45 protein-coding genes (2 of these 45 cut by a window edge) are annotated in these 57,671 nt (G+C 75.2%); 25 read left to right on the top strand and 20 right to left on the bottom strand.

Annotation, left to right across the window (positions count from 1 at the left end; all coding sequences use genetic code 11):
• On the top strand, nucleotides 1-465 hold the 3' end of the coding sequence (locus ACN27B_RS23810) for a discoidin domain-containing protein (protein ID WP_422741552.1). The gene continues 3,822 nt to the left of window position 1, outside the view; 465 of the gene's 4,287 nt are visible here — the last part of the coding sequence; its start codon lies off the left edge, out of view; the stop codon is at nucleotides 463-465.
• A gap of 161 nt (nucleotides 466-626) precedes the next feature.
• On the opposite strand, the gene ACN27B_RS23815 is transcribed toward ACN27B_RS23810, so the two are convergent.
• Complete coding sequence (locus ACN27B_RS23815) at nucleotides 627-2,018, bottom strand: PLP-dependent aminotransferase family protein (RefSeq protein ID WP_422741553.1); 1,392 nt, start codon at nucleotides 2,016-2,018, stop codon at nucleotides 627-629.
• Nucleotides 2,019-2,058: 40 nt separating this feature from the next.
• Here ACN27B_RS23815 and ACN27B_RS23820 point away from each other — a divergent pair, with 40 nt between their 5' ends.
• Nucleotides 2,059-2,967 carry a DMT family transporter gene (locus ACN27B_RS23820; RefSeq protein WP_422741554.1) on the top strand — a complete coding sequence of 303 codons (909 nt, stop codon included), beginning with the start codon at nucleotides 2,059-2,061 and terminating at the stop codon, nucleotides 2,965-2,967.
• A 49-nt stretch (nucleotides 2,968-3,016) separates the two neighbouring features.
• On the opposite strand, the gene ACN27B_RS23825 is transcribed toward ACN27B_RS23820, so the two are convergent.
• Nucleotides 3,017-3,496: an SRPBCC family protein gene (locus ACN27B_RS23825; protein WP_396822241.1), complete on the bottom strand. Its 480-nt coding sequence runs from the start codon at nucleotides 3,494-3,496 to the stop codon at nucleotides 3,017-3,019.
• Nucleotides 3,493-3,840, bottom strand: a complete 348-nt coding sequence (locus tag ACN27B_RS23830; protein ID WP_099161176.1) for an ArsR/SmtB family transcription factor — start codon at nucleotides 3,838-3,840, stop codon at nucleotides 3,493-3,495. The genes ACN27B_RS23825 and ACN27B_RS23830 overlap by 4 nt, the downstream gene beginning before the upstream one ends.
• A gap of 258 nt (nucleotides 3,841-4,098) precedes the next feature.
• On the opposite strand from ACN27B_RS23830, the gene ACN27B_RS23835 reads away from it, so the two are divergent.
• Nucleotides 4,099-5,664, top strand: coding sequence for a pectate lyase family protein (locus ACN27B_RS23835; protein ID WP_422741555.1), 1,566 nt, complete (start codon nucleotides 4,099-4,101; stop codon nucleotides 5,662-5,664).
• 59 nt (nucleotides 5,665-5,723) lie between these two features.
• On the opposite strand, the gene ACN27B_RS23840 is transcribed toward ACN27B_RS23835, so the two are convergent.
• The 5 genes from ACN27B_RS23840 to ACN27B_RS23860 all read right to left on the bottom strand — a co-directional run bounded on the left by ACN27B_RS23840 (nucleotide 5,724) and on the right by ACN27B_RS23860 (nucleotide 12,129).
• The gene (locus ACN27B_RS23840) at nucleotides 5,724-7,451 is read right to left on the bottom strand and encodes a cellulose binding domain-containing protein (protein ID WP_422741556.1); all 1,728 of its coding nucleotides are present in this window, start codon (nucleotides 7,449-7,451) and stop codon (nucleotides 5,724-5,726) included.
• An 18-nt stretch (nucleotides 7,452-7,469) separates the two neighbouring features.
• Nucleotides 7,470-8,879, bottom strand: coding sequence for a non-reducing end alpha-L-arabinofuranosidase family hydrolase (locus ACN27B_RS23845; RefSeq protein WP_422741557.1), 1,410 nt, complete (start codon nucleotides 8,877-8,879; stop codon nucleotides 7,470-7,472).
• 151 nt (nucleotides 8,880-9,030) lie between these two features.
• The gene (locus ACN27B_RS23850) at nucleotides 9,031-10,092 is read right to left on the bottom strand and encodes an SRPBCC domain-containing protein (protein ID WP_422741558.1); all 1,062 of its coding nucleotides are present in this window, start codon (nucleotides 10,090-10,092) and stop codon (nucleotides 9,031-9,033) included.
• Between the two features lie 37 nt (nucleotides 10,093-10,129).
• On the bottom strand, nucleotides 10,130-11,449 hold the full coding sequence (locus tag ACN27B_RS23855) for a low temperature requirement protein A (RefSeq protein ID WP_099161171.1): 1,320 nt from the start codon (nucleotides 11,447-11,449) through the stop codon (nucleotides 10,130-10,132).
• Between the two features lie 89 nt (nucleotides 11,450-11,538).
• Nucleotides 11,539-12,129: a TetR/AcrR family transcriptional regulator gene (locus ACN27B_RS23860; RefSeq protein WP_099161170.1), complete on the bottom strand. Its 591-nt coding sequence runs from the start codon at nucleotides 12,127-12,129 to the stop codon at nucleotides 11,539-11,541.
• Between the two features lie 120 nt (nucleotides 12,130-12,249).
• Between ACN27B_RS23860 and ACN27B_RS23865 the strand changes: the two genes are divergently transcribed.
• Together ACN27B_RS23865 and ACN27B_RS23870 are read left to right on the top strand one after the other, a co-directional pair.
• Nucleotides 12,250-13,890 (top strand): MDR family MFS transporter, encoded by a 1,641-nt coding sequence (locus tag ACN27B_RS23865; protein WP_091575005.1) that lies wholly within the window; start codon nucleotides 12,250-12,252, stop codon nucleotides 13,888-13,890.
• Between the two features lie 73 nt (nucleotides 13,891-13,963).
• Nucleotides 13,964-14,812 (top strand): phosphatase PAP2 family protein, encoded by an 849-nt coding sequence (locus ACN27B_RS23870; protein ID WP_099161168.1) that lies wholly within the window; start codon nucleotides 13,964-13,966, stop codon nucleotides 14,810-14,812.
• 7 nt (nucleotides 14,813-14,819) lie between these two features.
• On the opposite strand, the gene ACN27B_RS23875 is transcribed toward ACN27B_RS23870, so the two are convergent.
• Nucleotides 14,820-16,895: a cellulose binding domain-containing protein gene (locus ACN27B_RS23875; protein WP_422741559.1), complete on the bottom strand. Its 2,076-nt coding sequence runs from the start codon at nucleotides 16,893-16,895 to the stop codon at nucleotides 14,820-14,822.
• A 257-nt stretch (nucleotides 16,896-17,152) separates the two neighbouring features.
• On the opposite strand from ACN27B_RS23875, the gene ACN27B_RS23880 reads away from it, so the two are divergent.
• The 5 genes from ACN27B_RS23880 to ACN27B_RS23900 all read left to right on the top strand — a co-directional run bounded on the left by ACN27B_RS23880 (nucleotide 17,153) and on the right by ACN27B_RS23900 (nucleotide 22,254).
• A complete protein-coding gene (locus ACN27B_RS23880) occupies nucleotides 17,153-17,911 on the top strand; it encodes a lytic polysaccharide monooxygenase (protein ID WP_422741560.1) in 759 nt (252 codons plus the stop codon).
• A 257-nt stretch (nucleotides 17,912-18,168) separates the two neighbouring features.
• Nucleotides 18,169-18,738 (top strand): DUF305 domain-containing protein, encoded by a 570-nt coding sequence (locus ACN27B_RS23885; RefSeq protein ID WP_422741561.1) that lies wholly within the window; start codon nucleotides 18,169-18,171, stop codon nucleotides 18,736-18,738.
• A gap of 417 nt (nucleotides 18,739-19,155) precedes the next feature.
• Entirely contained in the window at nucleotides 19,156-20,745 is a 1,590-nt protein-coding gene (locus ACN27B_RS23890; protein ID WP_099161164.1) for a DHA2 family efflux MFS transporter permease subunit, read from the top strand.
• A 153-nt stretch (nucleotides 20,746-20,898) separates the two neighbouring features.
• The gene (locus ACN27B_RS23895) at nucleotides 20,899-21,126 is read left to right on the top strand and encodes a hypothetical protein (protein ID WP_098745000.1); all 228 of its coding nucleotides are present in this window, start codon (nucleotides 20,899-20,901) and stop codon (nucleotides 21,124-21,126) included.
• Between the two features lie 36 nt (nucleotides 21,127-21,162).
• A complete protein-coding gene (locus tag ACN27B_RS23900; protein ID WP_099161163.1) occupies nucleotides 21,163-22,254 on the top strand; it encodes a PIN domain-containing protein in 1,092 nt (363 codons plus the stop codon).
• 66 nt (nucleotides 22,255-22,320) lie between these two features.
• Here ACN27B_RS23900 and ACN27B_RS23905 read toward each other — a convergent pair whose 3' ends face one another.
• Nucleotides 22,321-23,499, bottom strand: coding sequence for a hypothetical protein (locus tag ACN27B_RS23905; protein ID WP_422741562.1), 1,179 nt, complete (start codon nucleotides 23,497-23,499; stop codon nucleotides 22,321-22,323).
• A 91-nt stretch (nucleotides 23,500-23,590) separates the two neighbouring features.
• On the opposite strand from ACN27B_RS23905, the gene ACN27B_RS23910 reads away from it, so the two are divergent.
• Together ACN27B_RS23910 and ACN27B_RS23915 are read left to right on the top strand one after the other, a co-directional pair.
• A complete protein-coding gene (locus tag ACN27B_RS23910) occupies nucleotides 23,591-24,061 on the top strand; it encodes a molybdenum cofactor biosysynthesis protein (protein ID WP_099161161.1) in 471 nt (156 codons plus the stop codon).
• 162 nt (nucleotides 24,062-24,223) lie between these two features.
• A complete protein-coding gene (locus ACN27B_RS23915; RefSeq protein ID WP_091574970.1) occupies nucleotides 24,224-24,790 on the top strand; it encodes a sigma-70 family RNA polymerase sigma factor in 567 nt (188 codons plus the stop codon).
• A 72-nt stretch (nucleotides 24,791-24,862) separates the two neighbouring features.
• On the opposite strand, the gene ACN27B_RS23920 is transcribed toward ACN27B_RS23915, so the two are convergent.
• Complete coding sequence (locus ACN27B_RS23920; RefSeq protein WP_422741563.1) at nucleotides 24,863-25,600, bottom strand: zf-HC2 domain-containing protein; 738 nt, start codon at nucleotides 25,598-25,600, stop codon at nucleotides 24,863-24,865.
• A 50-nt stretch (nucleotides 25,601-25,650) separates the two neighbouring features.
• Entirely contained in the window at nucleotides 25,651-25,839 is a 189-nt protein-coding gene (locus tag ACN27B_RS23925) for a hypothetical protein (RefSeq protein WP_422741564.1), read from the bottom strand.
• Between ACN27B_RS23925 and ACN27B_RS23930 the strand changes: the two genes are divergently transcribed.
• The 4 genes from ACN27B_RS23930 to ACN27B_RS23945 all read left to right on the top strand — a co-directional run bounded on the left by ACN27B_RS23930 (nucleotide 25,833) and on the right by ACN27B_RS23945 (nucleotide 29,286).
• A complete protein-coding gene (locus ACN27B_RS23930; RefSeq protein WP_099161159.1) occupies nucleotides 25,833-27,038 on the top strand; it encodes a D-arabinono-1,4-lactone oxidase in 1,206 nt (401 codons plus the stop codon). The two genes, ACN27B_RS23925 and ACN27B_RS23930, sit on opposite strands and share 7 nt — an antisense overlap.
• Nucleotides 27,035-27,412, top strand: a complete 378-nt coding sequence (locus ACN27B_RS23935) for a sensory rhodopsin transducer (RefSeq protein ID WP_355525872.1) — start codon at nucleotides 27,035-27,037, stop codon at nucleotides 27,410-27,412. The genes ACN27B_RS23930 and ACN27B_RS23935 overlap by 4 nt, the downstream gene beginning before the upstream one ends.
• 33 nt (nucleotides 27,413-27,445) lie before the next feature.
• Nucleotides 27,446-28,564 (top strand): FUSC family protein, encoded by a 1,119-nt coding sequence (locus tag ACN27B_RS23940; RefSeq protein ID WP_099161157.1) that lies wholly within the window; start codon nucleotides 27,446-27,448, stop codon nucleotides 28,562-28,564.
• 77 nt (nucleotides 28,565-28,641) lie between these two features.
• The gene (locus tag ACN27B_RS23945) at nucleotides 28,642-29,286 is read left to right on the top strand and encodes a dihydrofolate reductase family protein (protein WP_422741565.1); all 645 of its coding nucleotides are present in this window, start codon (nucleotides 28,642-28,644) and stop codon (nucleotides 29,284-29,286) included.
• Here the strand turns inward: ACN27B_RS23945 and ACN27B_RS23950 are convergent.
• Nucleotides 29,262-29,786 carry a MarR family winged helix-turn-helix transcriptional regulator gene (locus ACN27B_RS23950; RefSeq protein ID WP_422741566.1) on the bottom strand — a complete coding sequence of 175 codons (525 nt, stop codon included), beginning with the start codon at nucleotides 29,784-29,786 and terminating at the stop codon, nucleotides 29,262-29,264. The two genes, ACN27B_RS23945 and ACN27B_RS23950, sit on opposite strands and share 25 nt — an antisense overlap.
• Nucleotides 29,787-29,864: 78 nt before the next feature.
• Here ACN27B_RS23950 and ACN27B_RS23955 point away from each other — a divergent pair, with 78 nt between their 5' ends.
• The 4 genes from ACN27B_RS23955 (at nucleotide 29,865) to ACN27B_RS23970 (ending at nucleotide 33,109) form a co-directional block, all read left to right on the top strand.
• On the top strand, nucleotides 29,865-30,914 hold the full coding sequence (locus tag ACN27B_RS23955) for an LLM class flavin-dependent oxidoreductase (protein WP_422741567.1): 1,050 nt from the start codon (nucleotides 29,865-29,867) through the stop codon (nucleotides 30,912-30,914).
• Complete coding sequence (locus ACN27B_RS23960) at nucleotides 30,907-31,938, top strand: LLM class flavin-dependent oxidoreductase (RefSeq protein ID WP_422741568.1); 1,032 nt, start codon at nucleotides 30,907-30,909, stop codon at nucleotides 31,936-31,938. The genes ACN27B_RS23955 and ACN27B_RS23960 overlap by 8 nt, the downstream gene beginning before the upstream one ends.
• Nucleotides 31,939-31,960: 22 nt before the next feature.
• Nucleotides 31,961-32,659, top strand: a complete 699-nt coding sequence (locus ACN27B_RS23965) for an NADPH-dependent F420 reductase (protein ID WP_422741569.1) — start codon at nucleotides 31,961-31,963, stop codon at nucleotides 32,657-32,659.
• A 66-nt stretch (nucleotides 32,660-32,725) separates the two neighbouring features.
• The gene (locus ACN27B_RS23970; protein WP_099161151.1) at nucleotides 32,726-33,109 is read left to right on the top strand and encodes a VOC family protein; all 384 of its coding nucleotides are present in this window, start codon (nucleotides 32,726-32,728) and stop codon (nucleotides 33,107-33,109) included.
• Between the two features lie 5 nt (nucleotides 33,110-33,114).
• Here ACN27B_RS23970 and ACN27B_RS23975 read toward each other — a convergent pair whose 3' ends face one another.
• From ACN27B_RS23975 to ACN27B_RS23995, 5 genes are all read right to left on the bottom strand, one after another.
• Nucleotides 33,115-33,906 (bottom strand): shikimate dehydrogenase family protein, encoded by a 792-nt coding sequence (locus ACN27B_RS23975; protein WP_099161150.1) that lies wholly within the window; start codon nucleotides 33,904-33,906, stop codon nucleotides 33,115-33,117.
• Complete coding sequence (locus ACN27B_RS23980) at nucleotides 33,903-34,475, bottom strand: NADPH-dependent FMN reductase (RefSeq protein WP_422741570.1); 573 nt, start codon at nucleotides 34,473-34,475, stop codon at nucleotides 33,903-33,905. The genes ACN27B_RS23975 and ACN27B_RS23980 overlap by 4 nt, the downstream gene beginning before the upstream one ends.
• Nucleotides 34,472-35,419 carry an ROK family protein gene (locus ACN27B_RS23985; protein ID WP_422741571.1) on the bottom strand — a complete coding sequence of 316 codons (948 nt, stop codon included), beginning with the start codon at nucleotides 35,417-35,419 and terminating at the stop codon, nucleotides 34,472-34,474. Before ACN27B_RS23985 ends, ACN27B_RS23980 begins: the two co-directional genes overlap by 4 nt.
• Nucleotides 35,420-35,426: 7 nt before the next feature.
• The gene (locus ACN27B_RS23990) at nucleotides 35,427-35,780 is read right to left on the bottom strand and encodes a DoxX family protein (protein ID WP_091574923.1); all 354 of its coding nucleotides are present in this window, start codon (nucleotides 35,778-35,780) and stop codon (nucleotides 35,427-35,429) included.
• A 63-nt stretch (nucleotides 35,781-35,843) separates the two neighbouring features.
• Nucleotides 35,844-36,275: a type II 3-dehydroquinate dehydratase gene (locus tag ACN27B_RS23995; RefSeq protein ID WP_091574919.1), complete on the bottom strand. Its 432-nt coding sequence runs from the start codon at nucleotides 36,273-36,275 to the stop codon at nucleotides 35,844-35,846.
• Between the two features lie 183 nt (nucleotides 36,276-36,458).
• On the opposite strand from ACN27B_RS23995, the gene ACN27B_RS24000 reads away from it, so the two are divergent.
• The 3 genes from ACN27B_RS24000 to ACN27B_RS24010 are packed head-to-tail and all read left to right on the top strand — an operon-like array spanning nucleotide 36,459 to nucleotide 39,458.
• Entirely contained in the window at nucleotides 36,459-37,616 is a 1,158-nt protein-coding gene (locus tag ACN27B_RS24000; protein ID WP_099161147.1) for a DegT/DnrJ/EryC1/StrS family aminotransferase, read from the top strand.
• Nucleotides 37,613-38,734: a Gfo/Idh/MocA family protein gene (locus tag ACN27B_RS24005; protein ID WP_422741572.1), complete on the top strand. Its 1,122-nt coding sequence runs from the start codon at nucleotides 37,613-37,615 to the stop codon at nucleotides 38,732-38,734. The genes ACN27B_RS24000 and ACN27B_RS24005 overlap by 4 nt, the downstream gene beginning before the upstream one ends.
• Before the next feature lie 34 nt (nucleotides 38,735-38,768).
• Complete coding sequence (locus ACN27B_RS24010; protein ID WP_422741573.1) at nucleotides 38,769-39,458, top strand: HAD-IA family hydrolase; 690 nt, start codon at nucleotides 38,769-38,771, stop codon at nucleotides 39,456-39,458.
• Nucleotides 39,459-39,572: 114 nt separating this feature from the next.
• Here the strand turns inward: ACN27B_RS24010 and ACN27B_RS24015 are convergent, their stop codons facing one another.
• Nucleotides 39,573-40,598, bottom strand: a complete 1,026-nt coding sequence (locus tag ACN27B_RS24015) for a 3-dehydroquinate synthase family protein (protein WP_422741574.1) — start codon at nucleotides 40,596-40,598, stop codon at nucleotides 39,573-39,575.
• A 31-nt stretch (nucleotides 40,599-40,629) separates the two neighbouring features.
• On the bottom strand, nucleotides 40,630-41,406 hold the full coding sequence (locus ACN27B_RS24020; protein WP_422741575.1) for a hypothetical protein: 777 nt from the start codon (nucleotides 41,404-41,406) through the stop codon (nucleotides 40,630-40,632).
• Between the two features lie 185 nt (nucleotides 41,407-41,591).
• On the opposite strand from ACN27B_RS24020, the gene ACN27B_RS24025 reads away from it, so the two are divergent.
• A complete protein-coding gene (locus ACN27B_RS24025) occupies nucleotides 41,592-56,249 on the top strand; it encodes an SDR family NAD(P)-dependent oxidoreductase (RefSeq protein ID WP_422741576.1) in 14,658 nt (4,885 codons plus the stop codon).
• A 28-nt stretch (nucleotides 56,250-56,277) separates the two neighbouring features.
• Nucleotides 56,278-57,671, top strand: the 5' portion of a protein-coding gene (locus tag ACN27B_RS24030) for a bifunctional 3-(3-hydroxy-phenyl)propionate/3-hydroxycinnamic acid hydroxylase (protein ID WP_422741577.1). The gene runs 169 nt beyond the window's last position; only the first 1,394 of its 1,563 coding nucleotides appear in the window; the start codon lies at nucleotides 56,278-56,280; its stop codon lies off the right edge, out of view.

The following is a 57,671-nucleotide window of genomic DNA, read 5'->3' on the forward strand; positions in this document are numbered from 1 at the left end:
AGCTCGCTGGACTTCGGCTACCCGTTCGTCGGGTTCGGCGCCAGCCCGCCCACCCGGTTCGAGAACATCTCGCTGATCCGTTCGGGCGGGCACTTCTGGGGCGCGCAGACGTTCCCGGCGATGTGGCTGTTCTCCGCGTCCAAGGAGTTCCGCGGCATCCGGGTGAGCGACGTGGACATCGTCGATCCGACGTACTCGGGGATCATGTTCCAGACCAAGTACACCGGCAGCCAGCCGGAGAACCCGATCACCGACACCGTGCTGACCAACGTCTCGATCTCCGGGGCGCGGCGCAGCGGTGACGCGTTCGACGCCAAGTCCGGCTTCGGCATCTGGGTCAACGAGATGCCCGAGGCCGGTCAGGGCCCCGCGGTCGGCGCGGCAACTTTCACCAACCTGCGCCTGACCGACAACGCCCAGGACATCAAGAACACCACCAGCACATTCACGATCACCCGCAACTGACCACGCCGACCAAGGGCCGCCGGGGAGACACCTCCCCGGCGGCCCCGCCACGCTCGCCCCCCTTCCCGCGATCTTGCACTTTCGGTCCGTGGAATGCCGGACTGCTCCCGGTATCGGGGGTGTGCAACTGCAAGATCGCGGGGGTGGGGTGTGAGGTCTGCTCAGTGGGGGAGGGCGGTGGCCAGGCGGCGGACCGCCTCGTCCATCAGGGCCGGTGGGGCGGCGGCGTAGGTGAGGCGCAGGTGCGGGGCCGGGGGTTCGGCGGCGTGCCAGGGGCGGCCGGGGAAGACGGTGACGCCCGCCGCGGCGGCGGCCGTGGTCACCGCGACGTCGTCGGTGCCGTCGGGCAGCCGGACCCACAGGTGCAGGCCACCCCGGGGCACGTCGCGTGGGGTCAGCGACGGCAGGTGCCGGTCCAGGGCCGCGAGCAACGCCTCGCGGCGGGCCCGCAGCTCGGTGCGCAGCGCACGACGGTGCCGGTCCCACGCCGGTGCGGTGAGGAACTCCAGCGCGGCCTGTTGCAGCGGCCCGGCGACGAAGAGGTCGTCGAGCAGGCGGGCGGCACGCAGCCGCGCGCCGGCCGGACCGCGCGCGCCCAGCGCGGCGATGCGCAGGCCGGGCGCGACGGGCTTGGTCAGCGACCGCAGGTAGACGACGTGCCCGTCCGGGTCGTCGGCGGCCAGCGGGGGCGGCGCCTCGCCGTCGATGGTCAGGTCGCGGGCGTAGTCGTCCTCCACGACGAACGCGCCGGCGTCGCGGACCGCCTCGGCAACCGCGGCGCGCCGCGCGGGTGCCAGGGTCGCGCCGTGCGGGTTGGCGTGCAGCGGCTGGCAGTAGAACAACCGGGCGCCGGTGCGGGCGAACGCGGCGGCGAGCTGGTCGGGCCGTACCCCGTCGACGTCGGCGGGCACCGGCACCACCCGCAGCCCGGCCGCGCGCGCGGCGGCGAGCGCGCCCAGGTAGGTGGGGGACTCGACCAGCAGGGTGTCGCCGGGCGTGCTGAGCGCCCGGAGGGTGGAGGAGAGCGCGGCCTGCCCGCCGGGGCAGATCACCATGTCCTCGGCGCGCAGACCGCCGCCGGCCGCACGGGCGAACCAGGCCCGCAGGTCGGCGCGCCCCTCCACCGGACCGCGGTGCCACGCCGCGGGTTGCCGGGCGGCACGGGCGAGCGCCGCACCGAGCGCGGCGGCCGGTTGGAGGTCCGGGTCGAGGTAGCCACCGGACAGCGCGAGGGTGCCGGCGGGCGGCAACACCAGGAGCGCCTGCATCTCCTCCTCGCCGGCCGGCCGCGACCCCAGCGCCACGGTCTGCCAGGACAGGTCCGCGCGGGGCGGATCGGCGCGCCGGGCGGCGACGAACGAGCCGCGACCGGAGCGGGTCTCCACCAGCCCGTCCGCGACCAGTCGCCGGGTCGCCTCGGCGACGGTCACCGGGGACACACGGTGGTGGGCGGTCAGTTCCCGCACCGAGGGCAGTTGCGCGCCGGGAGCGCTCGCCGTCACCAACCCCCGCAGGTGCTGGACGACCCGATCGGTAGCGCTACCATCATTCATGACAACAAAGAGTAGCGCTACCGCCCCCGCGACGGTAACGGTGAGACCGGGCGCCGGGATCGCCCTCGGCGCGCTGGGCGTGCTCGCGTTCAGCATGTCGCTGCCGACCACCCGCGTCGCCGTGCACGAACTGGACCCGTGGTTCGTCGCGTTCGGACGGGCCGTCGGCGCGGCGCTGCTCGCCGGGGCGTACCTGCGGTTGACCGGCGCCCCGTGGCCCCGTCGCCGCCAGTGGCGTCGGCTGTCGGTCGTCGCGCTCGGCGTCGTGGTCGGCTTCCCGCTGTTCACCTCGCTCGCCCTCACCACGCAGACCTCCGCGCACGGCGCGGTCGTGGTCACCGTGCTGCCCGCGATGACGGCGACGTTCGCGGTGCTCCGGGCCGGTGAACGTCCGCCGGCCCTGTTCTGGCTGGCCAGCGCCGCCGGGCTGGCGCTGGTGCTCGCGTTCCTCGCCACCGGCGGCGCGATGCGCGGCGCGTTGTCGCCGGCCGACCTGTTCCTGCTCGCCGCCGTGGTGCTCTGCGGCCTCGGGTACGCCGAGGGCGGCGTGCTGGCCCGGGAACTCGGCGGCGCCCGCACGATCTGCTGGGCGTTGCTGCTCTCGCTGCCGGTCACCGCGCCGGTCACGGCGGTGGCCGCGATCGCCCACCGGCCGCAGGCGGGCGTCGCGGCCTGGTCCGCGTTCGGCTACCTCACCGTGGTCTCGATGTTCCTCGGGTTCTTCGCCTGGTACGCCGGACTGGCCCGGGGCGGCATCGCCTCGGTCGGTCAGATCCAGCTCGCCCAGCCGGTGCTCACGCTGCTCTGGTCGGCACTGCTGCTCGGCGAGGCGGTCACGGCCGGCGCGGTCGTCGCGGCCGGGGCGGTGCTGGCCTGCGTCGTGCTCATCCAGCGCACCCGAGGCGCCGCGACGCCACACCCGTCCCCCGCACGGGTCGTCCGGGGCTGACACCCCCCGTCGCCGGCCGGCCCGATCGGGATCGGACCGGCCGGCGACGTCACCCGGCCTCGGTGCACAGGCCGGCGTAGCGGTCCAGGTAGAGCGGCCAGCCCTGGCCGTCGGCGACGCCGTCGCGAACCGACTCCCAGCCCGGACCGTGCCGGTCCAGGTTGCGGTGCTCCAACTCGACCCGGGTCCGCTGCGGCGTCTCGGCGACGAACCGGACCTCGACCTCGCTGGCGTGGTCCGGATCCTGGTCGACCTGCCACGTCGGACCGATGTCCCAGCTGAACACGACCCGGTCCGGCGGCTCGAAGACGAGGACCCGGGCCCAGGCGCACGCGCTGCCGTCCTCGCCGCGGTCGTAGATGTGTCCACCGACCTTCGGTTCGAACACGGTCTCCACGATCGGCGACCCCAGCAGGTTGTGCTCCTTCGGCTTGATGTCACCGAACCGTTCCGTGAAGATCGCGAATGCCCGCTCGACCGGCGCGTGGACCACGATCTGCCGCCGCACCACCGCATCCGTGCCACTCATGATTCCTCCTCGTCGGGACGCTCGACGGCGTCCCGGAAGCCCTCCAACGCCCGACTCCAGTAGGTGTCGAGCTGATCCCGTAACGCGGCCACGCCAGCGGGATTGAGCCGGTAGACGCGCCGCGTGCCCGCCGTCTGGTCCGTCACCAGGCCGGCGTCCTTCAGTACCCGCAGATGCTGCGACACGGCCGGCCGGCTGACCGGCAGTACGGCGGCCAGTTCGCCGACCGCCCTCGGCCGCTCCGCGAGACACGCGACGATCGCCCGCCGGGTCGGGTCGCCCAGGGCGTCCCACCCGTCCTCCATCCGGTAAGTCACCACGAACGGTAAGCTACGACTTACCATCGGTCTCGTCAAGTGGTTCGCCGCGGGTCGACCCCGGAGCACGCGGTGCAAAAAACCTGCAAACGATATCTCTTGCCCTCGGCGAAAGCGCTTTCATACGATCGCGTTACATCGATGTTTCATAGGCGAGCCGGGCATCGCAGATGAACGACATCCGCCGGCGACGCGCCTGATCGCGTCGCGGCTCCCATTGTTTCCTTTCCCTGAATGCCGCCGTTGCGCGGCAATTCCCGCATGCTCGAAACGAGAAGAGGCGACATGAGAAGACCAGTCGCGCTGCGACTCCACGCGACACTGGCGACGGCGATCGTCGGGATCGCCGTCGCCGTGGTCCTGCCGAGCCCGCAGGCGTCGGCGGCGGTCGGCGCCGCCACCGGCTACGCCACCCAGAACGGTGGCACCACCGGCGGCGCGGGCGGCCAGACCGTCCGCGCCACCACGGGCACCGCGATCCACGCGGCGCTGTGCGGCCGGGCCAGCAGCAGCACCCCGATCGTCATCGAGGTCACCGGGACGATCAACCACGGCAACACCAGCAAGGTGTCCGGGTCGAGCTGCAACACCGCCGACGGCGTGATCGAGCTGAAGCAGATCAGCAACGTCACCATCGTCGGGGTGGGCGGCGGCGCCGTCTTCGACCAGCTCGGCATCCACATCCGCGACTCCCGCAACATCATCATCCAGAACGTGACGGTGCGGAACGTCAAGAAGTCGGGATCGCCCACCTCCAACGGTGGTGACGCCATCGGCATGGAGAGCACGGTCCGTAACGTCTGGGTCGACCACGTCACGCTGGAGGCGTCGGGCGGGGAGTCGGAGGGCTACGACGGCCTGTTCGACATGAAGGACGACACCCAGTACGTGACGTTGTCCTACAGCATCCTGCGCAACTCCGGCCGCGGCGGCCTCATCGGGTCCAGTGAGAGCGACCGCGGCAACGGCTACATCACGTTCGAGCACAACCTGTACGAGAACATCGACTCCCGTACGCCGTTGCTGCGCGGCGGCATCGCCCACATGTTCAACAACCACTACACCGGGCTGCACGAGTCGGGCATCAACTCCCGCGCCGGGGCCCGGGCGAAGGTGGAGAACAACTACTTCCGCAACTCCAAGGACGTCCTGGGCACGTTCTACACCAACGAGCGCGGCACCTGGCAGGTCAGCGGCAACATTTTCGACAACGTGACCTGGTCCTCGCCCGGGAGCGACAACTACCCGGCGGGACCGAACGTGACGTCCACGACCACCGTCAGCGTCCCGTACTCGTACCGGCTCGACGCGGCGAGCTGCGTGCCGGACATCGTGCGGCAGACGGCGGGTCCCAACACCGGCCTGCGCGTGTCCGACGGGAACTGCACGCCGCAGTCCCCGGCCCCGACCACGCCGGGTCCGACCACGCCCGCCCCCACCACGCCGCCGCCCGGGACGACCACCCCGCCGCCGTCCGGCGGGACCAACCTGAGCCTCGTGTCCGGCGCCGGGGCCGACGGGTCCAGCAAGGCCGACGGCACCAGCTACGGCAACGTGCGCGACGGCAACCTGAGCACGTACTGGTCGCCGTCCGGGTCGACCGGCACCGTCTCGATCAAGTGGGGCTCGGCCACCACCGTGTCCCGTGTGGTCATCCGCGAGCCGTCCGGCACCTCGGGTTCGATCGGATCGTGGCAGCTCGTCAACAACGACACCGGCGCGGTGCTGGCCTCCGGCAGCGGGGCCGGCCAGATCACCTTCGGCGCGACCTCGCTGAAGAAGATCAACTTCAAGATCAACAGCTCCGGCGGTACGCCGAGAGTCGGCGAGTTCGAGACGTACGCCAGCTAGTACGCGCGACGAGCGGGGGCGGCCGATCCGGCCGCCCCCGCCCCTGTTCGTGTCGCCGATCAGAGGGTCAGCACGACGGTGGAGATGCTCCGCGCGCCGACGTTCACCGTGACCTGGTTGCCGTTCACGCCCACCGGCTGGCTCGCCGCGCTGGCGTTCTGCGACGTGGCCACGTACTCCGCCCGGCCGACGTTCTGCGGCGCCTGGATGATCGCGTTGTTCACCGCGCTGGTGGACCGGTTGAGGATCACCAGCGTGACCTTCCCGTCGCCGGAGTAGGCGGTCACCTCCAGCGGCGACGCCTTCGAGCTCTTGGTCAGGGCGACCCGCTGGTAGCCGGGTCGGACGTACTTGGCGTACTGCGCGAACGCGTACCCCCGCTTGAGCGGCGCGCCCGCGACCGTGCCGTACGCGGACTCGCCGTCACCGATGAACGAGTAGTAGCGCTTGCCGTACCACCAGACGTACGCGCTCCAGTTCGACTCCATCGACTTGTGCACGGTACGCATGATGTCGTCGAGCGTCTCGTTCCAGACCGTGGCGTTGGCCGGGTTGCCCCAGATGTTGGAGCCGCCGCCGTCGGCCTCGTGCAGGTTCCACTCGGTCATCCACACCGGCTTGTTGTGCTGCTGCGCCAGCGTGTACGGCTTCAGCCGGCCGGACGCCTCGGTGCCGTACAGGTGACCGCCGATGTAGCCGATGTTGTTGCGGGCCGCCGCGTCGTTGAGCGTCGGGTCGGTGTAGCCGTAGTTCAGGTTCACCGCCTCGGCGACCATCAGCTTGGTGTTCTGCACCTTGGCGCCCTGCTCCCGGACGAAGGTCTGCAGCTCGGTGCCGCTCCAGTCCATCGAGTCGTAGTCCGGGTGCCAGTCCGGCTCGTTCTGCACGGACGTGACGTCGATCGTCACGCCCTGGTTGCGCATGTACTGGACGTAGCTGTTGAGGTGGTTGGCGTAGTCGTCGTAGTACTCGGGCCTCAGCTTGCCGCCGTTGATCCGGCTGTTGTTCGTCTTCCAGGCCGCCGGCGCCGTCCACGGCGACGCCATGATCTTCACGTTCGACCCGTACGACCTGGCCGTCTTCAGCGCGCTCACCTGCGTCGCCCACTCGCTGGACACCGGCGAGAGCCCGGTGCGCACGATGGACAGACCGAGCTGGTTGGGGCCGAGGCCGACCAGCGTCTGCGTCTCGGCCGTCGACCAGGCGCCGCCCCAGATCGACACCGCGGCCCCGAACCCGTCGACCGTCTGGTAGGTCGTGCCGGTGTTCACCGTGATGTCCGCCGGCCCGCCCGGCGGCGGCGTGGACGGCGACGACGTCGGCGTCGGCGACGGCGGGGGTGAGCTGGTCGGTGACGTGGTCGGGGTGGTGGTGCCGGTGCAGGTGACGCCGTTGAGGGTGAAGGTGGTGGGGGTGGGGTTGCTGCTGGTCCAGGCGCCGTTGAAGCCGAACGAGGTGGTGCCGTTGGTGGGGATGGAGCCGTTGTAGGCGACGTTGCGGGCGGTGACGGCGGCGCCGTTCTGGGTGACGGTGGCGTTCCAGGCCTGGGTGACGGTCTGGCCGGCGGCGTAGGACCAGGTGAGCGTCCAGCTCGACACGGGGTCGCCGAGGTTGGTGACGGTGACGTTGGCGCCGAAGCCGCCCTGCCACTGCGAGGAGACGGCGTAGGTCACGGAACAGCCGGCGGCGGCCGCCCCGGCCGGCATCGCCACCGCCGCGGCGGCGGACGCCAGCAGGACGGTCCCGGCCGTGACCACTGCGGTACGGGGTGCGCTGAGTCTTCTCATCGGATCTCTCCCGAACCGTCAGCGCTGCAGGGTGAGCAGGCCGGGGCGGTAGGGCAGGAGGCCGTAGTCGCCGCCGGAGTTGGTGGCGCGGCCCTGGTAGAGCAGTTGCAGGTTGCAGGGGTCGACGGTGAAGGTCTGGTCGGCGCTGGTGCGGATCAGCTCGCCGTGGCTGATGTCGTTGGTCCAGGTGGCGCCGCTGTTGGCCTTGCCGGCGAACGGGTTGCTCTCGGTCGCCGCCTGCGGGGTCCAGGAGCCGTTGAGGCTGGTCGCGGTGAAGGAGCGGAAGTAGCGGCCCTGCGCCCCGATCGCCTCGACGATCATGAGGTAGCGGGTCTGGCCCTGCAGTTTGTAGACCTGGACGGCTTCGAAGAGGTTGTTCGTCGAGTCGCTCATGATCGTGGTGTAGGTCGAGCCGAAGCTGCCGGGGAAGTTCCCGATCGGCATGCTGGCCCGGTAGATCTTGCCGTTGTCACCGGCGAAGAACAGGTACATGTTCTGGCCGTCGGCGATCAGCGTCTGGTCGATCGGGCCGGTGCCGGAGCCGGAGATGCTGCCGGTGAACAGCGGCTGCGCCGACGACCAGCCGTTGGGGTTGGTCGGGTCGGTCGAGGTCTTGTAGGAGAACGCGGTCGGACCCCACTGGTAGGCCAGGACCCAGATGTTGCGCGGAGCGAAGTAGAACAACGTCGGCGCGACGGTGCCCTGCGACATGGCGTTCTGACTCGCCGAGGCCATCTCCGACCAGTTGCTGAACAACCCGAAGTTCATCGACCCCCACGACGACCCGTAGTCGTGCGTCGTCGCGTACACCAGATGCCGACCGTTGTACGGAGCGACCGTAAAGTCCTTCAACGACACCCAACCCGAGCGCGGGTTCGCCAACGGACCGGTCGAACTCCAGCGGTAGCTCGACGGCAGGTTGCACGTGCCGGGTGGCGTCGTCGTCGGCGTGGGTGTCGGCGTCGGCGAGGCGGTCGGCGAGGTGGTGGGTGATGTGGTCGGGGTGGTGGTGCCGCCGGTGCAGGTGACGCCGTTGAGGGCGAAGCTGGTGGGGGTGGGGTTGCTGCTGGTCCAGGCGCCGTTGAAGCCGAACGAGGTGGTGCCGTTGGTGGGGATGGAGCCGTTGTAGCTGACGTTGCGGGCGGTGACGGCGGCGCCGTTCTGGGTGACGGTGGCGTTCCAGGCCTGGGTGACGGTCTGGCCGGCGCCGTAGGACCAGGTGAGCGTCCAGCTCGACACGGGGTCGCCGAGGTTGGTGATGGTGACGTTGGCGCCGAAGCCGCCCTGCCACTGGGACGGGACGGTGTAGGCCACGGAGCAGCCGGCGGCTGCCGCGCCGGCCGGCAGTGCCACGGCGATTCCCGTGGACGCGAGCAGCACGGCGCCGGCTGACGCCACTGCGGCATTGACCGTTCTGGATCGGGGCATGATGGACCCTCCTGTGGTGGTGGCGGCTCCACGCATTCGTCGGGGTAATTGTGTTGTGAGCGTTAACAGCCGCGTTCGCCCATGCTACGGGAGCGCTCCCATCGGCTCAATGGGTGAACGTCGATGACATGACGTTGATCGATGCGTGCGGTCAGGAGGTGGCGCAGGGGGTGGTGTCGACCGCGCAGCTCTCCGGGCCGTCGTGCAGAGGGTCGGGATCGCGGACGTCGAAGCGGATGGTGGTCGAACCGCCGGCCGGCAGCGCGTCGCCGGTGAACGTGACCACGGCACCGTCCTGCGCCGCCTCGGCGCCGCTGACCGAGCCCACCGTGGCGCCGTCGCCGAGCGTCACGGTCACCGTCCACTCCGGCCGGGACGTCGGCCCGGGATTGGCCAGCACCACCTCGCCCCGGTAACCGAAGACCCGGTCGTTGACCGTTTCGTACGTCGCGGTCAGCGGGATCACGGCCGGTGGCGTGGGGCTCGTCGTACGGCTGGGGGAGCGCGACGCGGACGGCGACGGTGAGGGACTCCGGCGGCTGGCGCTCGGCGTGGGTCGGGCGCTCGTGGGGCGCGCGGAGGCGGCGGTGGGGGAGGGCATGACCAGCGGCGGCGCCGACACCGCAGGCGCGGCCGGCGCGGGAGGCGTGGGCCACACCGCCCACAGCACCGCCCCGGCGGCGCCGGCGAGCACCGTCACCACGCCGGCGGCCACCAGCGTGCGACGTCGCCGGGACCGGCCCGACGCCTCGCCCAGCAGCCGGACCACCGGCAGCTCGGCGGTCAGCCCGCCCTCGGCCCGGCGCAGGTCGACCTCCTGGAACGCGAGCCAGTCGAGGATCGCCGGCAGACGCCCGGTCAGCGCCTGCTCGTGCTGCTCGGCGCGGGCGTCGGCGTCCCAGTCGCCCTCCTCCAGCACCTCGCGCACGGAGAGGCGGGTGCCGTGCGCGGTGGCGGTCAGGTCGCAGGCCAGGCGGGTGGCCCGGTCGGCCTCCCGGCAGCGGACCACCAGCCGTTCCGGGGTCCGCAGCTCGACCACCTCCACCTCGGTGTCGGCGTCGTAACCGGGCAGCGCCGCGGTCGCCAGCACCCAGCGGTCGGCCTGCGGGGTGCTCTCGACGAACCACTTGGCCAGCAGCGCCCGTTCCGTCAGCGCCCGCCAGATCCGGGCGGGCGGGTGGAACAGGTCGACCTCGGTGGCGATCTCGATCACGCGGAGACTCTAGGGCCTGAGTCAAGAACGTGTCAGGTCACTCCGACCTGCCGTCGTGCCAGCGCGCCCGCCAGGCGGCCTCGCTCTCCTCCGCGCTGATCTTCTCCTGGTGGACCGTGCGCCGCAGCGCGGCCCGGGCGTCGGCGAACACCACCAGTTCGACCGCGACCAGGGCCACGCAGATCACGGTGAGCAGACCCAGCGCCCCCAGTGCCGGCAGGTGCCGACCGAAGGGCAGCGCGACCGCGAGCGCGGCCAGCGCGCCGACCCGGGTCCAGGACAGGGTCCGCAGCGTGCGCCACTGGAACGCCATGTTCGCGGCGAAGTAGATCATCACCCCGCCGAAGAGCAGCGGCACCGCCGGCCCGTGACCCCGCTCCATGCTGCCGCCCACCGGGTCGGTGACGGTCCGCACCAGCTCCTCGGCGCCGATCGCGAACAGGATCACCCCGGCGATCATGGGGAGGTAGAGGTAGGCGTACGCGTCGCGGGCCATCGCCACCCGGGGGTGGCCCTGCGCCGCGTGCAACGCGATCCGGGCGGCCGGCCCGATCATGTCGAAATGCGCCCACCAGAGCGCCGCGACGAACAGGATCCCGAAGATCGCCGCCGGGATGGCCGGCCAGGTCACCGCCTTGCCGAGCAGGTTGCCGCCGACACCGACCGAGATGACCGACTCACCCAGCGCGATGATCAGGATCAGGTCGTACCGCTCGGTCCAGTGCTCGGCGGAGGTGATCTTCCAGCCGTCGGTGCCGGCCAGCAGGCCGCTGCTGTACTGGATGACCACGACCGCGATCCAGAGTCCGTCGCGCAGCCACGGCCCGACGTCCGGGTCGACCCGCGGCGGCAGCAGCGCGGCCACCAGCAGCAGGGAGGTCGAGAGCAGCACCTCCGGCGCGAACACCCACACCTTGCGCCGCGCCGGTGGGTCGCCCCGGGTGGCGTACCAGTAGAGCGCCGTGTGCACGATCCGGATCACCACGTAGCTGACCGTCACCAGCATCGGGCCGGCGCTGCCCTGGCCCAGGTCGCCGAAGGTCTGCGGCAGCGCCAGCGCGAACGTGAACAACGCGACCATGCCGATCACCATGAGGATCGGCACGAAGCCCTCGCCCAGACGCAGCCGGGCGGCGACCGCGCTGTGCACCACCCAGCACCACCAGAGCACGGCGAGCACCAGCAGCGCGTGCAGCAGTTCCCGCACGGTCACGTTCGCGGCGGTGGCGCGCGTGATGATGAAGAAGGACACGACGAAGACGAGGTCGAAGAAGATCTCGAACTTGTCCACCCGGGTGGCCGGGGCGACGCGGGCCGCGGGCCCGAGCCCCTTGCGCCACCGGTCGCCGCCACCCACCGGCCGAGTGTGTCAGCGCAGCTCAGGCGGCGTGCCGGAATCGCCGGGCATTCCCTCGTCAGCCGCCGGGGCCGGCTCTGGGGCGTGGCTCAGCCGGTCGCCGGGGTGGCGTGACCGAGAACGGTGCGCAGCACGGCGCGCAGCGGTTCGTCCGGGTGCTCGAGCCAGTGTTGGGCGGCGACGCGGAGCGTGGCCAGGAACGTGGCGCCCAGGACCCGGGCCCGCAGCGGCACGTCCGGGCCGGTGAGCCGGCGGGCGATCTCCGTGGACAGCTCCCGCTCGATCGCCGCGTACGCGCCGACCTGGTGGGCGACCAGGCTCGGATGCCCGTGCAGCAGCCGTCGGCGGCTCAGCCACGGCTCGGCCGGATCGTCGTAGCCCTCGTCCGCCTGGGCCAGGGCGGCCTCGGTCAGCGCCCGCCAGGGCGGCAGGTCGGTCGGCTGCCGCGCGACCAGTTCGAGCAGCCGGCGCAGTCGCAGCGTGTCGCCGTGGAAGAGCGCCTCCTCCTTGCCGGAGAAGTAGTTGGAGAACGTGCGCCGGGAGACGTTGGCCGCGTCGGCGATGGCCTCGACCGTGACCCGGTCCGGGCCGTGCTCGACGGCCAGGCGCAGGGCCGCCTCGTGCAGCGCCAGGCGGGTCGCCGCCTTCTTGCGCTCGCGCAGCCCGGTGCACTCGTCCATGGCGGCCAGCGTACGTGATCCTTTTCTCAATGGGCAAAGTTGCCTGTTGGGCAAGATCTGTTGATGATTGCTTGAGGCAACGAAGCGGCCCCCCGAATCGACACACCTGGAGGACGCGCGATGAGCGCACCCACCGCGACGGCCGAGGCCGCGCCCATGAGCCGGCGGCAGACGCTGGAGGCACTCAGCGGGCTGCTGCTGGTGCTCTTCGTGGCCATGCTGAGCAGCACCGTGGTCTCCACCGCCCTGCCGAAGATCATCGGAGCGCTCAACGGCTCGCAGACCCAGTACACCTGGGTGGTCACCGCCACCCTGCTCACCGCCACCGCGACCACCCCGATCTGGGGCAAGCTCGCCGACCTGTTCAACAAGAAGCTGCTGATCCAGGTCGCCATCGTGGTCTTCCTGGCCGGCTCGGTCGCCGCCGGCTTCGCGCAGAGCGCCGGGCAGCTCATCGCCGCCCGCGCCTTCCAGGGCATCGGCGTCGGCGGACTTCAGGCGCTGGTCCAGGTCGCCATCGCGGCGATGATCCCGCCGCGCGAGCGGGGCCGCTACAACGGCTACCTCGGTGGCGTGATGGCGCTCGCCACGGTCGGCGGGCCGCTGCTCGGCGGCCTCATCGTCGACACCTCCTGGCTCGGCTGGCGCTGGTGCTTCTTCGTCGGCGTGCCGGTCGCGATCATCGCGCTGTTCCTGCTCCAGGTCACCCTGAACCTGCCCACCGTGCGCCGCCGGAACGTGAAGATCGACTACCTGGGCGCCACCCTCATCGCGGCCGGGGTCAGCGTGCTGCTGATCTGGATCTCCTTCGTCGACGACTCGTTCGCCTGGCTCTCCTGGCAGACCGGCGCCATGGTCGGCGGAGCGGCGCTGCTGCTCGCGCTGGCCGTGTGGGTGGAGTCGCGGGCCGCCGAGCCGGTGGTGCCGCTGCACATCGTCCGCGAGCGCACCACCGCCCTGGCCATCCTCGGCAGCCTCGCGGTCGGCATGGCGATGTTCGGCGGCGCGGTCTTCCTCGGTCAGTACTTCCAGATCGGCCGCGGCTACAGCCCGACCGAGGCCGGCCTGCTCACCATCCCGATGATGGCCGGCGTGCTGATCTCCTCGATCGTGGCCGGACGGATGATCACCACGTCCGGTCGGATCAAGCCGTACATCGTCTTCGGCTCGATCGTGCTGGTCGCCGGCTTCGCGCTGCTCGGCACCGTCGACCACGAGACCTCGCTGGTCCTGGTCGGGGTCGCCATGTTCGTCGTCGGCGTCGGCGTCGGCATGACCATGCAGAACCTGGTGCTCGCGGTGCAGAACACCGTCGCGCTCTCCGACATCGGCGCGGCCAGCGCCAGCGTCGCCTTCTTCCGCTCGCTCGGCGGCACCATCGGCGTGTCGGTGCTCGGCGCGGTGCTGGCCCGGCGGGTCAGCGACCGGATCACCCACGACCTCGCCGCCGCCGGCATCCCCACCACCGGCGGAGGCGGCGGCAGCACGCTCAACCTCGACGCGCTGCCCGAGCCGGTACGGCAGATCGTCCGGGCCGCCTACGGGGACGCGACCGGGCACATCTTCCTCATCTCGGCCGCCATCGCGGTCGTCGGCGTCGTGGCGGCGCTGTTGCTGCGCCCGGTTACCCTTCGCTCCAGCCTCGACCTGCCGGACACCGGCCGCACGGTGGCGGTGGGCGCGGACGCGGTCGACGGTGCGCCCGCCTTCGACGAGGTGAGCATCGAGCCGGGCGGCCGGGAGGAACGCGCCCGTCGCTGAGCCCGTAGCCCAGGGCCGTCGCCGACCCCGGCGGCGGCCCTGGCCCGTGCCGCAGGGCACCGAAGGAGGAGCAGTGGACGTCCCGTCGACCGCGCCCGCGCGGGCCGCCGCCCTGCGTCGGGCGGCCCGCGAGCTGACGCTGGTCGCCGTGCTCTTCCTCGCCTACAAGGCGGGCCGGCAGCTGGTGGCCGGGCACGCCGCCGCCGCGCGGGCCAACGGCGAGCGGATCTGGTGGCTGGAGCGACTGTTGCACCTGCCCGACGAGGCCGTCGTGCAGGCGCCGCTGCTGCTGCACGAGCTGCCGGTCCGGCTGGCCAACTCCTACTACGCCTACGTGCACTTTCCGGCCACGGTGCTCTGCCTGCTCTGGCTCTACCTACGCCGGCCGGCCCACTACCTGCGACTGCGGCGGGCCCTCGCGGCGCTGACCGCCGCGGCGCTGGTGCTGCACGTCTGCGTGCCGCTCGCGCCGCCGCGGCTGACCACGCTCACCGGCCTGGTGGACACCGGCCGCCGGTTCGGCCCGACCGTCTACGGGCCACCCGACACCGACCAGCTCAGCAACCAGTACGCGGCCATGCCGTCGCTGCACGTGGGCTGGTCCCTGGCGGTCGCGCTGGCGCTGGTGGCGGTCACCGCCGGGCGGTGGCGCTGGCTCTGGCTGGCCCACCCGCTGATCACCGCGCTCGTGGTCGTCGGCACCGGCAACCACTACTGGCTGGACGGGGTGGTCGCGGTGGCCCTGCTCGCGCTGATCCTGGCCGTGCTGCCCCGGCCCGCCGCGACGCCCCCGCCACCGGCCCCGCCCGCCGGCCCGTCGCGCCCGCACGTGGTCCCACCGCCGCGCCGCCCCGGCCGTCGCCGGAACACGAAGGTCCCGGCGACGGCCGACGTGCGGCTGCGGCCACCCGGTCGGATCTGACCGCGTCTCAGCGGACGGCGCAGACCGTCCCGTTGAGGCGGAACGCGCCCGGCGGCACGTTCGGCCCGCCGTACGCGCCGACGAACCCGACGCTGGTGCTCCCGCCGTCGGCGGCGAGCCGGCGGTTGTCGGCGGTGGAGGTCACCCGGACGTCCCGCCCGGTCTGCGTCCAGGTGCCGTTCCAGCCGCTGCTGACCTGCTGCCAGCCGGTGGGCCAGGTCCAGGTGAGCGTCCAGCCGTCGACGACGTCCGGACCGGTGTTGACCACCTCGACGGTCGCCACGTAGCCGTTGCCCCAGTCGGTGTCGGAATGGAAGCGGACCGCGCAGGCGCTCGCCGCCGGGCTGCCGGTGGCGAAGGTGAGCGGCGGCGAGGACCACGACACCCGGCCCGCGGTGTCCCGGGCCAGGACGTTGACCGTGTAGCGGGCGCCCGGCTCGAGGTTGCCCACGCTCAGCGAGGTGCCGGCGGTCTCGCCGAGCTGTTCGCTGACCGCGCCCCGCTGCCGGTACACCTCGTACTTGGCGATCGGCGCCGCGCCGGGCGTCGCCGCCGGCCACGAGATCGTCGCCGCGCGGTCGCTCACCGCGCCCGCCGTCGGCCGCCCCGGGGCGCCGGGCCGCCCGGCGGAGCCTGAGGCCGGTCGCAGCACGAGCGTGGTCAGCGAGTACGGCGGCAGCGTGCGAGCGCCCGCACTGCCCGAGCGGCCGGTGCTCACCCCGGTCGCGCCGTTGGTCAGCGTGTGCACGGTGGGCGCCTCGTCCGCCGGGGTGAAACCGGCGTAGTCCACCGCCACCGGGTACGCGGTGTCCGGGTCCTTGTTGACCAGCAGGACCGCGAGGCTGCCGTCCGGCCGGCGCACCGCGTGCGCGGTGACCAGCGGCTGGTCGGTGCCGGCGCGGACGAACTGGTCGCCCGCCCGGGCGAACAGGTTCATCATCGACAGCGCGTGGTACGGCGCGAACGGGGTGTTGAACGGTGGCTCGCACACCTCGCCGTCGGCGGTGCAGCCGCCGCTGGAGAGCAGCCCGAAGTCGCCGTAGTCGGTCTGCCCGGCCACCTCGGAGACGCTGCCGATGCCGTTGTGCACGTTCCACCACTGCACCGTGAACACGCCCTGCTCCAGCAGGCCGCTGTAGGCGTCGGCCAGGAACAGCGCGCCCGGCGCGGTGGTGCGGCCGGTGTCGACGTTCAGCTCGGTGAAGCTGATCCCGATCCGGTCCGCGCCGGGGCCCGCGTACCGGGCGATCTGCTGGCGCAACAGCCAGGCGGCGTCCGGCAGCTGGTCGGTCCGGGCCAGCGACTCGGCGGCGGTGCCGCCGGGGTACCAGTGCACGTCGACGAAATCGATCTTCGGGCCGGCGATCGAGAGCACGGTCTGGTTCCACGGCCCCGGGTCGGCGCCGGCGGTGATCCCGTCCGGCCAGTTGCCCGGCATGGTCAGCACCGCGCCGACCTTGATGCTCGGGTCGACCGCCTTCATCGCGTCGGCGTACTCGACCACCAGTCGGGCGTACTGGGTGGCGCTCTTGTCCGGGTGGTCGTCGGCCTCCCAGGCCGATCCGTAGTGGCCGTTGCCGTAGTTCTCGTTGCCGACGGTCCAGAACTTGGCGCCGTAACCCTTGGTGACGTTGGCGTACCGCACCCACGCGGCCGCCTCCGCCGGCGTGCCGGTGCCGTAGTTCGCGATGATCATCGGCTGGGCGCCGACGCGCCGGGCCGCCGCCATGAACGTGTCGAAGTCGGTGTCCGGCGCGACGTAGCCGCCGGGCGCGGTGTGGTTCTCCCAGTGGTAGATGTCGGCGTACGAGCCGCCGGGGTAGCGCAGCATCTTCACGCCGGCGGCCTTCAGCAGGTCGGACGTCTCGGCGCTGCCCAGCTGGGAGTCCCAGATGGCGTGGTTGACGCCGAGCGCGGTGTCCGGCACGGTGGCCAGCCCGGCGCGGGCGTTGACGGTCACCGCGACCGGGTCGGCGGCGGCGCCGGCGGCCGGCGGGTCGACGGTGACCAGCGCGGTGGTGACGAGCAGCAGACCGGCCGCGTACGCGGTCCAGCGGCGCACGCGCGGCAGGATTCTCCTCATGCGGGTGTCCTTCGTGGGGATCGGACGGCGGGTGGATGCCCGGATCGGTGGTGCCGTCCTCCCGGGGCCTGACGGCGCCCGGATGCCCAGGAACGGTGATCGGCTCCGCGCGGTGAGCCATCGACGTATCAGGCTTCCACGGGCCGCGTGGAGCGCTCAAGCCGTCAGGGCTTAATTTATAGACAGGAGTCTTTACTGTTAACAAGGTTTAATTTATGTTCGTGGCACCTTCCCTTCCCCCCGAAGGAGTTGCCACCATGCGTCGAAGACTCACTCTTCCGCTGCTCACCACCGGTGCGGTGACCGCGACCCTGGCCGTCGCCGCGCCGGCCCAGGCCCACGGCTACGTCTCCTCGCCGCCCAGCCGGCAGGCGCTGTGCGCGCAGAACCGGGTGCCCGACTGCGGCCAGATCAGGTACGAGCCGCAGAGCGTCGAGGGCCCCAAGGGGCTGAAGACCTGCCACGCCGGCATCGCCCAGTTCGCGGTGCTCAACGACGACAGCCGCAACTGGCCGGCCACCTCGGTCGGCAGCACGGCGACGTTCACCTGGGTCAACACCGCCCGGCACTCCACCGCCAACTGGGAGTACTGGATCGGCAGCACCCGGGTCGCGGTGGTCGACGGCGGCGGTCGCCAGCCCGACGCCACCGTGTCGCACACGGTGAACCTGGGCGGCTTCACCGGCCGGCAGAAGCTGCTCGCGGTCTGGAACATCGCCGACACCGCCAACGCGTTCTACTCCTGCGTCGACCTGCAGATCGGCGGCGGTGGCGGCAACCCGACGCCCACCCCGTCGCCGTCGCCGACGCCGTCACCGACCCGGACCGCCACGCCGTCGCCCACGCCCACCCCGACCGGCTCGCCGGTGCCGGGCGGCACCTGGACCGCCGGCCGGGCCTACCAGGTCGGCGACACGGTGACCTACGACGGCCGCGGCTACCGCTGCCGCCAGGCGCACACCGCCATCGCCGGATGGGAGCCGCCGAACGTGCCGGCGCTCTGGCAGCAGATCTGACCACCGCCGCAGCGCCGGACCGCACGGCCGAGCCGGACCGCGCCTCCGCGTCGCGCCGGACCGCTCCGGCGCGCCGGGCCGGACCGCTCCGGCATGCCGGGTCGGGCGGCTCTGGCGTGCCGGGAGGCGCGGTCCGGCGCGCGGCCGGACGTCGCGTGCCAGACCGGCGTCGGCCGGTCGGCCGGTCCCGCCCGGTCGGCCGGCGCGCCCGGATCAGGGGTCCGCGCATCACCACCCGACCCGACCGGAGGACCGACATGCGCCGCCCGTTCGCCGCCGCCCTGCTGGCCGTCCTGCTCGCCGCCGGCTGCGGAGGCTCGTCGCCGGCACCCGCCACGCCCCGGCCCACGCCGGCCGTCGACGACACGACCAGCGGCGTCGACGCGCTCTTCCTCGCCATGATGGTGGCGCACACCGCGCAGACGCTGGAGATCGTCGACGTCGGGCTCGACCGGGTCACCGACACCGAGGTCCGTACCCTGATCTCCGCCGTCCGGGCCACCGAGGCCGACGAGCTGGCCACCATGCGCGGCTGGCTGCGCGAGGCCGGCCCGTCCGCGGCGGCCGCCGCCGCGCGCCACGACCACACCGGACACAGCGACGCCGCCGCCGGCCTCGCCCGGCTGCGGGCCGCCCCGGCCGCCGACGCGGACCGGGTGCTGCTCGACGTGCTCGCCGCGCACCAGCGCACCGCCGCCGCCCTGGCCCGCGCCCAGGTCGCCGCCGGCACCAGCGCTCGGGTACGCGACCTCGCCGCCCGCATCGACCGCTCCCGCACCGCCGAGGTGGCCCTCATGGCGACCCTGCGCGCGGCACCCCGGCGCTGATCTTGTCGATCTTGGACTTGGGGCACCTCGGATGTCGGTGATGCGCCCTTTGTCAACGACCAAAAGTCCAAGATCGACGGGCCGGTCCGGGCCGGGGTCGGGGCCGGCTGGGCCGGGTGGGGGCGGGTGGTGGCATGACGTTCGTCACGGGGGTGGTGGGCGGGGGTGCGGGCGGGAGCGGTTGAGGGAGTGGCGAAACGGGGCGGATCGGGGTCTTTCTCTCGGGGGAAGCGGCTCGGCGGGGGCCGGTGCCGGGTGCGGCGGGCGGGGGCGGTGGGTGGGGGAGTTCCCCTCTGGGCAAAACCGGCCGCGCGATGTCGCAGGCCGTGACTAGGCTTTCGCCGGACCTTGGCCCGCCGCACGCCCCGCGCGCGGCGCCGCCACCCCTCGGACCGGACCGGAACCAGGAGACTGTCTGTGACCCAGCAACCCGTCGCGACATCGAACAAACTCGACGCCGCGGTGCTCAAGGTGGCCGGCGTCGTCGTGCTCGGCGCGATCATGTCGATCCTCGACGTGACCGTCGTCAGCGTGGCCATCCCGACGTTCCAGAGCGAGTTCGACGCCTCGTACGCGCGGGTGGCGTGGACCATGACCGGCTACACGCTGGCGCTCGCCACGGTGATCCCGCTCAGCGGCTGGGCCGCCGACCGCTTCGGCACCAAACGCCTCTACATGGTGGCGCTGGCGCTGTTCACCATCGGCTCCGGGCTCTGTGCCACGGCCGACTCGATCGGCGAGCTGATCGCCTGGCGCGTGGTCCAGGGCCTCGGCGGCGGCATGCTCATGCCGCTGGGCATGACGATCATGACCCGGGCCGCCGGCCCGCACCGCATCGGCCGGCTGATGGCCGTGCTGGGCATCCCGATGCTGCTCGGCCCGATCGGCGGCCCGATCCTCGGCGGCTGGCTGATCGACACCGCGAGCTGGCACTGGATCTTCCTGATCAACCTGCCGATCGGCGTCGTCGCGCTGATCTACGCCCAGCTGGCCCTGCCGAAGGACGCCCCCGAGCCGTCGGAGTCCTTCGACTTCCTCGGCATGCTGATGCTCTCGCCGGGTCTGGCGCTGTTCCTCTACGGCGTCTCCTCGCTGCCCGAGGCCGGCACGGTCACCGACACCGAGGTCTGGCTGCCCATGCTGGTCGGCGCCGCGCTCGTGGTCTCCTTCGTGCTCTACTCGTTCCGCCCGCGGCACCCGCTGCTCGACCTGCGGCTGTTCCGCAACCGCAACCTCACCCTCGCGGCGGTGACGCTGTTCGTCTTCATCATCGCGTTCATGGGCGCGGGCCTGCTGTTCCCGAGCTACTTCCTGCAGATCCGCGGCGAGTCGACGCTGACCGCCGGCCTGCTGATGGCGCCGCAGGGCATCGGCGCGATGCTGACCATGCCGATCGCCGGCATGCTCGCCGACCGGGTCCCGGTCGGCCGGACGGTGCCGTTCGCGCTGGTGCTCATCGCGGCCGGGTTCTTCACCTTCACCCAGCTCGGCACCGACACGTCCTACCTGCTGCTCTGCGGCTCGCTGTTCGTGATGGGCCTGGGCATGGGCGGCACCATGATGCCGATCATGACGTCGGCGCTGAAGACCCTGAGCGCCGCCGAGGTGGCCCGCGGCTCGACGCTGGTGAACATCCTCCAGCAGATCGGCGGGTCGGTGGGCGCGGCGGTGATGTCGGTGATCCTCACCAGCGAGCTGAACGGCTCGCGGGTCATCCCCGGCGTGACCGACCCGGGCACCGGCGCCCCGGTCACCGAGGCGCAGCTCGCCATCGGCGTGCAGCAGCAGCCCGAGCTGGCCCAGCAGCTCCCGGTGCCGCCGTCGCTGATCGAGCGCGGCCTCGACTTCGCGGCCAACTCGTTCGCGACCACGTTCTGGGTCGCCTTCGCCCTGGTGCTGCTCACCTTCGTCCCGGCCGCGTTCCTGCCCCGCCGCCGCGAGCCGTCGCACCTGCTCGACGGCGAGGCGGGCGAGGAGCAGCCGCGCACCCCGGTGCCGATCCACTGATCCGCACGCACCCCCGTCCCTCCGGGGCCGGACGCCTCGGCGTCCGGCCCCGGAGGCGTCTACGGAGCTCGACCCCCGGATCCGGCACCGGCCGACCCGGCAGCGCCTAGGCTCGACGGGGGAGCGGCGGAGTCGGGGGGAGAGGCGGGCACGGTGGACGCGGACGGCGGCGATCGGTCGGCGCGGCGGCGCAACCGGCTGCTGCTCGCCGGCCTGCTGGCCGTGGTCGGGCTGATCCTGCTGCTGCTCGGCCTCACCGTCGCCAACGGCACGGTCGCCGGCGTCGAGGTGGTGCTCGCGCTCCTGCTCCTGCTCACCAGCTACGCGATCCAGCGGGTGGCCCGCCGGGAGACCGTCTACCACGACGATCGGCGGCGGTGACCGGCCCGGTGACCCGGCCGGGCTAGGCTGACCGGCGTGGATCAGGAAGACCGGATCGCGCTGTTCCTCGACTACGAGAACCTGGCGCTGGGCGTACGCGACCATCACGGCGGCAGGCCGTTCGACTTCCGTCCCATCGCCGACGCGCTGGCCGAGCGCGGCCGGGTGGTGGTGCGGCGGGCGTACGCGGACTGGTCGTACTTCGACGAGGACCGGCGGATGCTCACCCGGTCGCACGTCGAGCTGATCGAGATCCCGCAGCGGATGGGCGCCTCCCGGAAGAACGCCGCCGACATCAAGATGGCCGTGGACGCGGTCGAGCTGGCCTTCGAGCGCGGCTACATCTCCACGTTCGTGATCTGCACCGGGGACAGCGACTTCACTCCGCTCGTGCACAAGCTGCGCGAACTCAACAAGCGGGTGATCGGGGTCGGGGTCGAGAAGTCGACCTCCGCGCTGCTGCCACCGGCCTGCGACGAGTTTCTCTACTACGACCGGCTGGAGGGGGTCGACGTACCGCCCTCCGCCGGCCGGCGGACGCGGCCGGGCCGTGCCGCGGGCCCGGAGCCGACGACGCCGGCCGGGCCGGTGGCCGAGCCGCCGCTGGACGCCGCGCCCACCGCCGAGGAGACCCCGCGGGACGTCGACACGCTCGCCGTCCTGCTCGTGCAGACCGTGGCCGGCATGCAGGGCAGCGCCGGCGGCGAGGTCACCGCGTCCGGGCTCAAGCGGGCCCTGCTGCGCAAGGACCCGACGTTCAGCGAGTCCGACTACGGGTTCCGCACCTTCGGCGAACTGCTGCGGCACCTGGCCGGGCACAACGTGGTGGAGCTGGCCCCCGGGCCGGCCAAGGGCGACCCGGAGGTGTCGCTGCCCGAGCGGGGCGACCGGGAGGTGGAGTTCGCGCTGCTCCGGTCGGTGGTGGTCGACCTCGCCGGTGAGGGTGGCGCGGTGGCCCTGTCCGGCCTGAAGGACCAGCTGCGGCGGGCCCGACCGGACTTCAGCGAGAAGAAGCTCGGTTACCGCAGCTTCCTGCAGTTCTGCAAGGCCGCCGCGACCGCCGGCGCGGTGGAGCTGCGGTGGAGCCCCGACGACGGCGACTACCTGCTCACCCCGCACGCGCCCTGACCACCGCCCCGGGCCCGCCGGCACCGACGCGAGCCGGACGCCACCACCTCGGCGGCGTGGGGCCGGTCATGCCGGGGGCGCCGCCGTCGTCGGACTCGGGACCGAGGTCGCGCTCGGGCTCGGCTCCCCGGGCGGGCTCGGGCTGCCGGTCGGGGACGGCTCGCTGGTCGGGCTCGTGCCCGGGCTCGGTTCCGCGGGGGCCGTCGGCGGGTTCGGCGATGCGCTGACCGGTGGGTCGTCGGTGCCGGCCAGCGGCACGGCGGGGACCCGGGCGGCGGGTGAGGTGGGTGGCGCCGAGGCGCGATCCGGGCGCGGGACGACAGGGGACGGCCGGGGCCGGCGGGACACCGACACCGGTGGCTCTGGCGGAGGCACGTCCGGCCGGGCCGTGACGTCGGGCCGGGGCGCGACGGTGGCCTCGGGAGCGGACGCGGCGCCCGCCGTCGGACGCGTCGACTCGGCGGTGGCGGGCCAGGTGCCGGCCGAGGTGGCGCCGAGCAGGACGGCGGCCGCCGCGACCCCGGCCGCGACCAGCCGTTGCGGACGCGTCCGCTCGACCGGCGCGTCCGCCGGACCGAGCGGACGGGGTGGCCGTGGTCGCGCGGCCCGGTGGGCGGCCGCCAGTGCCTCGACGTCGGCGACGACGGCCTCCCGCCCCCCGGTCGCGTCGGCGTGGGCGAGGGTGAGGTAGAACCGGGCGTTCGGCGCGCCGGCCGCCGGCATCCGCAGCCCGGACGGCGTACCGCCGTCGGCGTGGTGCAGCAGGGTGACCGGACGGTCCGGGTGGTGCCCGGGTCCACGCAGGTCCGGTAGGGACCAGTCGCGCCGGGCCTCCCGCCCGATGAAGGCCACCCGGCGGTCGGTCACCACGGCGGCGCCACTGTCGACCACCCGCAGCCCGGCCGGCAGAGGCCCCTCGGTCGGATCCAGCCGCCCGGCCAGCCCCGGATCGGGCACCGGCAGCCCGGGCAGGTGCCGGGCGGTGGCCTCGACCAGCTCGACGGCGGGCAGGATGCGGTAGACGACCTCGCCGTCGTGCAGCGGCACCGGCAGCGCCGTGCCGGGCAGGGCGCACCCGTGGAATCCGTCCGCCTCGATCCGCAACCGGTCGAGGTGCTCCGCGCGGCGCCGCCAGGCGCGCGCCGCCGTCTCGTACGCCCTGCGCCGGCGCTCGTTCTCGCGCCGCGCCCAGGCCAACCGGCGCCCCAGGTGGGGCCCGACCGCTCCGGGTTGTCTCGCCGTCACGCCCGGTACAACGCGTGCCGCTGAGCTGCGGATACGTGAGCGTGGCTATCGTCCGCTTTGGTAGCGGTATGCCCTTGCTTAGAATCGGGCCATGCCCCGGATCCTCCAGCTGCTGGCCTCGCCGGTGCACCGGTACGTGGGCCGGCCCGCGGACGGGCCCGCCCCGGCGCCGCCCGGGGAACTGGTCGAGCAGGTGCGGATCCGGTCCGGCCTGGGCGTCGTCGGCGACCGCTACTTCGGCCGGCCCGCGCACCGCACCGCGAGCGTCACGCTGATCGCGCAGGAGTCGCTGCCGGCCGGCGCCGACCTCACCCAGCTCCGGCGCAACGTGCTGACCAGCGGCATCGCGGTGGACGAGCTGGTCGGCCGGGTGCTGACCCTGGACTCCGGCGACGGCCCGGTCAGCCTGCGGGTGCACCGGGCCGCCCCGCCGTGCGCCTGGCTCGACGTGGTGGTCGCACCCGGCACCTGGACGGCGATGCGTCGACGCGGAGGCGTCCGGTGCGAGCCGCTCACCGACGGCGTGCTGCGGGTCGGGCCGGTGACGGTCTCCGTCGACTGACGGCCCGGCGGGAACTTTCCCCGCCCGCCGGCCGACCAACAGCGGGGTCACCGATCGTCCGGTCGGCGGCGAGGTGGCAGGAAGGGCGCCAGGGATGAACCGAGCCGGGCCGGCATCCGTACCGTCGGGCATGACCACCTCGGGCCGGCGGGCCGGCCGCGGATGAGCCCGGACACCGACGACGAGCAGGTCACCCGCTGGGCGCACCGCGCGGGCCGGGGGGACCAGCAGGCCGCCGCCGCGTTCGTCCGGGCGTTGCAGGGCCCGGTGTGGCGGTTCCTCGCCCACCTCGCCGGTCCGGCCGAGGCCGACGACCTCGCCCAGGAGACGTTCCTGCGCGCGCTGCGCAGCCTGCCCGGCTTCGCCGGCCGCTCCTCCGCCCGCACCTGGGTCTTCACCATCGCGCGCCGGGTCGCCGTGGACCACGTGCGGGCCGCGACCGTACGCCCCCGGGTGGCGGCGCTGCCGGACTGGCAGGCCGCCGCCGAGGCGGCCGGTGCGGTCACCGCGGGCGGGGACGACGGTGTCGCGCTGCGCGGGCTCATCGCCGGGCTCGCCCCGGAACGGCGCGAGGCGTTCGTCGCCACCCAGGTGCTCGGCCTGTCCTACGCCGAGGCCGCCGAGGTGTGCGGTTGCCCGGTCGGCACCATCCGGTCCCGGGTCGCCCGCGCCCGCGAGGACCTGGTCGCCGCCTGGGCCGGCGACGCCCGTGACCGCCGCGCCCGCTGACCGGGCCGGCTCACCAGGAGGCGGGCGGCCGCCGTCCGGACCCTGCGGCAGGTGACCGCCGCGCGGGCGCGGTCAGGCGGCGCGGCGGTCGCGGGCCTGTGCCGTGTACGGGCCGGGCGGCACCAGCCGCAGCGGGGCCGGCGCGGCCGGCTCCTCGGCCCGCAGCGCCCACCGCGAGCCGGTCGACCGGCCCCGCCCGGGCGGGGTGTCGCCGGGACGCCAGCCCGGCCGGGACAGCACCAGCATCACCGCCCAGCCGACCAGCAGGAAGCCGTGGCTGACCAGCCGGGTCATCGCCACCTGGCCGGTGATCAGGTCGTTGACCGACAGCAGCACCAGCATGGCAACGAACGCGCTGAGCATGGGCAGCAGCCCGGACGGGGTGGTGCGGCGCAGCGCGACGTAGAGGAAACCGGCGCCGACGGCCACGTTCCACGCCGCCGACTCGTGCCACAGGTGCTGGCCGGCGGTGTGCGCGTGCGCGACCACCGCCTCCCGGCCGATCTGCGCGAGGCCGAGCACCAGTTGCACCGCGCCGAGCAGGCCGAGCGCGCCGCGCAGCCCGAGGGCCAGCCGCTGGCGCCGGCTCGGCCGGGGCGGGGGCGCGGCGGCCAGCACCGCCTCGACCAGGTCGGGCACCCGAGGGGCCAGCTGCGTACGGGCCCGTCGGGTGACCGCGGCGGCCGACTCGAACCAGCCCCGGCAGCCGGCACAGCCGCTCAGGTGCGCCTCGGCCGCCTCGGTCTCCGACCGGGACGCCTCACCGTCCAGCTGTGCCGACAGGATCTCCCGCCACCGCTCACACGCCATGTAGGGATAGTCGTCCGGGCCGGCCGTCTGGTTCCCGGCGGGGTACCGGATCAGGCCGACACGCTGCCCGTACGCTCGGCCCACTCGGCCGCGCCGTCCGGCGCGACCAGCGCGGTGGTGTGCGTGTCGGACAGGAACGCGTACGCGTCGATCGGCGGGAAGGGCTCGCCGGTGACTACCCGGGGTGGGCGTGGGTAAGCGGGCGCCGACCGCCGCCGGGGGAGGGGGCCGAGTGACACGCGCGTTCGTGAACTGGTCCGGCAGCCTGTCCTTCACTCCCCAGCGGTGGGTCGAACCGGCCGACGAGGACGAGGTGCGCACGCTGGTGCGCCAGGCCAGGGAGACCGGGACCACCGTGCGGCCGGTCGGCTCGGGGCACTCGTCCAGCCCGCTGGTGCGTACCGACGGGGTCCTGCTCGGCCTGGACCGGCTGGCCGGGGTGATCTCCGACGACGGGCAGCTGGCCACCGCCTGGGCCGGCACCAGGCTCAAGGCGCTCGGTGAGGGGCTCTACGACGCCGGGCTGGCGATGGACAACCTGGGCGACGTCGACTACCAGTCGATCGCCGGGGCGACCGCCACCGGCACCCATGGCACCGGCCTCGGTTTCGGCAACCTGAGCACCCAGGTCACCGGCGTACGCCTGGTCACCGGCACCGGCGACACGCTGGACGTCGACGCGGAGCGCAACCCGCACCTGCTGCCGGCCGCCCGGCTCTCGCTCGGCGCGCTCGGCGTGGTCACCCGGATCACGCTCGACGTGCAGCCCCGCTACGAGCTGCACCGCCGCTCCTGGTGCGCGCACCTGGACTGGACCCTGGACCACCTCGCCGAACTTCAGCACACCAACCGCAACATGGACTTCTACTGGTATCCGCGCAGCGACCGGACCCAGATCCGCGTGATCAACCGGACCGACGAGGCCAACCAGCGGCCGTTGTGGCCCGGGACGGGCCGGCCGGACGGCGAGCCCCGGCAGAGCCAGGTCGGGCCGACCCACCGCACCATTCCCCGCAACCGGGAGCTGCGCTTCGAGGAGATCGAGTACATGCTGCCGTCGGAGGCGTTCCCGGCCTGTTTCGCCGAGGTGCGCCGCCGCATCCGCGAGCGGCACCGCCGGGTGGCCGGCTGGCGGGTGCTGGTGCGTACCATCGCGCCGGACGACATCTGGCTCAGCAACGCCTACGGCCGGCCCACCACCACCATCGCCTGCCTGCAGAACACCTCCCTGCCGTACGAGGAGTACTTCCGGGACATGGAGGCGGTCTTCCGGCACTACGGTGGCCGGCCGCACTGGGGCAAGAAGCACTGGCTCGGCGCGCGGGAGCTGCGCCCCCTCTATCCCCGCTGGGACGACTTCCGGGCGGTGCGTCGCCGGCTCGACCCGGACGGGGTGTTCCTCACCCCGGACCTGGCCCGGCTGCTGGAGGAGTCGTGACCGCCCCGGTCGGCGCGCGGATCTGGGTGGTGCCCGGCGGGCACGTGCCGTTCCCGGCGCACGGGCCGGAGCCGGAGTTCACCGGGTTCGACCAGCTCTGCGTGCTCAACGCCACCGACCACGACGCCGACCTGACGCTGGACTTCTACTACGAGGACGCCGAGCCGGTCGGGCCGTACCGGGTGCTGGTCGGCGCGCGCCGGATCCGGCACCTGCGGGTCAACGACCTGATCGACCCGGAGGCGGTGCGGCTGGACCGGGCGTACGGCTGCGTGCTGCGGTCCCCGGTGCCGGTGGTGGTGCAGTTCCTGCGCCAGGACACCCGGCTGCCCGGTGTGGTGGCGTTGACCGGCACGATGGCGTACCCGGGGTGAGGTTCGACCGGGCGGCGGCGGGTACCCCGGCGCATGCGGGAAGCCACCGACCGGCTGGGCGACCGGCTCCGCGAGGCCGGTCGGGCCAGCCGCCAGCGGGTACGCACGTACTTCATCGTCGCGGTCCAGGCCGGGCTGGCCGCCGCGTTGGCCTGGCTGATCGCCCGCGAGGTGCTGAGCAACCCGGACCCGACCTTCGCGCCCGCCGCGGCGGTCGGTGTCATCGCCGCCGCGCTCGGCGGCCGGACCCGGCGCACCGTCGAACTCGTCGTCGGGGTGGTGCTCGGCATCGTCGTCGGCGACATGCTGATCCGCCTGCTCGGCACCGGACCCTGGCAGACCGGCGCGGTCGTCTTCCTGGCGGTCAGCGCCGCCGTGGTGGTCCGCGGCACCGGCGCGCTGGTCACCCAGGCCGGCGGTACGGCCGTGCTGGTCGCCACGCTCACCCCGGTCTCACCCGACCTGGAACTGCCCCGCACGATCAACGCACTGGTCGGCGGCCTGGTCGGCCTGGTCGTGGTGCTGGTGCTGGCGCCGCTGAACCCGCTGCGCACGGTGCGTCGGGTCGCCGACCCGGCGCTGGACACGTTCGCCCGGGAGATGACCGCCTCGGCGGAGGCGCTGGCCCACGGCGACGCCCGCGCGGCCGACGCCGTGCTGGCCCGGATGCGCGCCGCCGAGCCCGAGCTGGACCAGATCGACGAGGTGGTCAACGCCGCCGACGAGGTGGTCCGGTTCTCCCCGGTGCGCTGGCGGCGACGGCGCGCGCTGGCCGCGTACCGCGACGGCGCCGAACACCTGGACCGGGCGTTCCGCAACAGCCGGGCCCTGGTCCGCCGGGTCGGCACCGCCCTGCGCGACCGGGAACCGGTACCGGCCGACCTGCCGGCCGCGCTGGAGCACTTCGGCACGGCGATCCGGCTGCTGCACCGGGAGTTCCTGGCCGCCCGGGAACCGCATGCCGCCCGGGAGCGGGTGCTGCGCGCGGTGCGTGACGCCGGAGCGGCGTGCCGGCAGGACATCGGCTTCTCCGGCACCATCGTGGTCTCCCAGTTGCGCACCGCCGCCAACGACGTGCTCCGCGCCACCGGCGTGCCGGCCGACGAGGCCCGCCGGCAGGTCCGCCGGGCCGCCGCGGCCCGCGCGCCGTAGCTCGGCCGCGCGCCGATGAGTTCGCCGGTCCGCCCGGGTCTACCGTCCGACCGACACACCACGGCACGGGAGTAGGCATGGGCCTCATCCACATCGAAATGTTCGCCACGCTCGACCTGGTCGGGCAGGCACCGGGCGGTCCCGACGAGGACCCGGTCGGGTTCCCGTTCGGGGGCTGGCAGGCGCCCCTGTTCGACGAGGTCGCCGGCGCGCAGGTCATGGCCGCGTACGAGGGCACCGACGCGCTGCTGCTCGGCCGCCGGACGTACGACATCTTCGCCGCCTACTGGCCGCACCAGGAGGGCGGGCAGGACAACGCGATCGCCGCGCTGTTCAACCGCGTCCCGAAGTACGTGGCCTCGCGTGGCCGGCCCGACCTGTCCTGGGCCGGGTCGACGCAGCTCGGCCCGGACCTGGCCGGCGCGGTGCGCGAGGTCCGGGACCGGCACGAGAACGTGAAGGTGGTCGGGAGCCTGAACCTGGTGCAGAGCCTTCTGCGGGAGAAGCTGTTCGACCGGATCGACCTCTGGCTGCACCCGGTCGTGCTCGGCGTCGGGAAGAAGGTCTTCGACGGCGGCGCCGTGCCCACGAACGTGACCCTGGTCGAGCCGCCGGTGGCCAACCCGAAGGGCACCGTCTACCTGCGCTACGGCCTCGCCGACGGTACCCCGGCGACCGGGGACATGGCCGTCCGCGATCAGGGCGCCGGACGCGTCGACTGACGCCCGCCCGGGGCTGCGGGTGCGGCGTCCAGGTGCGCGCGCAGCGCCGCGGCGATCTCGCCGGCGGCCCGGAGCTGGTCCGCGGTGAGCGCGTCGACGAAGAGTTCGCGGATGGCGCGCAGGTGCGGGGCGGTGGCTGCCCCGAACGCCGCCGCCCCGGCGGGCGTCAGGTGGACCTCCGCACCGCGCGGCTCGGCGGCGCACTCCTGGCGGCGGACGAGCCCGCGCCGTTCCATCCGCCCGAGGTGGTGGGAGAGCCGGCTGCGCTCCCAGCCGATCCGGGCGGCCAGTTCCGAGGAGCGCAGCTGCCGGTCCTCGGCCTCGCTGAGGGCCAGCAGCACGGCGTAGTCGCCCGGTGTCAGTGACGACTCGACCTGGAGCCGGGACGCGACCCGGGACCGGAGCGCCTCCGTGGTCTCGACGAATTCGCGCCAGATCCGCAGCTCCTCCCGGCTCGGAAGCCGGCGCCCACGGCCCGGACGGGGTGTGGCGTTCGCCATCCTTTTCCTCCAATTGACATGTCAATTCGCAGGCTACCGTGTTTGACATGTCAATCGCCCGCCATCGGAGGAGGGGACATGACAGCGGAGACGTTCGCCCTGGGGCTCAACTCGTTCGGCGAGGTCGCCACCGACGGCGACCGGATCCTGACCGACGCGCAGACCGTCCGGCTGCTCGTCGAGGAGGCCCGGCTCGCCGAGTCGGTCGGGCTCGACGTGTTCAGCGTGGGCGAGCACTACCGGGAGGGCCACACCGACTCGGCCACGCCGGTGCTGCTGGCCGCGATCGCGACGGCCACCGACCGGATCCGGCTCGGCACGTCGGTCACGGTGCTCAGCACCAACGACCCGGTCCGGCTCTACCACGAGTTCTCGACCCTCGACGCGGTGTCGAACGGTCGGGCCCAGATCGTCCTCGGCCGGGCGTCGGCCACCGAGTCGTTCCCCCTGTTCGGTTACGACCTCGCCGACTACGAGCGGTTGTTCGAGGAGAAGCTCGACCTGTTCGTCCGGCTCCAGCGGGACGAACCGGTCACCTGGAGCGGCACGGTACGGACGCCGCTGGTCGGGCAGCGCCTGCACCCGCGCATGCCGGCGGGCGGCATCCCGACCTGGATCGGCGTCGGCGGGAGTCCGGACTCGGTGCTCCGCGCCGCCCGCTACGGCCTACCCCTGATGCTCGCGGTCATCGGCGGACGCCCGCAGCGGTTCGCCGGCCACGTCGAGCTCTACCGGCGGGCGCTCGCCCGGGCCGGCCACCCGGTGCGGCCGATCGGCCAGCACTCGCTGGGTCTCGTCGCCGATACTGACGAGGAGGCGGTGGAGACCTGGTGGCGGTACTGGCAGCCGGTGGTGACCCGGCTCGCCGAGGAACGCGGCTTCTACCGGCCGGACCGCCGGCGCTACGAGGCCGAGATCGACCACGGGGCGCTCTACGTCGGGTCGCCCGAGACGGTCGCCCGGAAGATCGCCGCGACCGCCCGGGACCTGCGCCTGAGCCGCTTCGACCTGAAGTACGACATCACCCACCTGCCCCGTAAGGCGCGCGCACGGACGATCGAGCTGCTCGGCGGCGAGGTCGCCCCGCGGGTACGGGAGCTGCTGGCGAAGGAGCCCACCCATGCCTGACCTCGTGTTCGGCCTCGACACCTTCGGCGACGTGCCGGAGGACGACGCCGGTCGGCCGCTGTCGCACGCCGCCGCGATCCGGCAGGTCGTGGACGAGGCGGTGCTCGCCGACGACCTGGGCGTCGACGTCATCGCCCTCGGCGAGCACCACCGGCCGGAGTACTCGGTGTCGACCCCGGAGACCGTGCTGGCGGGGATCGCCACCCGTACCTCCCGGATCCGGCTCGCCTCCGGGGTGACGGTGCTCAGCTCGGACGACCCGGTGCGGGTGTTCCAACGCTTCGCGACCGTGGACGCGCTGTCGAACGGCCGGGCCGAGGTCATCCTCGGCCGGGGCTCGTTCACCGAGTCCTTCCCGCTGTTCGGCTACGACCTGAGCGACTACGACGTGCTGTTCGAGGAGAAGATCGAACTCTTCGCGAAGCTGCTGGAGGAGAAGCCGGTCACCTGGAGCGGCACGACGCGCGCCGCGCTGGAACACGCCGACGTCTTCCCGAAGACCGAGTCGGGACGCCTCAGCACCTGGGTGGGGGTCGGCGGCTCGCCGCAGTCCGTGGTGCGCACCGCCCACTACGGCTTCCCGCTCATGCTCGCCATCATCGGCGGCTCGCCCGAGCGGTTCGCGCCCTACCTCGACCTCTACCGGCGGGCCGCCGAGCAGTTCCACACCACCGCCCACCCGGTCGGCATGCACTCACCGGGGTTCGTCGCCGACACCGACGAGGAGGCCAGGGAGCTGTTCTGGCCGCACTACCGCATCATGCGGGACCGGATCGGCAAGCTGCGGGGCTGGCCGCCGATCCGGCGTACCGAGTTCGACGCCGAGGTGGCGCACGGCTCCCTCTACATCGGCTCGCCGGAGACCGTGGCCCGTCGGATGGCCGACGCGATCCGCGCCCTCGGCGTCGGCCGGTTCGACCTCATCTACACCGCCGGCGCCCAGCCGGTGAGCGCCCGCATGCGCGCCGTCGAGCTGTACGGCAGCCGGGTGATCCCGCTGGTCCGCGACATGCTCGCCGGTTGACGCCGGCCCCGGAAGGAGAACAGTGGACGGATCGCAGACCCTCGGCATCCTCGGCGCCGGCAAGGTGGGCACGGTGCTCGCCCGACTCGCGGTGGCCGCCGGCCACCGGGTGTTCGTCGCCGGCTCCGGCGACCCGGCGAAGATCGCCCTCACCGTCGAGGTGCTGACGCCCGGCGCGGTCGCCACCACGGCGGCCGACGCGGCGGCCCGCGCCGACGTCGTCGTCCTGGCCCTGCCGCTGGGCAAGTACCGGAGCATCCCGGTCGAGGCGTTGCGCGGCAAGCTCGTCGTCGACGCCATGAACTACTGGTGGGAGATCGACGGCATCCGCGACGACCTCACCGACCCGCGCACCTCGTCCAGCGAGACCGTGCAGGCGTACCTGCCCGGGTCACGCGTGGTGAAGGCGTTCAACCACATGGGCTACCACGACCTCGAGGACGAGGCCCGGCCGGCGGGCGCGGACGGCCGCAAGGCCATCGCGATCGCCGGTGACCGCCAGGACGACCTCGCCGTGGTCGCGTCCCTGGTGGACCGGCTCGGCTTCGACCCGGTCGTCGCGGGCCCGCTGGCCGAGGGCGTACGGCTGGAACCGGGCAGCGAGTCGTTCGGGGCCGACGTGAGCGCCGACGAGCTGCGGGCCATGCTCGACCGGTTCCCGGAATCCGAACGCGGGCGGGTCGTCGCCGAGGCGCGGGCCGGACGCCCGGGTCCGGCCTGACCCGCCGCGACCGCCGCCGGCGGAATCCGGTGGCGTCCGGGACGCCGGTCCGGAAGGCTCCCGGTCATGGTTTCGGTGGTGCAGAACGTGGCGATCGACTGTGCGGATGCCTACGGGCTGGCGCGCTTCTGGAGCGAGGTGACCGGGCGGCCGCTGCACCCGGAGGACCGACCGGGTGACCCGGAGGCCCAGGTGCTGCTGGCGGAGGGCCCGGTGCTGCACTTCAACCAGGTGCCCGAGCCCAAGACGTCGAAGAACCGGATCCACCTCTGCCTGCGCCCGGAGACCTCGCGCGACCCGGAGGTGGAGCGGCTGCTCGGCCTCGGCGCCACCCTGGTCGACGACCGGCGCCACCCGGACGGCTCCGGCTGGGCGGTGCTCGCCGACCCCGAGGGCAACGAGTTCTGCGTGCTGCGCAGCGCCGCCGACCGGGCCGCGACCGGGTCCTGACGCCTCTACAGGCCGAAGAAGTCCAGGTAGCCGTCGATCTGGTGGGCCAGCATCGGCTCGCCGGGGTGGGCGGCCAGGCCCCGGTCCCGGGCCGCGCGCAGCAGCGGCGTCTCCGCCGGCGACATGATGATGTCCGCGACCACCGCCCGGGCCGGCAGCTCGGCCACCGGGAACGGCGGCGGGTCCGTCGGGCGCAGCCCCAGCGGCGTCGCGTTGACCGCGAGGTCCGCGTCGGCCAGCCGCGGCCGGGACGCGCCGTGCACCCGGTCCGGGTACGCCTCCGACAGCCGCCCGCCCAGCGCGGCCAGGCGCGCCGGGTCGGTGTCGGTCAGGTGCAGCGCGGCCACCCCGGCGTCGAGCAGGGCCACCGCGATGGCGCTGCCCGCGCCGCCGGCCCCCACCAGGCAGACCCGCCGGCCGCGCGGATCGTGCCCGGCCGCCACCAGGGCGCGGACGAACCCGTCACCGTCGAACGTGTCCGCCGACCAGGTGCCGTCCGGTTCCCGGCGCAGCGCGTTGACGCTGCCGGCCAGCCGGGCCCGGTCGGTGACCCGGTCGGCCAGACCGAGCAGCGCCGCCTTGTGCGGCACGGTCACCAGCATCCCGTCCAGGTTGGCCACCCGGCGCAGCCCGGCCACCACGTCGGGCAGGGCGGCGGCCGGCACGTGCACCGGCACCAGCACGGCGTCCGTGCCGCGCCGGGCCAGCACCGGGTTGAGCAGGCCCGGCGCCCGCACCTGGGCGATCGGGTCGCCGAGCAGCGCGTACAGGCGGGTGGCGCCGCCGATCACGGTCATCGCACCGGCTGCGGTCGGCGTAGCCTCCGCAGCGCCCCGGCCCACGCCGCCACCTCGTCGAGCACGGTGCCCACCGCCTCCCGCTGGTGCGGCCCGGGCCGCAGGTCGCGGAACGCCACGAAGTCGGTGTGCAGCGAGAGCGCCACCTGGGAGCGGACCACCGGCACCGACACCTGGCCGAGCACCAGCCGCAGGTGCTCGGCGGCCCGGGTCCCGCCGTGCACCCCGTAGCTGACCAGCCCGGCCGGCTTGTGGTGCCACTCCTGGTAGAGCGCGTCGATCGCGTCCTTGAGCACGCCGGGAACCGAGTGGTTGTACTCCGGGGTGACGAAGACGAACGCGTCCAGCGCCGCGACGGTCGACCCCCAGCGGCGGATCGCCGGCCGGCCCGAGGGTGCCATCGACGGGGGCAGCGCCTCGGCGAAGTGCGGCAGCGGATGGTCCGCCAGGTCGACGAGTTCGGTGGTGACGTCCGTACGCCCGGCGGCGACGTCGCACACCCAGCGCGCCACCGCGTCGGCCTTGCGGCCCGGGCGGGTGCTGCCCGCGACGACCCCGATCCTGATCATTGGCTGGCCTCCCTGGTGTGGTCCCCGGTCCCGGTCGGGACCGGGGCGTCCGCGAGGTCGCGGGCGAGGTGGAGCGCGCCGTGCAGGGACGAGAGCCCGCCGAGCGCGGCGGCGGCCACCCGGGGCGCGGGTCGGCCCGCCCGGCCGCCGGCGGCGGCGAGGCGCCCGACCAGCGGCACGAACCCGGGCAGCCCGGCGGCGAAGCCGCCACCGACGACCGCCAGGTCGATGGCGAGCAGCTCGCCGAGGCTCACCACGGCGGCGGCCAGCGCGGCGCAGGCCGGCCGGATCGCCTCCACCGCCCACGGCCGCCCGTCGCGCAGCCCGGCGCGCAGCCGCCGGTGGTCCACCGGCCCGTCGCGCAGGCGCGCGGCCCGGCGCAGCGTCGCCGGCCCGGACGCGGTCGCCTGGAGGCAACCGGCCCGTCCGCAGTCGCACCGCTCTCCGTCGACGTCGACCACCATGTGTCCGACCTCGGCGGACGCGCCGGCCGGGACGTTGCGGCCGCCGAGCACGATCCCGCCGCCGACCCCGGTGCCCACCCCCAGGTAGAGCACGTCGTCCCGGCCCGCGTGCCGGGACTCGGCCAGCGCCGCCAGGTCGCCGTCGTCGGCGTACCCGGTCCGGGTGTCGGGGAAGAGCCGGCGCAGCGCGCCGGCCAGGTCCAGCCCGACCCAGCTCGGGCGGCCGGGCCAGGCGACGACGGTACCGCCCCGGTCGACGGTGGCCGGCATGGCCACGCCCACCGTGGCGACCGGGCCGAAGCCGGCCCGCAGCGCCGCCGCCTCGGTGGCCAGCAGCGACAGGTCGGCGGCCGGGTCCGCGCCGGCCGGCCAGGTGACGATCCGCTCGTACGCGGGCCGGCCGGCCGCCTCGGCGCGCAGCGCGACCTTCGTGCCTCCGACGTCGACGCCCAGCAGCGCGGCGCCCGGCCCGCCCGTCACGCCGGCCTCAGTGCGCCAGCAGGTGCAGGAACGCCAGCGCGGCCGCGGCGAACGCGAAGAACAGCGGCACCATGATCACCTTGCCGTCGTCCTTGGCGCGCAGGTGGTAGGCCACGGCGGCGATCAGCAGCACGGTGACGCCCACCGCGGCGACCAGGCCGAGCTGCCAGAACTTCAGGCCCAGCAGCAGCCCCGCGACGCCGGCCAGCTCCAGCAGGCCGATCACGCGGGTCAGCCCGGCGGAGACGCCGAGGTGCGACATCCGCTGGCGCATCTGCGCGTTGCCGGTGAGCTTCTGCACGGCCAGCGGCACCAGGATGATGGCGAGCAGCACGGTGAGAACGATGATCGCGACGGTCACGGGGATCCTCGGGGGTCGGGTCGCCACGACGGGCGACCGGGATGGGTGCGGTGGTGCGGTCGGTCAGGACACTGTGGAGACGAGCGCGCGGGCCGCCAGCCGGTAGCCGAGCGCGCCCAGACCCACGATCACCCCCGCGGCCAGCGGGGCGAGCACCGAGTCGTGTCGGAAGCTCTCCCGGGCCCACACGTTGGACAGGTGGACCTCCAGCCACGGGCGGGGATAGTTGGCCAACGCGTCGCGCAGGCTCCAACCGGCGATCATCAACGCGCCCGGGTTCACGATCGCGCCCACCGTCTCATAACTGTCCTGGATGGTACGGATCATCTCGCCCTCGCAGTCGTGCTGTCTCGCCACGACCCGCCAGCCCCGTCCGGCCACCTCCTCGCCGACCGCCCGCTCGATGTCCGCCAGCGTGTCGGTGCCGTAGATCTCCGGCTCCCGCCGGCCGAGGATGCCCAGGTTCGGGCCGTTGAGCAGGAGCACCTCGGACACGTGGCACCTCACCGGGAGCGGACGACGACAGGTCCTCGGAGTATCGGCCCGACGCGCCGACCGGCCACCGCCGGCAGGGGGCGGTTAGGGGCGGCTAGGGGCCGTTAGGGGAGGTCAGCGGCCTGCCGGCTCGGTTAGCGTCCCAGCCGGGCCGTTCCTATCGGGAGCAGGGAGTGGGACATCATGAGTGATCTGCCGGCGCCGGAGTTCCCCGCCTGGCCGCAGTTCGGCGACGAGGAGCGGACCGGCCTCGTCCGGGCCCTGGAACAGGGCCAGTGGTGGCGCGTCGGGGGCGACGAGGTCGACACGTTCGAGGCCGAGTTCGCCGCGTACCACGGCGCGCCGTACGCGCTGGCCGTCACCAACGGCACCCACGCGCTGGAGGTGGCGCTGGAGGTGCTCGGCGTCGGCCCCGGCACCGAGGTGATCGTCCCCGCCTTCACGTTCATCTCCTCGTCGCTGGCCGCGCAGCGCCTCGGCGCGGTGGCCGTGCCCGTCGACGTCGACCTGGACACCTACTGCGTCGACCCGGACGCGGTCGCCGCCGCCATCACCCCGCGCACGCGGGTGGTGATGCCGGTGCACATGGCCGGGCAGTTCGCCGACATGGACGCGCTCGACAAGATCGCCGCAGACGCCGGAGTCGCGCTGCTCCAGGACGCCGCGCACGCCCACGGCGCGCGGTGGCAGGGCAAGCGGGTCGGCGAACTCGGCTCCGTCGCCGCGTTCAGCTTCCAGAACGGCAAGCTGATGACCGCCGGCGAGGGCGGCGCGGTGCTCTTCCCCGACGAGGAGAGCTACGAGAAGGCGTTCCTCGTGCACAGCTGCGGCCGGCCCCGCACCGACCGCGACTACCTGCACCGCACCACCGGCTCGAACTACCGGATGAACGAGTTCAGCGCCGCCGTGCTGCGCGCCCAACTGTCCCGGCTGGACGGTCAGATCGCGCTGCGCGAGCAGCGCTGGCCGCTGCTGGCGAGCCTGCTCGCCGAGATCCCCGGCGTGGTGCCGCAGGGCCGCGACGAACGCGGTGACCGCAACCCGCACTACATGGCCATGTTCCGCGTACCCGGGATCACCATCGAACGCCGTCGGGCCGTGGTCGACGCGTTGATCGCCCGGGGCATCCCGGCGTTCGTGGCGTTCCGCGCGATCTACCGGTGCGACGGGTTCTGGCTGGCCGGCGCGCCGGACGAGACCGTCGAGCAGATCGCGGCACGGTGCCCGAACACCGAGCAGATCCACGCCGACTGCATCTGGCTGCACCACCGCACGCTGCTCGGCACCGAGGAGCAGATGCACCTGATCGCCGCCGTGCTCGCCGACGTGCTGGCCGGATGACCGGGCCGCAGCCGGCCGCCGCGCCGGTGCGTACCGTCCGGGTCGCGGTGGCCGGCCTCGGCTGGGCCGGACGGCAGATCTGGCTGCCCCGGCTCGCCGCGCACCCCCGGTTCACGGTCACCGCCGTGGTCGACCCGGACGCCGCCGCCCGGGAGCGGGCACGCGCCGACCACGGCGTCCCCGACGCGTACGCGGACGTGGCCGACCTGCCCGCGGGCGCGGCCGACCTCGTGGTGGTCGCGGTGCCCAACCACCTGCACGCCGCCGTCGCGGCCCGGCTGCTGCGCCGGGGCGTACCGGTGTTCCTGGAGAAGCCGGTCTGCCTCACCTCGGCCGAGGCGGACGACCTGGCCGACGCGGAGCGCTCCGGCGGGGCGGTGCTGCTGGCCGGCAGCGCCGCGCGCTACCGGGCCGACGTGCGTGCCCTGGTCGACGCCGCGGCCGGTCTCGGTCCGGTCCGGCACGTCGACGTGGCCTGGGTACGCGCTCGCGGCGTGCCCGACGCCGGCGGCTGGTTCACCCGGCGCGACCTCTCCGGCGGCGGCGCGCTGGTCGACCTCGGCTGGCACCTGCTCGACACCGTGCTGCCGTTGCTCGGGCCGGCCCCGGTCGCGCACGTCGTGGGCAGCGTCTCCGACGACTTCGTCAACGACGACGCCGCGCGGGCCGCCTGGCGTGGCACCGCCGGAACCGGCGGGCGAGGCGACGTCGAGGACACCGCCCGGGCCTTCCTGCTCACCGCCGACGGCGCGTCCGCCGCCCTGCACGCCTGCTGGGCGTCGCACGAGGCGCGCGACCGGACCACCGTCTCCGTGCACGGCACCGCCGGGTCGGTGACGTTGCGCTGCACGTTCGGGTTCAGCCCCAACCGGGACGCCACGCCGGAGCTGACCCGCACCCGTGACGGGGAGACGGTCCGCCTGCCGCTGCCCGCCGAGCCCATCGGCGCCGAGTACGACCGGCAGCTCGACGCCCTGCCCGACCTGCTCGCCGACCCGGCGAGCCGGGGCGTGGCCGCGGCCGACGCCCGCCGCACCATCGACGCCATCGAACGCGTCTACCGCTGCGCCCGGCCCACCCCGCCGGTGCACGCGCTGGCGGGAGCGCGCGACCGGTGAGAACCACCGGCGACCTCACCCACCGGGAGCAGCCATGAGCCAGCCGCCGTCCACCGCCGGCGCCGCCGTCCTCGCCCCCCGACCGGGCCCGATCCGGGCCGTCGTGTTCGACCTCGACGGGGTCGTGGTCGACAGCTCGGCGGTGATGCGTGAGGCGTTCAGCATCGCGTACGCCGAGGTGGTCGGCGGCGGGCTGGCGCCGTTCGAGGAGTACAACCGGCACATGGGGCGGTACTTCCCGGACATCATGCGGCTGATGGGGCTGCCGCTGGAGATGGAGGGACCGTTCGTCCGGGAGAGCTACCGGCTGGCTCACCGGGTGCCGCTGTTCCCCGGTGTCCGCGAGACGCTGGAGGCGCTGCACGAGCGGGGGATCCGGATGGCGGTGGCCACCGGCAAGAGCGGCCCGCGCGCCCGGTCGCTGCTCGACCTGCTCGGCGTGCTCGCCCTGTTCGACCACGTGATCGGCTCGGACGAGGTGCCCCGGCCCAAGCCCGCCCCGGACATCGTGCTGCGCGCGTTGGACCTGCTGGGCATGCCGCCGACCGCGGCGATGATGGTCGGTGACGCGATCACGGACCTGACCAGCGGCCGGGAGGCCGGGGTGACCACGGTCGCCACCACCTGGCACGGCGGCGACGTGACGGCCCTGCTCGCGGCCGGCCCCGACCTGGTCGCCCACAAACCCGACGAGCTGCTCACCCACTGCCCGGCGGTGCTCTGACGTCCGCGCCCCGACCGGCGAGCGTGATCGACACCAGTTCGGGGAGGTGGCGGCGTCTGCGGCTGGTCGATGCCGCCACTTCGGCGAGCTGGCGGCGCAGGCCGGACCCCGTCGCTACATCGTGGCCAGAGCGGCCCGGACCTCGGCCTCCGGCACGTCGGGAACCAGCTCCGGGCCCGCCGGGCCGTCGAGCACGAAGGACAGGCCGGCGGTGGATTTCTTGTCCCGCCGCATGAACGCGATCAGCTCGTCGGCGTCCACCCCCGACGGCAGGCCGGTGTCCAGGCCGTAGCCGGCGACCACCTCGTGGTGCTCGGCGACCCGCGCGGCGGGGATCCGGCCCAGCCGGCCGGCCAGCCGACCCGCGAAAACCGTGCCGACGCCGACCGCCTCGCCGTGGCGCAGCCGGAAGTCGGTGGCCCGTTCCAGCGCGTGCCCCAGCGTGTGGCCGTAGTTGAGGATGTGCCGCAGCCCCGCGTCGCGCTCGTCGGCGGCAACCACCCGGGCCTTGAGCGCCACGCACGCGGTGATCTGCTCCGGCACGGTCCGCCCGCGCAGGTCGCCGGCGCCGATGAAGTGGGCGCGGGCGATCTCCCCGTAGCCGTTGCGCCGCTCCACCTCCGGCAGCGTGCCCAGGTAGTCGGTGTCGCAGAGCACGGCGCGCGGCTGCCAGTAGACGCCGACCAGGTTCTTGCCCTCGGGCAGGTTCACCGCCGTCTTCCCGCCGACGCTGGCGTCCACCTGGGCCAGCAGCGACGTCGGCAGGTGAAGCACCGCGACGCCCCGGTGGTAGAGGCCGGCGGCCAGACCCACCACGTCGGTGGTGGTGCCGCCGCCGCAGGAGACCACCGCGTCGGCGCGGGTCAGCCCGAACCCGGCGAACGCCCGGCACAGCGACTCCACGGTGGCCAGCGTCTTGTCGTGCTCGCCGTCGCGGGCCGGCACCACCCGGTGCGGCACGCCCGGGTCGGGCGTCCACTGCGGCGGCCGGGCCGAGACCACCACGACCCGGCGGGCTCCGACGCGCGCCACCTCCGCCGCCAGCCGATGCCGCACGCCGGGGCCGACGACCACCGGGTACGACCGGTCGCCCAGCTCCACGTCGACGGTACGGGCGCTCACGCTGCCCTGGACGGTCATGCGACTCTCCCGGCGGTCGAGGAATCCACTGTCAGCCGGCCCGTCCGCCGGGTGCGGGCAGGCCCGGCCCGACCATCCGCAGCGCCAGCGCGGCCAGCGAGTCGACGGCCGGGTCGATGCCCCACCGGCGGTGGCTCAGCTGGGCGTGCGTGGCGATCAGGAAGCCGCGCGGCGCGGCCGGGTGGTCCTGCGCGGCCACCTCGCCGACCCGGTCCAGGTAGCGGCCCCAGGCCTCCGCCACCGGGTCCTCGGCCAGCGGCAGGTCGCCGGCGGCCAGCACGATCTTGTCCGCGCCGGCCTGCGCCTGCGCGGCCAGGTCCCGGCGCTGCGCCCCGGTCAGCGGACGGCTGCGGTCCTGCCAGTGCAGGAACAGGAAGGCCGCCCGGTCGCCGGCCGGCACCAACCCGCACAGGTGCCGCAGGTGCGCCACCGCCAGCGGCAGCTCCAGCCCGGCCAGCCACGGCGGCTCACCGCCGAGCAGCGTCAACGCCAGCTCGCTGCCGGCGTGCGCGAGCGGACCGCCGCGCGCCGGGTCCCGCACCGCGTACGCCGGGGGCGCCGGCCGGGCGGCCGGGCCGAGACGGTCGCGCGCCAGGTCGAGCGCGGCGGGCCCGGCGTGCAGGCCCAGCCGCAGCCGCGTCGGGGCGGGGGAGTCGAGGCGGTCGAAGAACCAGCACACCCCCGGGTCGGCGGCGCGCACCTCGGCGACCAGCCGCGCCACCACGGTGCCGACCAGCTCGGCCGCCCGCACGTCGACGCACCCCGTGCCGGGCACGGCGAGGTCGGCGAACAACCAGGAGCGGTCCATGGCACCTCGACTGTCGGCGGTGGATACGCGGCGTCCTCGGGGCGAGCCCATCATCACCGCGCCGCCCCGCCGGACCACCCGGGCGCGGCCGGGAACCGGGGTCCGGTTAGGGGGCGACAGGGGTAGGTCGTCGCCGGGCCGCTGGCCAGACTTGGGCCGTTACGGCGAGGGACGGATGTGGTGACATGCTGCGCAGTGACCTGGTCCAGCCGGTGCCGGAGCTGCTCCGGGCCCACGCCGACCGGCTGCCGGACCGGGTGGCGTTCCGCGACGCGGACCGGGCGGTGGACTGGGCCGGGCTGGAGGCGGTCACCCGACGGCTGGCCGGGCACCTGGTCGACGCCGGTGTGGCCCGGGGCGACCGGGTCGCGTTCTGCCTGGGCAACCGGGTGGAGACGGTGGAGACCTGGCTGGCCGTGACCCGGGCCGCCGCGGTCGGCGTACCGCTGAACCCGCGCAGCACCGACGCGGAGCTGGCCCACCTGCTGGACGACTCCGGCGCGGTGCTGGTGGTCACCGACCCGGGACACCTCGACCAGCTCCGGCGGCTGCGCGCGGGCCGGCCCGACCTGCGGATCTGGGTGACCGGAGACGGGCCGTACCCGGACGGGGCGACCGCCTGGCCGGCGCTCGTCGACGCGCCGCCGGTGGCCGACGCCCGCGACGACCTCGGCCTGGACGAGGTCGCCTGGATGCTCTACACCTCCGGCACCACCGGCCGGCCCAAGGGCGTGCTCTCCACCCAGCGCACCTGCCTGTGGTCGGTGGCCGCCTGCTACGTGCCGGTGCCGGACCTGACCTCCGCCGACCGGGTGGTCTGGCCGCTGCCGCTGTTCCACAGCCTCTCCCACATCGGCTGCGTGCTGAGCGTGACCGCGGTCGGCGCGAGCGCCCGCCTGGTCGACGGGTTCGCCGCCGCCGACGTGCTGCGCGCGGTCGCCGAGGACGAGGCGACCGTGCTGGCCGGCGTCCCGGCCATGTACCACCACCTGGTCGCCGCCGCCCGCGCCGACGGGTTCCGCGCACCCGCGCTGCGGGTCTGCCTGGTCGGCGGCGCGATCACCACCGGGGAACTGCGCCGCGCGTTCGAGGAGGTCTTCGACGCGCCGCTGCTCGACGCGTACGGCAGCACCGAGACGTGCGGCTCGATCGCGGTGACCCGACCGGACCGGCCCCGGGTCGAGGGCTCCTGCGGGCAGCCGGTGACCGGCGTCGACGTCCGCCTGGTCAGCCCGGAGACCGGCCGGGACGTGGCGACCGGCGACGAGGGTGAGGTGTGGGTCCGCGGGCCGGGGGTCATGGTCGGCTACCACGGGTTGCCCGAGGCGACCGCGGCGGCGCTGCGCGACGGCTGGTACCGCACCGGCGACCTGGCCCGCCGCGACGGCGACGGGAACCTCTTCGTCACCGGCCGGCACCGCGAACTGATCATCCGGGGCGGGGAGAAGGTGCACCCGGTCGAGGTGGAGGACGTGCTGCGGGCCGTGCCCGGCGTCGCCGACGTGGCGGTGACCGGCCGCCCGCACGAGGTGCTCGGCGAGGTGCCGGTGGCCTACGTGGTGCCCGCGCCGGAGGGCTTCGCGCCGGCCGCCGCGTACGCCGCCTGCCGGGAACGGCTCGCGTACCACAAGGTGCCGCAGGAGCTGTACGAGATCGACGCGGTGCCCCGCACCGCCTCGGGGAAGGTCACCCGGCGGCTGCTGCGGGAGCGACCGGCCCGCCTGCGGGCGGTCAACGGCACCCACCACGAGGCGCTGACCCGACTCACCTGGCGGCCCCTCGAACCGACCGCCACAGCCGACGTCGCCCGGCGCTGGGCGGTGGTCGGCGCCGACGCGGAGCCCGTCGCCGCCGCGCTCGCCGCCGAGGGGGCGGACGTCCATACCGGACCGTCCGACGCCGGTGCCGACGTGCTGGTGGTGGTCGACGCCGACCCGGCCGCGCTCGACGGGTGGCTCGACGACGGCCGGTACGCCGACGCCCGGGTGCTGGTGCTGACCAGCGGCGCGGTGGACGCGTCCACGGCCGACGCGCCGGACGACCCCGACCTCGTCCCGGCCGCCGACGTCGCGTGGGCCCGGGCGCGCTGCCGGCAGGCCGCGGACCCGGGCCGGATCGTGCTGGTCGACACCGACGGCGACCCCCGCTCGACCGCGCTGCTGCCGTCAGTGGTGGACGCCGCAGCGGCGCAGGTCGCGCTGCGCGCCGGCACCGCCCGGTACGCCGCCCCCGCGCCGGCCGGCGCGCCGGCCCGGGAGCGTGCCGCCACGGTGCTCGACCCGTACGCGCCGGTGGCGCTCGTCGGCGCGGACACCGAGGAGGGCGCGACGCTGGCCCGGCACCTGACCGGCGCGCACGGCGCCCGCACCGTGTGGCCGGCCTCCGTCGACCGGACCGGTCCGGCTCCGGCGCTCGCCGGGACCGGCGCCGAGATCACCGCGCACCGGTTCCCCGAGGCGGACGCGGGACCGGCCGGTCACCACGACACGTCGACCCCACCGCTCGGCGCGGCGGTGCTGCGGCTGTCCGACGCCGACCTGGACGACCCGGACCGCGCCGCCCGGCTGCTCGACCTCGCCGGCCGGCTGGACCTGCGCACCCGGCACGCCGGCGCCACCGCGTACACCGTGCTCGTCCCCGCCGACCTGCTGCTCGGCGCGGCCGGACGGGAGGGCGCGGCCGGCGCGGTCGCCGCGCTGCACGCGTTGGTCGCCCGGCGGCACGCGGCCGGGCTGCCGGCCCGGCTGGTCGGCGTGGCCGGACCGGCGTGGGCCGAGACGGCCGCGTTCGACGTCGCGCACGACGGCGACGACCTGGTGCTGGTGGCCGAACCGGCCGACCGGGTGGCCACCCACCCGGCGTGGCGCGGCCCGACCCGCGCCGACGGCGACGTGGACGCGTTGCGCCGCCGGCTCGCCGCGCTCACCACCGCCGCCGGCGACCGGCTCCTGGCCGACCTGGTCCGCGCGAGCACCGCGGAGGTCGCCGGGCTGCCCGGGCCGGGCGCGGTCCGGCCGGACCGGGCGTTCACCGACCTGGGATTCACCTCCGTCCGCGCGGTCGCGCTACGGGACCGGCTGAACCGGGCCACCGGGGCGCGGCTGTCCGCCACCGCCGCGTTCGACCACCCCACCCCCGCCGCGCTCGCCCGGCACCTGGCCACGCTGCTGCGCGGCGCCGCCGCCCCGGACACCGGGCACCGGTCGGGCCCGGTCGTCACCGACGACCCGGTGGCCATCGTCGCCATGGCCTGCCGGCTGCCCGGCGGCGTCACCGGCCCCGAGGAGCTGTGGGACCTGCTGGACTCCGGGCGGGAGGGACTGACCGGGTTCCCCACCGACCGGGGCTGGGATCTGACCCACCTCTTCTCCGACGACCCCGACCGGCCCGGCACCTCGTACGCGCGGGTCGGCGGTTTCCTGGCCGGCGCCGGGGACTTCGACGCCACCCTGTTCGCCATCAGCCCGCGCGAGGCCCTCGCGACGGACCCGCAGCAACGGCTGCTGCTGGAGACGTCCTGGGAGCTGTTCGAGCGGGCCGGGATCGACCCGACCGCGCTGCGCGGCAGCGCCACCGGTGTGTTCACCGGCGTGATGCACCACGACTACGCGGCCCAGGTGGGGCAGGCGCCGCCCGGCACCGAGGGGTACCTCGGCGTCGGTACCGCCGGCAGCGTGGTGTCCGGGCGGGTCGCGTACGCGCTGGGCCTGGAGGGGCCCGCGGTGACCGTGGACACCGCCTGCTCGTCGTCGCTGGTGGCGTTGCACCTGGCCGCGCAGGCGCTGCGCGCCGGGGACTGCTCCCTCGCGGTGGCCGGCGGCGTCGCCGTGATGGGCACCCCGCAGGCGTTCGTCGAGTTCAGCCGCCAGCGCGGCCTCGCCCCGGACGGCCGGTGCAAGGCGTTCGCCGACGCCGCCGACGGCACCGGCTGGTCCGAGGGCGTCGCCGTGCTGCTGCTGGAACGGCTCAGCGACGCGCGCCGTCACGCCCACCCGGTGCTGGCGCTGCTGCGCGCCTCCGCGGTCAACTCCGACGGCGCGTCCAACGGGCTCACCGCGCCCAACGGCCCGGCCCAGGAACGGGTCATCCGCCGGGCGCTGGCCGCCGCCGGGCTCGGACCGGGCGACGTGGACGCGGTCGAGGCGCACGGCACCGGCACCCGGCTCGGCGACCCGATCGAGGCGCAGGCGCTGCTGGCCACGTACGGCCGGGGCCGGGACGCGGCCACGCCGCTGCTGCTCGGCTCGCTCAAGTCGAACCTCGGGCACACCCAGGCGGCGGCCGGCGCGGCCGGGGTGATGAAGATGGTGCTGGCGCTGCGCCACGGGACGCTGCCGCGCACGCTGCACGTGGACGCGCCGACCCGCGAGGTGGACTGGTCGGCCGGCGCGGTGGAGCTGCTGACCGAGGCCCGGCCGTGGCCCGAGGTCGACCGCCCGCACCGGGCCGGCGTCTCCTCGTTCGGCATCAGCGGCACCAACGCCCACGTCATCGTCGAGGCCCCACCGGCCGCGCCGGCCGCGCCGACCGCCGACCGGGACACGCCCGCCACCGTGCCGTGGCTGCTCTCCGCCGCCAGCCGGGAAGGCCTGCGCGACCAGGCGGCCCGACTGTCCACCTGGCTCGACCGGCACGAGGCCGACCCGGCCGACGTGGCGTACGCGCTGGCCACCACCCGGGCGGCGCTGGAGCACCGGGCGGCGCTGCTGGTCCGCGACCCGGCCGACGCGCGCGCCGGGCTGACCGCGTTGAGCCGCGGCGACGCGGAACCCGCCGGGGTGCTCACCGGCCGGGTCGGCGACGGGCGGCTCGCCGTGCTGTTCGGCGGGCAGGGCGGGCAACGCCCCGGCATGGGCCGGGAACTGCGCGAGACGTACCCGGTCTACGCCGAGGCGTTCGACGCCGCGTGCGCGGAACTGGACCGGCACCTCGCCGGGCACGTCCCGCACCCGGTCGCCGACGTGGTCCTCGCGCCCGCCGGCGACGCCCGGGCCGACCTGCTCGACCAGACCGGCTACACCCAGCCCGCACTGTTCGCCGTCGAGGTGGCGCTGCACCGGCTGCTCGAATCCTGGGGCGTCCGCCCCGACCTGCTGCTCGGCCACTCGATCGGCGAGCTGGCCGCCGCGCACGTGGCCGGCGTGTTCCCGCTCGCCGACGCGGCGGCGCTGGTCGCCGCGCGGGCCCGGCTCATGCAGGCGCTGCCGGTCGGCGGCGCGATGGTCGCGGTCGAGGCGGACGAGACGGAGGTGCGGCCCCACCTCACCGACCGGGTCGGGTTGGCCGCGGTGAACGGGCCGACCGCCGTGGTCCTCTCCGGTGACGCCGACGCGGTCGACGCGGTCGCCGCGACGCTGCGCGCCGCCGGTCGCCGGACCAGCCGGCTGCGCGTGTCGCACGCGTTCCACTCGCCCCGGATGGCGCCGATGCTCGACGCGTTCCGCGCGGTCGCCGCCGGACTGACCTACCGCGCGCCGCAGGTGCCGGTGGTGTCCACGCTCACCGGCGCGCCGGTCGACCCGGCCCGGCTCGCCTCGCCCGAGCACTGGGTGGCGCACGTCCGCGACACCGTGCGCTTCCGCGACGGTGTCCGCGCGCTGCGCGCCGAGGGCGCCACCACGTTCCTCGAGGTCGGTCCCGGCGGCGTGCTCACCGCGATGGCCGCCGACTGCCTCGCCGACGGCGGCGACGACCTCGCCTGCGTGCCGACCCTGCGCGGCGGCGTGCCCGAACCGGTGGCGCTGCTCACCGCCGTGTCCGGGCTGCACGTGCGTGGCGTGCCGGTCGACCGGGCCGCCCTGGCCGGGCCGGGCCCGCACGCGCCCGTCCCGCTGCCCACCTACGCGTTCCGGCACCGGCACTACTGGCTGCCCGCCGCACCCGGCGCGCCGACCGGCGACACCGGGCACCCTCTGCTCGCCACCGTGCTGCCGGTGGCCGGCACCGGCCAGGTGGTCGCCACCGGCCGGTTCACCACCTCCCGACCGGCCACGCCGGACGGCGCCGCGCCGCTGCTGCCCGCGTCCGCGCTGCTCGACGCGCTCACCCACCTCGGGGAGCGGCTCGACGCGCCGGTGCTGCAGCACCTGCGCACGCCCGAACCGGTGCCGCTGCCCGCCGGGCTGGCCGTCGACCTCCAGATCGACGTCGCCGGACCGGACGGGACCGGCCGCCGGGTCGCCCGCTGCCACGTCCGCGCCGGCGAGCACGAGCCCTGGCGGGCCGTCGCCGACGCCACGCTCGCCCCGGCCGACCCGCTCACCGCGCCGGGCGTACCGGCCGTGACCTGGCCGCCGGCCGGCGCCCGGCCGGTCGACGCGGCGCACCCGCTGCTGCGGGCCGCCTGGACCGCCGGGGACCGGCTGCACCTCGACGTGCGGCTGCCCGACGCCGCCGACCCGGATGCCGAGCGGTACGGCGTGCACCCCGACGTGCTCGACGCCGCGGTGCGCCTGCTCCCGCTGGCCGGGTTCGCCCCGCCGGCCGGGCCGGGGGAGCGGATCGAGCCGACCGGGTGGACCGGCGTGCGCCGGCACGCCACCGGCGCGTACGCGCTGCGGGTCACCCTGGCCCCGGCCGGCGCGGACGGGGTGACGCTCAGCGCCGTCGACGACGCCGGCCGCCCGGTGCTCGACGTCGACCGGATCGCGCTGCGGGCCGTGGCGGTGCCGGCGGCCGGCGCGCCGACCCCGGAGACCGCCCCGGCCGGCCTGTACACGGTCGACTGGACGCCCGCGCCGACCGGGCCGGTGCCCACGTGGACGCTCGCCGACGCCGTACCCCCGGCCGGGCCGCTGCCCCCGGTGCTGGTGCTGCGCCTGCCCGACGGCGACCCGGACGCCACCGTCGCGCAGCGGGCCGACACGATCGGCCGGGACCTGCTGGCGGTGCTGCGCCGCTGGCTCGACGACCCGCGCGCCTCCGACACCACGCTGGCGGTCGCGGTCCGCGACGGCGATCCGGCGCACGCCCCGGCCGCCGGCCTGCTGCGCGTCGCCCGCGCCGAACACCCCGGCCGGTTCCTGCTGCTGCACCTCGACGCCACCGACGACGCCACGGTCCGCGCCGCGCTCGCCGCCGCCGACGACGAGCCGGAGGTCGCGGTCCGCGACGGCCGCGCCCTGCTGCCCCGGCTGCGCGGGGCCGGTGAACCGGAGACCGACGCGCCGCCCGCGCTGGCCGGCGGCGCGGTCCTGGTCACCGGCGGCACCGGCGGCGTCGGCCGGCACGTCGCCACCCACCTGGTCGAGGCGTACGGGGTGCGCGAGCTGGTGCTGCTCAGCCGCACCGCCCGGCCCGCGCCCTGGATCGACGAGCTGACCCGGGCCGGTGTCACCGTCCGGCTGGTCGCCGCCGACGCGGCCGACCGGGACGCCCTCGCCGCCGTGCTCGCCCCGCTCGCCGACCGGCTGGTCGCGGTGGTGCACGCCGCCGGCGCCACCGCCGACGCCCTGCTCACCGACCTCGACCCGGACCGCTGGGCGGTGGCGCTGCGGGCCAAGGTGCGCGGCGCCTGGCACCTGCACGAGCTGACCGCCGACCTCGACCTGGCCGCGTTCGTGCTGTTCTCCTCCGCCTCGGCCACCTTCGGCAGCCCCGGCCAGGGCAACTACGCCGCCGGCAACGCGTTCCTCGACGCGCTCGCCGCGTACCGCCGCGCCCGCGGGCTGCCGGGCACCGCGCTCGCCTGGGGCCTGTGGGCCGAGACCGAGGGGATGGCCGGCCGGCTCGGCGCCGCCGACCTCGCCCGGCTCGCCCGCGCCGGCACCCGGCCGCTGGACACCCCCGCCGCACTGGCGCTGTTCGACGCCGCGCTGCGCGCCGGACCGGCGGCGCTGGTGCCGATCGGGCTGGACCTGGCCGCGGTCCGCGCCACCGGGGAGGTGCCGGCGCTGCTGCGGGCGCTGCTGCCGCCGCCCCCGCGCCGGGCCGTCGTCGCGGAACCGGGCGCGACCGGGACCGGTCTCGCCGCCCGGCTGGCCGGGCTCGGCGAGCCGGAGCGGGCCGCGCTGCTGCTGGACCTGGTCCGCGCCCGCTGCGCCACGGTCCTCGGCCACGCCGGTCCGGAGCTGGTCGAGCCGCGCCGGCCGTTCAAGGACCTCGGCTTCGACTCGCTGATGGCGGTGGAGCTGAGCAACCGGCTCGCCGCCGCCACCGGCGTCCGGCTCGCCCCGCACGCGGTGTTCAACCACCCCACCCCGGAACTGCTCGCCGCGCACCTGCACGCCCGGCTGCTCGGCACCACCGCCGCCGAGGTCGCCGACGCGACCACCGTGGCGCTGGACGAACCGGTCGCGGTGGTCGCCATGGCCTGCCGGTTCCCCGGCGGCATCGGCTCCCCGGAGGAGCTGTGGCGGCTGCTCGACGCCGGTGGCGAGGTGATCGGCGAGCTGCCCACCGACCGGGGCTGGCCGCTGGCCGACCTGTACGACCCGGAGCCCGGCACCCCCGGCCGCACCTACACCCGCGCCGGCGGCTTCCTCACCGGCCTGGCCGACTTCGACGCCGCGTTCTTCGGCATCAGCCCGCGCGAGGCCCTGGCCATGGACCCGCAGCACCGGCTGCTGCTGGAGACGTCCTGGGAGGCGCTGGAACGGGCCGGCATCGACCCGGACACGCTGCGCGGCAGCCGTACCGGCGTGTTCGCCGGCACCCACGGCCAGGACTACACCGACCGGATCGCCCCCGGCGCCACCTCCGACGACGGGGAGACCATCGCCGACGAGGGGCACCTGCTCACCGGCACCGCCGCGAGCGTCCTGTCCGGACGGGTCGCGTACGCGCTCGGCCTGGAGGGGCCGGCGGTCACCGTGGACACCGCCTGCTCCGCGTCCCTGGTGGCGTTGCACCTGGCCGCGCAGGCCCTGCGCCAGGGCGACTGCGACCTGGCCCTCGCCGGCGGCGTGTCGGTGCTGTCCGGCCCGGCCGGGCTGACCGGGTTCAGCCGCCAGCGCGGCCTCGCCCCGGACGGCCGGTGCAAGGCGTTCGCCGAGGAGGCCGACGGGTTCGGCATGTCCGAGGGCGTCGGCGTGCTGGTGGTGGAACGGCTCTCCGACGCCCGCCGGCGCGGCCACCCGGTGCTGGCCCTCGTGCGCGGCTCGGCGGTGAACTCCGACGGCGCGTCCAACGGGCTCACCGCCCCGAACGGGCCGTCCCAGGAACGGGTGATCCGGGCCGCGCTTGCCGCCGCCGGGCTCGACCCCGCCGACGTGGACGCGGTCGAGGCGCACGGCACCGGCACCCCGCTCGGCGACCCGATCGAGGCCGAGGCGCTCCTGGCCACCTACGGCCGGCGGCCGGACGGCGTCGCGCCGCTGCTGCTCGGCTCGGTCAAGTCCAATCTCGGCCACACCCAGGCCGCGGCCGGCGTGGCCGGCGTACTCAAGGTCGTCCTCGCCATGCGGCACGGCCGGCTGCCCCGCACGCTGCACGCCGAGCGCCCCACCAGCCGGGTCGACTGGGCGGCCGGCGCGGTCGACCTGCTCACCGAGGCCCGGCCCTGGCCGCGCGCCGATCGGCCGGCCCGCGCCGGCGTCTCCTCGTTCGGCATCAGCGGCACCAACGCCCACGTGGTGGTCGAGGCCGCGCCGCCCGAGCCGGCCGCCGACCCGCAACCGCCGGCCGGGCCGGCGGCGCTGCCGTGGCTGCTCTCCGCGCGTACCCCGGAGGCGCTGGCCGGGCAGGCCCGCCGGCTGCGCGCCCACCTCGCCGACCGCCCCGACCAGCGGCCGCTGGACGTGGCCTGGTCGCTGGCCACCACCCGGTCCGGCTTCGACCACCGGGCGGTGGTCGTCGCCGACCAGGCTGGTGTCGCCGCCGCCCTGGACGCGCTCGCCGCCGGCCAGCCCGCCACCGACCTGGTACGCGGTGAGCCCACCGTCACCGGCCGGGTGGTGTTCGTCTTCCCCGGCCAGGGCTCCCAGTGGGCCGGCATGGCGCTGGACCTGCTCGACGAGTCACCGGTGTTCGCCGAACGGATGGCCGCCTGCGACGCCGCGCTGCGGCCGTGGCTGGACCACCCGCTGCGCGACCTGCTGCGCCAGGCGCCCGGCGTGCCCGACCTGGACCGGGCCGACGTGGTGCAGCCGCTGCTGTTCGCGGTGATGGTGTCGCTGGCCGAGCTGTGGCGCTCGTACGGCGTGCAGCCCGCCGCCGTGGTCGGCCACTCGCAGGGCGAGATCGCCGCCGCCTGCGTGGCCGGGGTGCTGTCCCTGCCGGACGCGGCCCGGTTGGTGGCGTTGCGCGCCCGCGCGCTGCGCCGGCTGGCCGGCGCGGGGGAGATGGCGGCCGTGCCGTTGGCCGTCGACGCGGTCCGCGCGCGGGTCGCCCGCTACGGCGACCGGCTGGCCGTGGCCGCGGTGAACGGACCGGCCAGCGTGGTGGTCTCCGGCGAGCCCGCCGCGGTGGACGAGTTCGCCGCCGAGCTGGCCGCCGACCGGGTGCGGCTGCGTCGCGTCCCGATCGACTACGCGTCGCACTCCCCGCAGGTGGAACGGATCCGCGCCGAGCTGGCCGAGGCCGTCGCCGGTGTCACGCCCGGCCCGGCCGCCGTGCCGATCTACTCCACCACCGACCTGTGCTGGCTGGACGGTCCGGAGATGGACGCCGACTACTGGTACCGCAACCTACGCCAGCCGGTCGAGCTGGCCGACGCGATCCGGGCGGTCGCCACCGAGGGCCACGACACCTACGTCGAGTGCAGCCCGCACCCGGTGCTGACGCCCGGCATCGAGCAGACGCTCCAGGAGCACGACCGCCCGGCCGTGGTGGTCGGCTCGTTGCAGCGTGACCGGGGCGACCGGGCCCGGTTCCTGCTCGCCGTCGCGCAGCTGCACGTGCGCGGGGTGCCCGTCGACTGGCAGCCGGCCCTGGCCGGTGGCCGCCGGGCCGACCTGCCCACGTACGCGTTCGCCCACCGCCGCTACTGGCCCCGGCCGGTCGGCGGCGCCGCCGACGTCGGCGCCGCCGGCCTGGCCGACGCCGGTCACCCGCTGCTCGGCGCGTCCGTTCCGCTGGCCGACGGCTCGGGTCACCTGTTCACCGGCCGGCTGGCGGTCGGCGAGCAGCAGTGGCTGGCCGACCACCGGGTCGCCGGCCGGGTGCTGGTGCCCGGCACCGGCCTGGTCGAGCTGTGCCTGCGCGCCGGCGACGAGGTCGGCTGCCCGGTCCTCGACGAGCTGGTCATCGAGGCGCCGCTCACCCTGCCGGAGGACGCGGCGACCCAGGTCCAGGTGGCCGTCGGACCGGCCGCCGACGACGGCCGCCGGCCGGTCGCCGTCCACTCCCGACCCGCCGACGGCCCGGCCGGCGCGGCGTGGACCCGGCACGGCAGCGGCACGCTCTCCGCCGCCGGCACCACCCCGACGACGACCGCCCCGCCGCCGGACGCCCCCGCCGTCGACCTGACCGGCTTCTACGAGCGCCTGGTGGACGAGGGGTACGGCTACGGACCCGCGTTCCGCGGGCTGCGGGCCGTGCGCGCCGGCGCCGACGAGGTGTACGCCGAGGTGGAGCTGCCACCCGGCCCGCGCGGCGACGCCGACCGGTACGCGCTGCACCCGGCGCTGCTCGACGCCGCCCTGCACGCGGCGCACTTCGGTGGCCTGGCCGAGGCCGGCGGCGACCGGATCCTGCTGCCGTTCGCCTGGAACGGGCTCACCCTGCACGCGTCCGGCGCGACGTCGCTGCGGGTCCGGCTGCGCCGGGTCGGCCCGCACGCGTTCGCGCTGACCGCCACCGACCCGACCGGTGCCCCGGTGATCGAGGCGGCGTCGCTGGCCATGCGGCCGATCTCCCGCGCCGAGCTGGGCGCCCGGGACGACGCGGTCACCGACGCGTTGTTCCACCTGACCTGGCAGCCGCTGCCGACGCCACCCGCGCCGGCGCCGGCCCGGATCGCGGTGCTCGCCGCCCCGACCGACCGGCCTGTGCTGACCGACCGGCCCGCCGCGGCCGACCCGACGACCCCGGCCGACATCGCCGCTGTCGCCGACCCGGCCGATCCGCCGGCCCTGGCCGACCTTGCGGCTTCGGCCGATCTTCCGCGCTACGCGGATCTGGTCGCGCTGGCCGCCGCGATCGACGCCGGGATCCCGACGCCCGACGCGGTGCTCGCGCCGCTAACGGCCGGGATCGTGGCGAGCGACGGTGCGTCCGCGACGACGACCCGCCGCTCCGGCCGGCCCACCGCGACCGACGACGACGCGGCGGCGGACCGGGCGCGGCGGCTCGCCGCTGACGCGCTCGCGCTGGTGCAGCGGTGGCTGGCCGAGCCGCGCTGGACCGACACCCGCCTGGTGCTGCTCACCTCCGGCGCGGTCGGCGTACACGGCCCCGGCGAGGTCGGCGACCCGGACGCCGCCGCGGCGTGGGGCCTGGTCCGCTCCGCCCAGTCGGAGCACCCGGACCGGTTCGTGCTGCTCGACGCCGACACCGGGCCCGACGCGGCCACCCTGTCCACGCTGCTCGCCGCGGACGAGCCGCAGGTGGCGCTGCGCGACGGCGGCGCGTACGTGCCCCGGCTGGCCCGCCGCGCCGACGCGCCCACGCTCACCCCGCCGGCCGACGCGACCGCTTGGCGGCTGGACGTGCCCCGGCGGGGCAGCCTCGACCACCTCGCGCTGGTGCCCACCGACGCGGCCGACGCGCCGCTGCGCCCGCGCGAGGTGCGGGTACGGGTCCGCGCCGCCGGCCTGAACTTCCGCGACGTGCTCAACGCGCTCGGCCTCTACCCGGGCGACCCGGGTCCGCCCGGCGGCGAGGCGGCCGGCGTGGTCGCCGAGGTCGGCGCCGAGGTCACCGACCTGCGCCCCGGTGACCGGGTGCTCGGCGTGTTCACCGGCTGCTTCGGCCCGGTCGCGGTCACCGACCGGCGGCTGCTCGTGCCGGTGCCGGACGGCTGGACCGACGCGCAGGCCGCGACCGTGCCGGTGGTGTTCCTGACCGCCTGGCGGGGACTGGTCGGATTGGGCGGCCTGCGGGCCGGCGAGTCGGTGCTGGTGCACGCGGCGGCCGGCGGCGTCGGCATGGCGGCGGTGCAGATCGCCCGCCACCTCGGCGCCGAGGTGTTCGCCACCGCCAGCCCGGGCAAGTGGACCGCGCTGCGGGAGCTGGGCGTCCCCGAGGACCACCTGGCGTCGTCCCGCACGCTCGACTTCGAGGACCGGTTCCGCGCGGTCACCGGCGGACGCGGCGTGGACGTGGTGCTCGACTCGCTGGCCCGCGAGTTCGTCGACGCGTCGCTGCGGCTGCTGCCGCGCGGCGGCCGGTTCCTGGAGATGGGCAAGACCGACCTGCGCGACCCGGCCCGGGTCGCCGCCGACCACCCGGGCGTCGACTACCGGGCGTACGACCTGACGCAGGTCGACCCGGACGAGATCCAGCGGATGCTCACCGAGCTGCTGGCGTTGTTCGCCGCCGGCGCGCTGCGCCCGCTGCCGGTGCGCGCCTGGGACGTCCGGCAGGCCCCGGACGCGTTCCGCTACGTCAGCCAGGCCCGGCACGTCGGCAAGGTGGTGCTCACCATGCCGGAACGGTGGGACCCGGACGGCACGGTGCTGCTCACCGGCGGCACCGGGCTGCTCGGCGGCCTGGTGGCCCACCGGCTGGTCACCGGGCACGGGGTACGGCACCTGCTGCTGGCCAGCCGGGGTGGCCCGGACGCGCCCGGCGCGGCCGACCTCGCCGCCGAGCTGACCGCGCTCGGCGCCACCGTCACGGTCGCCGCCGCCGACGTGGCCGACCGGGACGCCGTCGCCGGGCTGCTCGCCGGCGTGCCGGCCGCGCACCCGCTGACCGCCGTGGTGCACCTGGCCGGCGTGCTCGACGACGGGGTGGTCACCGCGCTCACCCCGGAGCGGATCGACACCGTCTTCCGGCCCAAGGTGGACGCCGCCCGGCACCTCGACGAGCTGACCCGCGACCTCGACCTCGCCGGCTTCGTGCTGTTCTCCTCCGGCGCCGGGGTGTTCGGCGTACCCGGGCAGGGCAACTACGCCGCCGCCAACGCCTGGCTGGACGCGCTGGCCCGCCGCCGGCGCGGGGCCGGCCTGCCGGCCCGCGCGTATGCCTGGGGTCTGTGGGCGCAGGCCAGCACGCTGACCGCCGGCGTGGACCGCGCGACCACGGCCCGCGACGGGCAGCTCGCCATCCCGTCCGACCTGGGTCTGGCGCTGTTCGACGCCGGCCTGGCCGCGCCGGAGGAACACCTCGTGCCCACCCGGGTCGACCGGGCCGCGCTGGCCGCACGGCCCGGCGTGCCGGCGCTGATGCGCGGGCTGGTCCGCCCGGACCGGCCTCGCGCCCGGGCCGGCGCGGCCACCGGCGGGGCGGACCTGGGCGCACGGCTGCGCGCGCTCACCGGCGCGGAACAGGCCGCGCTGCTGCTCGACCTGGTCCGGGCCACCGCCGCGGCGGTGCTCGGCCACGGCAGCCCGGACGCCGTCCGGGAGGGCCAGGCCTTCCACGAGATGGGCTTCGACTCGCTCACCGCGGTCGAGCTGCGCAACCGGCTCACCGAGGCGACCGGCGAGCGGCTGCCCGCCACCGCGGTCTTCGACTACCCGGACCCGGCCGCGCTCGCCGCGTACCTGCGGTCCCGGCTCGTGCCCGACGGCGGGCAGGCCGCCCCGGCGGTCCTGGCCGAGCTGGAACGCCTGGAGCGGGCGCTGGCCGAGACGACCGTCGAGGCCGACCTGCACAGCCAGGTGGCGGCGCGGCTGGAGGTGCTGGTCGCCAAGTGGCGGACCATGCGCGGCGCCTCCGCCGGCGACCACGACCTGGACCTCGACCGGGCCAGCGACGACGAGATCTTCAGCCTGATCGACACGGAACTCGGGCTGTAGCGGCCCAGCGGACGAACGAGGGACGGCGATGACCGACGTACTGATCGTGGGCTACGGCCCGGTGGGCCAGGTGGCCGCGATCCTGCTGGCACAGCGCGGCTTCACGGTGCGGGTGCTGGAGAAGTGGACCACCCCGTACAGCATGCCGCGCGCGGTCTCCTACGACGGCGAGGCCAGCCGGATCCTCGCCGCCTGCGGCGTGGCCGACCGGCTCGCCGACGTGACCGAACTGTCCGGCGAGTACACCTGGAAGAACGGCTTCGGCCGGACCCTGCTGCACGTGCGCGCCGCCCCCGACGGGCCGGCCGGCTGGCCCGACTCGACGTCGTTCTACCAGCCCGGCCTGGAGGACCGGCTGGCCGAGCGCGGCGCGGCGCTGTCCGGGGTGGAGGTGCGCCGGGGCGTGGAGGTCACCGGGCTGGCCGACCACGGCGACCGGGTCGAGGTGAGCGCCGTGGACGGTGACGGCGGGAGCCACACGTTCACCGCCTCCTGGGTGCTCGGCTGCGACGGCGCGAACAGCTTCGTCCGGGGTTGGCTCGGCTCAGGCGTCACCGACCTGGACTTCACCCACGACTGGCTGGTCTGCGACGTGGTGCTGCACACCCCGCGCGAGTTCCGGCCGAACAACCTGCAGATCTGCGACCCGGCCCGCCCGCGTACCGCCGTCTCGGCCGGGCCGGACCACCGGCGGTGGGAGTTCATGCGGGTGCCGGGGGAGACCTTGGAGGATTTCCGCACCGAGGCCAGCGCCTGGCGGCTGCTCGGCCTGTTCGACATCACCCCGGACAACGCCCGGCTGGACCGCTACGGCGTCTACACCACCCAGGCCTGCTCCGCCGACCTGTGGCGGCGCGGGCGGGTGTTCCTGGCCGGCGACGCCGCGCACGTCATGCCGCCGTTCCTCGGGCAGGGCATGAGTTCCGGCTTCCGCGACGTGGTCAACCTGGCCTGGAAGCTGGACCTGGTGCGCCGGGGCCTCGCCGGTGAGGCGCTGCTGGACACCTACCAGGTGGAGCGGCGGGCGCACGTGCAGCACGCGATCCGGATGTCCATGGACTCCGGGGCGGTGATCTGCGAGACCGACCCGAAGAAGGCCGCCGGCCGTGACTCGGTGATGCTGGCCGCGCTGCGCCGGCGTACCCAGCAGCGGCACGTCCGGTCGCTGCGCGAGGCGATCGTCGACGGCGTGCTGCACCGCGACGCCGACGGCACGCCGACGCCGCGTGCCGGGGAACCCGCGCCGCAGGGCCGGGTGTCCGTCGGCGGGCGCACCGGCGGCTTCGACGACGTGGTGGGCGTCGGCTTCGTCCTGCTCACCCGGGAACCGGCCGCGCTCGACCCGGACGCCGCCGCGTTCCTCGACGACCTCGGCGCGTACCGGCTGACCGTGCGGCCCGCCGACGGCGACGCGGCGGCCGA

This window comes from Micromonospora sp. WMMD754 (genome assembly GCF_049315235.1).
In the GTDB taxonomy this organism is placed as follows: domain Bacteria; phylum Actinomycetota; class Actinomycetes; order Mycobacteriales; family Micromonosporaceae; genus Micromonospora; species Micromonospora sediminicola.

Coding starts and splice junctions, on each gene's coding strand:
- ACN27B_RS24015 (WP_422741574.1), bottom strand. CDS start 40,598: ATGACCGTCCAGGGCAGCGTGAGCGCCCGTACCGTCGACGTGGAGCTG.
- ACN27B_RS23920 (WP_422741563.1), bottom strand. CDS start 25,600: ATGGCGTGTGAGCGGTGGCGGGAGATCCTGTCGGCACAGCTGGACGGT.
- ACN27B_RS23960 (WP_422741568.1), top strand. CDS start 30,907: ATGCCTGACCTCGTGTTCGGCCTCGACACCTTCGGCGACGTGCCGGAG.
- ACN27B_RS23830 (WP_099161176.1), bottom strand. CDS start 3,840: ATGGTAAGTCGTAGCTTACCGTTCGTGGTGACTTACCGGATGGAGGAC.
- ACN27B_RS23910 (WP_099161161.1), top strand. CDS start 23,591: ATGCCCCGGATCCTCCAGCTGCTGGCCTCGCCGGTGCACCGGTACGTG.
- ACN27B_RS23845 (WP_422741557.1), bottom strand. CDS start 8,879: ATGCCCCGATCCAGAACGGTCAATGCCGCAGTGGCGTCAGCCGGCGCC.
- ACN27B_RS23970 (WP_099161151.1), top strand. CDS start 32,726: ATGGTTTCGGTGGTGCAGAACGTGGCGATCGACTGTGCGGATGCCTAC.
- ACN27B_RS23835 (WP_422741555.1), top strand. CDS start 4,099: ATGAGAAGACCAGTCGCGCTGCGACTCCACGCGACACTGGCGACGGCG.
- ACN27B_RS23815 (WP_422741553.1), bottom strand. CDS start 2,018: ATGAATGATGGTAGCGCTACCGATCGGGTCGTCCAGCACCTGCGGGGG.
- ACN27B_RS23885 (WP_422741561.1), top strand. CDS start 18,169: ATGCGCCGCCCGTTCGCCGCCGCCCTGCTGGCCGTCCTGCTCGCCGCC.
- ACN27B_RS23875 (WP_422741559.1), bottom strand. CDS start 16,895: ATGAGGAGAATCCTGCCGCGCGTGCGCCGCTGGACCGCGTACGCGGCC.
- ACN27B_RS23865 (WP_091575005.1), top strand. CDS start 12,250: ATGAGCGCACCCACCGCGACGGCCGAGGCCGCGCCCATGAGCCGGCGG.
- ACN27B_RS23860 (WP_099161170.1), bottom strand. CDS start 12,129: ATGGACGAGTGCACCGGGCTGCGCGAGCGCAAGAAGGCGGCGACCCGC.
- ACN27B_RS24020 (WP_422741575.1), bottom strand. CDS start 41,406: ATGGACCGCTCCTGGTTGTTCGCCGACCTCGCCGTGCCCGGCACGGGG.
- ACN27B_RS23980 (WP_422741570.1), bottom strand. CDS start 34,475: ATGATCAGGATCGGGGTCGTCGCGGGCAGCACCCGCCCGGGCCGCAAG.
- ACN27B_RS23825 (WP_396822241.1), bottom strand. CDS start 3,496: ATGAGTGGCACGGATGCGGTGGTGCGGCGGCAGATCGTGGTCCACGCG.
- ACN27B_RS24005 (WP_422741572.1), top strand. CDS start 37,613: ATGACCGGGCCGCAGCCGGCCGCCGCGCCGGTGCGTACCGTCCGGGTC.
- ACN27B_RS23950 (WP_422741566.1), bottom strand. CDS start 29,786: ATGGCGAACGCCACACCCCGTCCGGGCCGTGGGCGCCGGCTTCCGAGC.
- ACN27B_RS23955 (WP_422741567.1), top strand. CDS start 29,865: ATGACAGCGGAGACGTTCGCCCTGGGGCTCAACTCGTTCGGCGAGGTC.
- ACN27B_RS23940 (WP_099161157.1), top strand. CDS start 27,446: ATGCGGGAAGCCACCGACCGGCTGGGCGACCGGCTCCGCGAGGCCGGT.
- ACN27B_RS23880 (WP_422741560.1), top strand. CDS start 17,153: ATGCGTCGAAGACTCACTCTTCCGCTGCTCACCACCGGTGCGGTGACC.
- ACN27B_RS23840 (WP_422741556.1), bottom strand. CDS start 7,451: ATGAGAAGACTCAGCGCACCCCGTACCGCAGTGGTCACGGCCGGGACC.
- ACN27B_RS23945 (WP_422741565.1), top strand. CDS start 28,642: ATGGGCCTCATCCACATCGAAATGTTCGCCACGCTCGACCTGGTCGGG.
- ACN27B_RS24025 (WP_422741576.1), top strand. CDS start 41,592: ATGCTGCGCAGTGACCTGGTCCAGCCGGTGCCGGAGCTGCTCCGGGCC.
- ACN27B_RS24010 (WP_422741573.1), top strand. CDS start 38,769: ATGAGCCAGCCGCCGTCCACCGCCGGCGCCGCCGTCCTCGCCCCCCGA.
- ACN27B_RS24000 (WP_099161147.1), top strand. CDS start 36,459: ATGAGTGATCTGCCGGCGCCGGAGTTCCCCGCCTGGCCGCAGTTCGGC.
- ACN27B_RS23915 (WP_091574970.1), top strand. CDS start 24,224: ATGAGCCCGGACACCGACGACGAGCAGGTCACCCGCTGGGCGCACCGC.
- ACN27B_RS23975 (WP_099161150.1), bottom strand. CDS start 33,906: ATGACCGTGATCGGCGGCGCCACCCGCCTGTACGCGCTGCTCGGCGAC.